The sequence below is a fragment of the Kitasatospora sp. NPDC058444 genome, assembly GCF_042721415.1.
Taxonomy (GTDB): Bacteria; Actinomycetota; Actinomycetes; order Streptomycetales; family Streptomycetaceae; genus Kitasatospora.
Window position 1 is genome coordinate 1 of sequence record NZ_JBHXLL010000042.1, and the last position, 55,925, is coordinate 55,925.

Sequence of the window (55,925 nt, forward strand, 5' to 3'; positions counted from 1 at the left end):
ACGCTCTCCGCCGGGCCCGGTCGCCGCCGCCCTCAGCCCTCCAGGAAGGCCTTGAGCGCGCTCGCCAGCAGGTACGGGTCCTCCGCCCCGCACAGCTCGCGCGCCGAGTGCATGGAGAGCGCCGCGATGCCGCAGTCCACCGTCTTGATGCCGAGCCGCGCCGCCGTGATCGGGCCGATCGTCGTGCCGCAGGGCATGGCGTTGTTGGAGACGAAGCTCTGCCACGGCACGCCCGCCTTCTCGCAGGCGGCCGCGAACACCGCCCGGCCGACGCCGTCGGTCGCGTAGCGGTTGTTGACGTTGACCTTGAGGATCGGCCCGCCGTTCGGCATCGGGTGGTGGCCCGGCTCGTGCCGCTCGCTGTAGTTCGGGTGGACGGCGTGGCCCATGTCCGAGGAGAGGCAGACGGTGCCGGCGAGCGCCCGCGCCCGGTCCTCGGTGGTGCCGCCGCGCGCGTGGATCGTCCGGTCCAGCACGTTGCCGAGCAGGGGGCTCTGTGCGCCGGTGTCCGACTCGCTGCCGGTCTCCTCGTGGTCGAAGGCGGCCAGCACCGGGATGTACGGCAGGTCGGCGGCGCCGTCGGCGGTGGCGACGGCGGCGAGCGCGGCGGTGGCCGCGTGGACCGAGAGCAGGTTGTCCAGGCGCGGGGCGGCCAGCAGCTCGCGGTCGCGGCCCAGGTAGGAGGCGGGCTGGACGTCGTGGGTCATGAGGTCCCAGCCGGCCACGTCGGCGGCGGCCAGACCGGCCCGCTCGGCGACGTAGGAGATCAGCGCGCCCTCGTCGACCGGGCCGAGGCCCCAGATCGGGGTGAGGTGGCGCTGCTTGTCGAGCTTCATGCCCTCGTTGACCTGGCGGTCCAGGTGGATGGCGAGCTGCGGGACGCGCAGCAGCGGCTCGTCCAGCTGGACCAGCCGGACGGTGCCGTCCTTGAGCGCGAGCCGGCCGGAGAGGCCGAGGTCGCGGTCCAGCCAGGTGTTCAGCGGGACGCCGCCGTAGATCTCCACCGCGACCTGCCGCCAGCCCTCCGAGCCGGTGTCCGGGACCGGCTTGACCCGCAGGTTGGGCGAGTCGGTGTGGGTGCCGACGATCCGGAACGGGGTCGCGGGGCCCGCCCCCCGCGGCAGGTACCAGGCGATCAGCGCGCCGCCGCGGATCAGGTAGCGCCCGCCGGCCGCGTCGTCCCACGCGTCCGTCTCGGCGACCTGCCGGAAACCCGCCTTCTCCAGCCGCTCCGCGGCGCTCGCCACCGCGTGGTACGGAGAGGGCGAGGTGCCGAGGAACGCGATCAGGTCGTCGGTGTGCGTCCGGTCGAAGAATGCCTGGCGGGCGGCGGTCGACATGCTGCTCCTGGGTCGAGTGAGGGCCGAAGCCGGATGGGGAGTCGGCTTCGCACCTGAGCATATGCCCGTACACGGACACGGCATTCGGAACGCCGCAAGCGCGGACCGCCCCCGCACGGTCGGAGAATTCCGGCCACCGGCGAGCACCCGGGGTGGTGTCGTCGCGGACGCCGGGCCGCGCACACACCGAAGGGCCCGGTGGCAGCCGGGCCCTTCGGTGTGAGGGTGTGTCAGGCGGTTCGAGGGGTGCGAAGGCCTAGAAGGCCTCCTCCGCCAGGTCCATGATCTCGTTGTCGATGCCCTCGGCGATCAGGCGCTGCGGGGCGACGGTCGGCAGGACGTTCTTGGCGAAGAAGCGGGCCGCCGCGACCTTGCCCTGGTAGAAGGGGACGTCCTTCTCCGAGGCGCCGGCCTCCAGCTTGGCCAGGGCCACCGCGGCCTGGCGCAGCAGCAGCCAGCCGACCACGACGTCGCCGGAGACCATCAGCAGGCGGGTGGTGTTGAGGCCCACCTTGTACATGTTCTTGACGTCCTGCTCGACCGAGGTCAGGTCGGCGATCAGCTTGCCGACGATGGCCTCCAGGTCGCCGGCGGCCTTGGCGAGCAGCTCGCGCTCGGCGGCCAGGGCGTCGCCGCCCTCGGCGGAGCCGATGAACTTCTGGATCTGCTCGTTCAGCGCGGTGAGCGCCTGGCCGCCGTCCTTGACGATCTTGCGGAAGAAGAAGTCCTGGCCCTGGATCGCCGTGGTGCCCTCGTACAGGGTGTCGATCTTGGCGTCACGGATGTACTGCTCGATCGGGTACTCCTGGAGGTACCCGGAGCCGCCGAAGGTCTGGAGCGACTGGGCGAGCTGCTCGTAGGACTTCTCCGAGCCGTAGCCCTTGACGATCGGCAGCAGCAGGTCGTTGAGGCGCTCGGCGGCCTCGTCGCGCTCGCCGCGCAGCTTGGCAGCCGTCATGTCGTCCTGGGTGGACGCGGTGAACAGGACCAGCGCGCGCATGCCCTCGGCGTAGGCCTTCTGGGTCAGCAGCGAGCGGCGCACGTCCGGGTGGTTGGTGATGGTGACGCGCGGGGCGGTCTTGTCCAGGAACTGCGAGATGTCGGCGCCCTGCACGCGCTCCTTGGCGTACTCCAGGGCGTTCAGGTAGCCGGTGGAGAGGGTGGCGATGGCCTTCGTGCCGACCATCATGCGGGCGAACTCGATGATCTTGAACATCTGGCGGATGCCGTCGACCTTCTCGCCGAGCAGCCAGCCCTTGGCCGGGTGCTTGGCACCGAAGGTCATCTCGCAGGTGTTCGAGGCCTTGAGGCCCATCTTGTGCTCGACGTTGGTGGCGTAGACGCCGTTGCGCTCGCCCAGCTCGCCGGTCTCCCAGTCGAAGTCGAACTTGGGGACGATGAACAGGCCCAGGCCCTTGGTGCCCGGCTTGCCGCCCTCGGGGCGGGCCAGCACCATGTGGATGATGTTCTCGGACATGTCGTGCTCACCCGAGGTGATGAAGCGCTTCACGCCCTCGATGTGCCAGGAGCCGTCCTCCTGCTGGATCGCCTTGGTGCGGCCGGCGCCCACGTCGGAGCCCGCGTCGGGCTCGGTGAGGACCATGGTGGAGCCCCACAGGCGGTCGGTCATCCGCTTGGCGACCTCCAGCTGCTCCTCGGTGCCCTCCTCGGCGATGACGCCGGCGAAGGCCGGGCCGGAGGAGTACATCCAGATGGCCGGGTTGGAGCCCAGGATCTGCTCGGCGAAGGCCCAGATCAGCGAGTTCGGGGTGACCTGGCCGCCGATCGACTCCGGGATGCCCAGGCGCCACCACTCGGCGTCCATGAAGGTCTGGTAGCTCTTCTTGAAGGTGGCCGGGATCGGCGCGGTGTTGGTCTCCGGGTCGAAGACCGGCGGGTTGCGGTCGGCGTCGACGAAGGACGCGGCGAGGTCGTTCTCGGCGAGGCGCGAGATCTCGCTGAGGATGTTCTTCGCGGTCTCGACGTCCATGTCCGCGAACGGTCCGGTGCCGTACACCTGCTCGCGGCCGAACACCTCGAAGAGGTTGAACTCCACGTCCCGCAGGTTGGACTTGTAGTGACCCATGGCCGTTATCTCCGGTTCGTCGCTTCCGGGAGACCGCCGCGTTCCGGCGCCCCGTACCCACCAGTAGGCATCATGATGCTACCCAGCGGTAACTTGGGCAAGCCCCCGCCGGTGAATCCGCTATGAACGTGGTCACGTCCCACAGTCGGGACCGCCACTCCTTGTCAGGATCGGCGCCAGCGGAGGAGGGTGCCCTCCCGCTAGCCTGTCCGTGTGTACGGATATGACCAGAACACATACCCGGGCGACCCCTACCAGCAGCAGGCGGGACCGCAGCAGGGCATGAACGGCATGCCCGGACCCGACGCCTACGGCGGGCAGTCGCAGGCCCCCCAGCAGTCCCTGTACCCCGAACCCTCGCCGCCCTCACTCGCGGACGCCGTCCGAGCGTTCACCACCGGCTCGATGGCGGTCGAGGACTTCCAGGCGATCTTCATCACCTCGAAGGTGCACTGCCCCCGCGGCGACCGCCCCGGCTTCCTGGCGCTGCACAACACCCCGACGCCGGTGATCCCGATGTTCAGCTCGCTGAAGGAGCTGCGCCGCTACGCCGGCAAGGACTCCAAGCACTTCACCGTGACCGGCGCCGAGGTCCTGGACCTGCTGCCGACCGGCTACGGCTTCGCGCTGGACATGGAGGGCGAGCACCGGATGGTGTTCGACGCCAAGGCCGTCGAGCAGATGGTCGACTTCACGATGCGCCGGATGTACGGCTGACCCATCCTGGAAGAGGAGCTCCGCTCCTCCGTCACTACATAGTTCAAGTTTCAACTTGCTTGTTGTTGAGGATTGAACTAACCTCGTGCACGTAGGCCAGACACCCCCCGAAGGAGGCCGACATGCCCGCCGTGACCGTCGACAACCCGCTGACCCTCCCGCGCGTCACCACGCCGGACCCCGCCGTCACGAGCGCCCGGCCGGTCCTCACCGTGGCGACCGCCCCCGAGGGCTTCGAAGGCGAGGGCTTCCCCGTCCGCCGCGCCTTCGCCAAGATCAACCAGAAGTACCTCGACCCGTTCATCATGATGGACCAGATGGGCGAGGTGGACTACGCGGCCGGCGAGCCCAAGGGCACCCCCTGGCACCCGCACCGCGGCTTCGAGACCGTCACCTACATCATCGACGGAACGTTCATCCACCAGGACTCGCACGGCGGTGGCGGCACCATCACCGACGGCGACACCCAGTGGATGACCGCCGGCTCCGGCCTCCTGCACATCGAGACCCCGCCGGAGTCCCTGGTGAAGTCCGGCGGCCTCTTCCACGGCCTCCAGCTCTGGGTGAACCTGCCCGCCTCGGACAAGATGATCACCCCGAAGTACCAGGACATCCGCGGCGGCAGCGTCAAGCTGCTCAGCACCGAGGACGGCGGCGCGCTGCTCCGGGTGATCGCCGGCGAGCTGGACGGCCACCAGGGCCCGGGCACCACCTTCACCCCGATCACCATGATCCACGCCTCGATCAACCCCGGCGCCCAGATCACCCTGCCCTGGCGCGCCGACTTCAACGCCCTCGCCTACGGCCTCGCCGGCAACGGCTCGGCCGGTACCGAGCACCGCCCCTTCCACCGGGGCCAGGCCGTCGTCTTCGGCGACGGCGACTCGATCACCCTGCGCGCCGACGAGAAGCAGGACTCCCGCGACAACAACTTCGAGGTCGTCCTCCTCGGCGGCCTCCCGATCCGCGAACCCGTCGCCCACTACGGCCCGTTCGTGATGAACAGCCACCGCGAGCTCCAGCAGGCCATGGAGGACTTCCAGGCCGGCCGGCTCGGCACCATCCCCGCTTCCGGTCGCTGAGGGCTCGGAACCGGAACGGCGGAGCGGCCGCCGTCCACGGCTCGGCTCGGTTCGGACCGGCTCTGACCGGCTCGGTTCGGACCGGCCCGGCTCGGTTCGCTCGGCTCGGCTCGGCTACAGCAGCGCGTAGAGGGCCGAGGCGTCGGCGTGCGTCCTGCCGCGCGGCCAGCGCTCGCAGGCGGCGTCCGCCCGCTCCGCCGCCCGGACCTGGGCGATCAGCTCGCCCGGCCCCGACTCGGCGAGCAGCCGCAGCGCATCGCCCCAACTGCCCAGCCCGAAGCGCTCGGTGTAGCGCGAGGCGCCGTCGGTGAGGGCGGCCAGCGCGTGCAGCCGGTCCAGCCGGACGAAGCCGGTCTCGGCGTGCTCGGCCGCCCGCGGGCCGGCGGCGGCGATCCACGGGCCGTTGCCCCGGTTGCGGGCGGCGCGCACGGCCATCGCGTACTCCAGGTGCAGCGCGGCCCGCTCGGCCGAGCCGGGGACGGTCTCCCAGACCTGGCGGCGCAGCTCCTCCCCGCCGGGGAAGCGCTGGTTGTCCCCGATCACCTTCGGCGGGGCGTCCTTGAACTCCAGCACCAGCAGGGAGTCGCCGAGCACCAGGTACTCCAGCGACTCGCCGTGCCGCCGGGCCGCGACGACCATCGCGGCGGGGGTGTTGGGGTGGGCGAGGTCGCAGCGGCCGCCGTGCAGGGCGGCCGTCTCCACGATGGCGTCGGCCAGGCACTCGGCGATCGAGCGGTCCGCCCGGTCGGTGAGCCGGGCGAGCAGGTGCACGCCGAGCCGGCGCACGTACCAGGCCGTCCCGTGCCGGCACCCGGACTCCAGGCCGGCCGGCGAACCCGCGCCGTCCAGCAGGACCAGCGCCTCCGGCGAGGCCGCCGCGAAGTCCTCGCTCTCGCGGTCGGGCCGCCGTGCTTCCCCTGCGAGCTGTAGCTGCATCCCGACAGTGTGGCCGCCACGCCGGTCCCGCGCCCAGACCCGTGCGCCGGTGTGGCGCGGTCCGGGGCGCGGCGCCCGGTGGCAGCCGGGGTGATTCGGCCATACCGTCGGACAGTGACCGGACGATTCGGCCAATCGGAGCGGGCCGGGTTTGGGATCACCTTCGGGTGTCCGGGCCGCCCGCGACTGACGAGGAGCGGAAGATGTTCTGGCAGTTCATCGTGTTGCTGGCCGCCTCGCTCGGCTTCCCGACCGCCGCACTGCTCTACCTGATCGGCGGCCCGCGCTTCCCCGACGAGCAGCGCGGCCCCGACACCGGCCGTGGCACCGCGGCCCGGGGCACCGGGGCCTCCCGGCTCTCCTAGCGCGGCCCACCCCGCGACTCGCCAGGCCCTCCGCGACTCGCCCGGCCCTCCGCCAGGGCCCGTTCGACGAGGGCGGCCCGGGCCAGCAGGCGCTCGTCACCGCCCGCCGCGCCGACCACCTGGAGGCCCAGCGGCAGACCCTCCGCGGTCCGGCCGGCCGGCAGGCTCAGCGCCGGCAGTCCGAGGAAGCTCCACGGCAGCGACATCACCGCGTCCCCGGTGCTGTGCAGGCCCTCGGGCGCCCCGCCGGTCGCCGAGGGCGCCAGCCACAGGTCCACCCCGGCCGCCGCGCCCGCCGCGGCCACCCGCTCGCCCAGCCGCTCCCGGAACCGCAGGGCGGCCGCCCGGTCCCCGGCCGCGACGCCCCGGCCGGCCCGGATGCCCGCCACCGTCTCCGGCCGGTAGAGCCCGCCGAAGCGGGCGAACCAGTCGGCGTGGCTGCGGGCCAGCTCGAAGCGGTTGACGGTCTGCAACTGCCGGATGATCCCGGCGAAGTCGGGGAACAACTCGACCCGGCGCACCGTGAACCCGGCCCGCTCCAGCCGGGCCAGCTGCTCCTCGAAGGCGCGCAGCGCGGCCGGCTCGGCGTGCTCCAGGTACGTCCCGTCCGGCACCCCCAGCACGGGTTCGGGCGATGCGCCGCGCTCCGGCCGCCAGTCGTCGCAGAGCAGCGGGGCCACCAGGGCCGCGCCCGCCAGGTCGGCGGTGAAGGTGCCCAGGGTGTCGAAGCTCGGCGCGTTCGGGATCACCCCCGCGATCGGGATCCGCCCGTACGTCGGCCGGAAGCCCACCACCCCGCAGTACGCGGCCGGGCGGATCACCGAACCGACGGTCTGGGTGCCGATCGCCAGCGGCACCAGCCCGGCCGCGACGGCCGCCGCGGAGCCGCTGCTGGAGCCGCCCGGGGTGTGGCCCGGATGGTGCGGGTTGCGGGTCGGGCCCGGGGCGCTCGCGGCGAACTCGGCGGTCACCGTCTTGCCCGCGACCAGCGCCCCCGCCGCCCGCAGCCGGTCCACCACCACGGCCTGCGGCCCGGCCAGCACCCCGGGCGGCAGCGCCGAACCGCCGTGCGTGGGCAGCCCGTCCACGTGCACGATGTCCTTGACGCCCACCGCCACCCCGTACAGCGGCGGCCGCCCGTCCGGCTCCGGGTACCGCGCGGCCACCTCCCGCGCCTGCGCCCGCAGCCGCCCGTGCCGGCCGGGCTCCGGCACGAAGGCGTGGATCAGCGGGTCCACCCGCTCGACCAGGGCGCACAACCGGTCGACGTACTCGGGCAGTTCGGGCGCACCGGCGCGCAACCCGGCGGCCTCGTCGGTCAGCGGCCGCAGCCGGACGAGCGGTTCCTCCATGTCAGCACGGTAGCGCCGTTCACGGATGCTCGGCGGCCAGGTACGGCGCCTCGCGCAGGAAGTACGCCCCGCAGGTGTGGCAGCACAGCTCCGGGGTCTTCCCCCAGTCCACCGCCGACCGCACCCGCGCCCCCGGATCGAGCTCACGGCCGCACATGGCCACACTCTCCTCGCCCCGGACCATGTGCCACAGCCGCACCCCGTCGGCGGCGCCGCCGGGGCCGTACTCGGCTCGCATCTGGTGCATCATGCTCCCCATCGTCCGGCCGCCGTGCGCCCCCGGCAACCGGAACGGACCCGACGGCCGGCCGCCCTCAGGCCGCGCACGCGCGCCCCGGACGCCTCACCGCGCACATCCGGAGCGCCGCTCTCCGTCACATCCACGTTGACGGGGCCCAGCGCCCGCCCGAGACTGGTAGTGCGTACGCTCCACACTCGGCTACGGGGGGAACCGATGGGCGATGCAACGTTTTTGACGATCGATCACCTTTCCAGAATGCGCGCGGCGGCCGACCGGGTCAGGGGGCTCTCGCACCGCCGCGCCCAGGTCCTCGAACTCATCGGGACCGACCTGTCCAACCAGGAGATCGCCGCCGCACTGCGGATCGAGGAGCGGACCGTCAAGGCGCACACCGCAGCCCTGTTCGAGCAGCTCGGCGTCTGCTCACGCATCCAACTGGCCCAGGCGGCCCTGTTGTTCCGGCTGGAGGACTGTACCTGAGGACACTTCCGGACCGTCCGGACCGGTGCTGAGATGTCCTTGCCCCGATCGGGGCACTGGCTCCGATCGGGGCATCGCCAACCACCCTCCGCACCACGAGAGACGGGATTCACCATGCTCAAGAACCGTGTGGGCCGCCTGGTCGCCGTGGCGGCCGCCGCCACCGCCGCGCTGACCCTCGGCACCGGTGTCGCCAACGCGCTCTACGTCAGCGACTACACCACCGCCGCCAACATCCGGTCCGGCCCGTACACCAGTTACACCAGCAAGGGCCTGGGCTACCCGGGCCACGGCACCAACGACTGGTGCTGGACCCTGGGTTCGACCGTCAACGGCTACAACGTCTGGGACAGCAACACCGACCGGCAGACCGGCGTCTGGGGCTACACCCACGAGGACTACATCTCCGGCGCCTACGAAAACCAGCAGACCAAGTGCTGACGATCGCCCCATCGCACCACAGCCCTCTTCGCCCCACCGCTCATGGGGCGAAGAGGGCTCCGTCCGAGACTACCGGCCCGCCCACCGATGAGGTCCACTCGTGAGGTCCCACCGCCGCACCGCCCTGGTCGTCGCCGCCGCCGGGCTCGCCCTGCTCACCGGCTGCTCCTCCGACAAGGGCGCCGCCCCGGCCACCGGCGGATCCGGCGGCCAGGCCGCCGCGCCCGCCCTGACCGCGACGCCCACCCCGACGACCGTGGCCGACACCCAGCAGCTCCCGCTGCGGGCCTTCGCGGCGAGCCCGCAGGAGCTGACCGGCATCGCGAGGGCCCAGGGCCTGCTCACCCAGGACTGCATGAAGCGGTTCGGCTTCGCCTCCTGGCAGCCGAACAACGCCGACCTCACCAAGGCCGCCAAGGACGACATGCCCACGCCGTACGGGTTCCTCAACGAGGCGCAGGCCGCCCAGTACGGCTTCCACGCCCCCGGCAGCACCGGTGGGGCCAAGACCGGTGGCAGCACGATGAACCCCGCCGAGTTCACCGCGCTGTCCGGGCTGAAGTCCCCCTCCGGCGGCGAGCCGGCCGGCGGCAACACCCCGCCCGGCGGCTGCACCGGCGAGGCGGACCGCAAGCTCAAGGCCGACAAGGCACCCGCCACCGACGTCTACGGCGACCTCACCGGCCAGTCGATGAACCGCACGAAGTCGGACGCCCGGGTGGTCGCCGCCACCGCCGAGTGGGCGTCCTGCATGAAGCAGAAGGGCTACGCCTACAGCACCCCGGAGAGCCTCAGCACCGAGTCCTGGGGCCCCACGGTGACCCAGCGGGAGATCGACACCGCCAAGGCCGACGTCGCCTGCACCAGGCAGACCAACCTCTCCGGCATCGCCTTCGGCGTGCAGAGCGCCGTCCAGAAGCAGCTGATCGAGCAGCACGACAACGAGCTGAAGGCCTACCGCGCCGCCATCCAGTCCCAGATCGACCAGGCGGCGGCGGTGCTGCGGGAGCACGGCCAGTGAGCCGCACCCGGCCCGGCCTCCCGGCGCGCGCCGCGGCGGCGGCCCTGGCCTGCGCCTCCGCCCTGGCCGCCGCGGGCTGCTCCGGCACCTCCGCGGCGGCCCCCGACGGCGCGACCGCCACCGGCCCGTACGGCGAACGGCTGATCGCCGTCGACGCCGACCTCCGGCAGCCCTACCTGGCGTACTGGGACGAGTGGACGAAGGTGGCCCGGGCCGCCGACGTCGGGGCCGCGCCGCTGGACGCCCACGCCGACGAACCCAACCTCTCCATCCTCCGTGCCTCGGTCGACCGGATGCGCGAGGACAGGCAGCACATGAGCGGCGAGGTGAAGCACCGGCTGCTCGGCATGCAGGTCGACGGCGAGGCCCGCCGGCTGTACGACTGCGTGGACCTGAACGCCTGGCGGATCGTGGGCGCCGACACCGGCCGCGAGATCAACCAGGTCAGCCAACGGCAGGAGCAGCTCAGCGTCATGACGCTGCGCCAGATCAACGGGACGTGGAAGGTCACGGACATCCAGAATCCGCTGCCGTGCCCGGGAGGCACCGGCGGCCCGTCCCCCAGCAGCTGAAACCGCCCGAGCGCCGAGCACCGGAAGAAGCACCGGAAATGGAAGCCGTGGAAACACCCCAGCCCGAGGCCACCGCAGCGGAAGCCGCCACCCCGGCCGGGGCCGCCCCGCGCCGGCGACGGCGGCTGATCGTCGTCATCGCCCTGGTCGCCGCGGTCACCGCCGGGGGCGGGATGTGGGCCGCCACCCTGATCCGCTCGCCGGAGCAGGCCGCCGCCGACACCAAGGCGCCACCCGCCTCGGTGCTCACGGCGCCGGTGGTGCAGCGGGTGCTGTCCAACACCACCGTCCTGCGCGGGGTGTTCACGGCCGGCCAGTCCTTCCCGGTGCAGCCGGGCGCGGTCGCGGCCAGCGCCGGCGGCCCGGGCGGCGGCACCCCGATCGTGACGGCGCTGAAGGTCGGCAGCGGGGACGCGGTGGACTCCGGGCAGGTGCTGGCCGAGGTGTCCGGGCGGCCGGTGATCGCCCTGCCCGGCTCGATACCCGCCTACCGCGACATGGCGCCGGGCGAGTCCGGCGGCGACATCGGCCAACTTCAGGACGTGCTCCGGAACATGGGGTACTCCACGGGCGGCGACGACAAGGAGTACTTCGGGGCCGGCACCAAGGCCGCCGTGACCAGGCTCTACCAGAAGCTCGGCTATCCGGTGCCCACCACCGGCGACCAGACCGCCGCCGCCGTCCGGACCGCCCAGCAGGCCGTGGACCAGGCCAGGCAGGCCGTCCAGGACCTGGAGAGCCCGCCCGCCCGCGGCGGCGGCGGCGGCGAGCCGACCGCGACGGCCACCAAGTCCGGCGCGCCGGCCAACGCGCCGGCCGCGGGAGCCGCGGCGACCGGCGCACCCGCCGGGGGCGCCGCCGCACTGGCCCGCGCCCGCGCCGACCTCACCGCCAAGCAGCAGGACCTGGCCCGCGCCCAGGCCAAGGACGGCCCCCAACTGCCCGCCGCCGAGGTGGTCTTCCTGCCCGCGCTGCCGGCCCGGGTCGGCGCGGTCGGCGCCAAGGTCGGCGACAAGGTGACGGGCCCGGTCCTCACCCTCACCGCCGGCGGCCTCAACCTGACCGGCCACCTGCTCCCCGGTGACGCCCCACTGGTCAAGCCCGGCATGAACGTCACCGTGCTGTCCGAGACCACGGGCGCCCAACTCTCCGCCAAGGTCGGCTCGGTGGGCGCACTCGTCACCCCCGGCAGTCCCGCCGGGGGCGGCGCCGCCAGCGCGGCACCGGCCGCGCCGGGCGCCGCCGCCGACCCCTACGTGCCGCTCGTCATCACGCCCGACGCGCCCTGGGACCCCGCGCTGGAGGGCCAGGACGTCCGGATCACCGTGGTCGCCGCCTCCACCCAGGGCGAGGTGCTCGCCGTGCCCTCCTCGGCCATCAGCTCGGGCGTCGACGGCCGGACCTCCGTGTCCGTCGCGGGCGCCGACGGCACCCGGCGCACCGTGGAGGTGACGGCGGGCGTCGCCGCGGACGGCTTCGTCGAGGTCAGGCCCGCCGCCGGGGCCGAGCTCAGGCCCGGCGAGCAGGTCGTGGTCGGCCGGTGAGCGGGGCCGAGGCGCAGACCGACGACCGCGGGGGCCCGGGGCACCGCGACACCCCCGTGATCCGGCTGCGCGGAGCGTTCCGCACCTTCCCCGGGCCGCCGCCGGTCACCGCCCTGCACCCCCTCGACCTGGAGGTGGCCCGCGGCGAGTACGCCGCCGTGATCGGCCCCTCGGGCTCCGGGAAGTCCACCTTCCTCAACCTGCTCGGACTGCTCGACCGGCCCAGCGGCGGCACGTACGAACTCGACGGCATCGACACCGGTGCGCTCTCCGAGGCCCGGCGCACCGCGCTGCGCGGGCGGCGGATCGGCTTCGTCTTCCAGTCCTTCCACCTGCTGCCCTACCGGACCGCCCTGGAGAACGTGATGCTCGCCCAGGTCTACAACGGATCGGCGCGAGCGGGCCGGGCCGACGCCGCCCGGCGGGTCCTGGACCAGGTCGGGCTCGGCCACCGGGCCGACGCCCTGCCCTCCAGGATGTCCGGCGGCGAACGCCAACGCGTCGCGGTGGCACGGGCGTTGGTGAACCGGCCGTCGCTCCTGCTGTGCGACGAGCCGACCGGGAACCTCGACTCGGCCACGGCCCGGCGGGTCATGGAGCTGTTCGAGGAACTGCACGGGAGCGGCCTGACCCTGCTCGTCATCACCCATGACCGCGAGGTCGCCGAACGGGCCCGGCGGACCATCACCATCCGGGACGGCCGGCTGGGCACCTCCGAGGCGGTGGCCGGGCGATGAGGAAGCGTGCCGCGTCCACCGAAGTCCCGCTCTCCCGGCTCAGGTTGGCCGACCTGCTGAGCGAGGCGCTGTCCGGCATGGTGCAGCGACCCGGCCGCTCGGTGCTCACCCTGCTGGGCACCGTCCTCGGGGTCGGCGCCTTCGTCGCCGTCCTCGGGCTCACCTCCAGCGCCACCGGCCAGATCGGCAAGCGCTTCTCCGCGCTGCAGAACACCACCGTCACCCTGGTCGGCACCGGAGCGGAGGTCGTCACGGCCGGCGGCCGGCACCGGGCCGCCCTGGACTTCCCCGAGGACGCCGACCTCCGGGTGGGCCGGCTCAACGGCGCGGTCGCGGCCGGGGTCTACTGGAGCGCACCGCTGACCGAGCCGAAGATCTCCACCTCCCCGGCGCCCGGCCCCGGCTCCGGCACCGGGCTCGGCGTCCTGGCGCTCTCCCCCGGAGGCTTCGACGCGATCGAGGCGCAGGTCTCCGCCGGCACCGTCTACAACGCCTTCCACAGTGAACGCGGCCTGCGCGTCGCGGTGCTGGGCTCGGCCGCCGCCGGACGGCTCGGCATCAGCCGCCTCGACGCCCACCCCGCGGTGTTCGTCAACGGCATCGGCTTCACCGTCATCGGCATCGTCGACGACAGTGCCCGGCTCCCCGAGACCGCGCTCGACATCATGGTGCCCACCACCACCGCGCGGACGCTCTGGGGCAACCCGCTGCCCGGGGAGAACGGCCGGGCCCGGATGGTGATCCGCACCCGGACCGGCGCGGCCGGCCTGGTCGCCTCCCAGGCCCCGACCGCCCTGCGACCGGAGGCCCCCAAGGACTTCGAGGCACTCGCCCCGCCCGACCCGCACACCCTGCGGGACTCCGTCTCCACCGACCTCACCGGGCTGTTCCTGCTGCTGGCCGCCATCTGCCTGGTGATCGGCGCGGTCGGGATCGCCAACACCACGCTGGTCGCCGTCCTGGAACGCACCGGCGAGATCGGCCTGCGGCGCGCCCTCGGCGCCCGCCCCCGGCACATCGCGGCCCAGTTCCTCACCGAGTCCACCGTGCTCGGCACGCTCGGCGGACTGGTCGGCACCGCGATCGGCGTGGCCGTCGTGGTGCTCGTCGCGCTGGCCCGGGACTGGACCGCCCTGCTCCAGCCCTGGACGGTCCTGCCCGCACCACTGGCCGGCAGCCTGGTGGGCCTGCTGGCCGGCCTCTACCCGGCACTCCGCGCCGCCGGCGTGGAACCGGCCGAGGCCCTCCGCCACTGACCCGACGCCCCGACCCGCCCTACGACGCCGCCTGGAGCGACGCGCCGTCCACCCACCCGACGACCCCGCCGAACCCGACCGACGCCCCACCCGCCCTACGACGCCGCCTGGAGCAGCGCCCCGTCCTGCCACTTGAGGATCTTGTCGAAGCTGACGATCGCCCCCCGCAGGGGGTGGTTGCGGAGCTGGACGTGGTCCGTGAGGGCGTGGATGAGGAAGAGGCCGCGGCCGGACTCCGCGGTGAGGTCGGGGAGGGTGTCCAGGTCGACCGGGCGCAGCGTGGGGGTGCTGGGGAGGCAGGGCAGGACGTGGGTGTCGTACGGGTGGCCGTCGCGGCGGGGCCGGTGGGCGGAGAGCACGCGGGCGGGGACGGTGGCGCGGCCGCGGGTGCGGCGGGGCGGACGGCCGGCCGGCGCCGGGCGGGCCTGGTCCGGGGCGGCCGGGCGGCGGGCCGGTGCCGCGGGTGCGGCGGGGGCGGGCAGGCCGGGGCCGGAGTCGGTGACCTCGATCCGCAGCCGGTCGCCGCAGATCGAGGCGGTGACCTGGAAGCCGTCGTCGGGCCGCCCGGTGGCGCCGTGCTCGACGGCGTTGGCGCAGGCTTCGGTGAGGGCGACGCCGAGGTCGTCCGCGATCTGCGGGTCGACGCCTGCGGTCGCCATCGCACCGAGCAGGATGCGCCGGGCCAGCGGGACGCTGGCCGGGTCGCGCTTGAGGTGCAGAGTCCACCAGATGTCCACGGGAGGTCCCTCCTGGCTGCGGCTCCACATACAACTAGGTATCTCCGGGCGATTCCCGGGTGAACCGTGCCCGGGGCCCGCTACCGCCCGTTCGGCGGATGGACCGGGGGACGGTGTCTGTGCCGGGCGACGCGTACGCCCCCTCGCACGCCGCCGCCGAAAGGGGCATTCGTAGGGATTTCCCACCCTGCCCGTCCCGGGGGCGTACGCAATGAGAGGATGGCCCGGCCATGACTGCCCTCGCCGCCGCCCCGCTCCCGGGCGCCCCCGGACCGGCTCTGCCGGTGGGGTCCGCCGCCTGGGACCTGCGGCTTGCCCGGGCGGTCCCGTTCGCGCTGGTCTGCACCCTGATAGCGGCCGCCGGGCACGCCCTGGCGGGTGGCGGGAACGTGCCGCCGACCGCGCTGGCGGTGGGCTTCGCCGCGGTGCTGGCGTTCGCCGCGGTCTGCGGCGGGCGGGAGCGTTCGCTGGCGGCCATCGCCGGGGCGCTGGGGGTCGGGCAGCTCGGACTGCACTGCCTCTTCCACGGCTTCGACGGCTCCATGCCCGGCATGCACCACGGCGGCCCGCTGACCGTGCCGCAGGTGGCCGGCCGGCTGATCTGCAACGAGGCCCGTCCGGGCACGCTGATCGGCCTGTCCGGCGGCCCGTCCCCGGAGCAGCTGGTCTCCTCCGCGGGTCTGGACCCGCACGCGTTCGCCGCCGCGCCCTGGTGGCAGGGCGGCCTCTTCGGCATGACGCCGTCGATGCTGCTCGGGCACCTGGGTGCCGCGCTGGTCGCGGGCTGGTGGCTGCGGCGCGGCGAGGCGGCGCTGTGGCGGCTGCTGCGGGTGGCCGCCACGGCGGCCCGGGAGCACTGGGCGGCGCCGTTGCGTACGGCGTTCGCGCTGGTGGCCGCGTTGCTGCGCGGTCTGTTCGGCGTGGCCGGCCCGGCCCGCCGGTTCGGTGCCCGGGGCGGGGAGAGCCCGCTCCCGGGGGGTGCCGTGCTGCGGCACAGCGTGGTGCGGCGCGGGCCGCCGTGCGGGGCCCTCGCGTACTGACCGGCGTCTCCTGGCGGCCCCACGGCCGTCACCGGGTGTCGGCGTGCGCACCGTCCGGCCGTTCCCCGACCACCGGGGCGGCCCGAGGCTCTGCCCCCACGTTCCCCTGCGCGGCCCCCGCGGCACGGCTCACGTCCGTCGCCCGGTTCCGGCCGCCGCCGAGCTCCGATCGGAGACCCGCATCATGCGTTCCCTTCCCGCCCGCCGTCTCGCCGCCGTCGCCCTCACCGCCGCCGCCTCCGTGGTGGCGCTGGCCGGCCCCGCCTTCGCGCACGTCACCGTGAACCCGGGCGCGGCCGCCCAGGGCGGTTACACGGCCGTCGACTTCCGGGTGCCGAACGAGAGCGACACGGCGGGCACGGTGAAGCTGGAGGTCAACCTCCCGCTGGACCACCCGCTGGCGTCCGTCAGGACCCTGCCGCTGCCGGGCTGGACCGCCACGGTCGAGAAGGCCAAGCTCGACAAGCCGATCAAGGTGCACGGCAACGACGTCACCGAGGCCGTCGCCAAGATCACCTGGACCGCCGACGCCGGCACCAAGATCGCCCCCGGCCAGTTCCAGGAGTTCCGGGTCTCGCTCGGCCCGCTGCCGACCGACACCGACAACCTGGTCTTCAAGACCCTCCAGACCTACGACAACGGCGACGTCGCCCGCTGGATCGACGAGTCCAAGGAGGGCCAGCCGGAGCCGGCCAAGCCCGCGCCCGTCCTGAAGCTCACCAAGGCCGCCGAGGGCGACGGGCACGGCGTCACCGCCACCCCGGCCGCGGGCGCCCACGGGGACAGCTCCGACCACGCCGCCGCCTCCGGCGACGCCAAGTCCAGCGACTCCACCGCCCGCACCCTGGGCGTGGTCGGCATCGTGGTCGGCGTGATCGGCACCGCCGTCGGCGTGCTCGGCCTGCGCCGCAAGAACGGCGGCTCCGCCTCCTGACCCCCGCGCCGGCGGGGCCGCATCCGGAAGACGGGTGCGGCCCCGCCGGCGGAACACCGCGCACGATCGGAAGTCCCATGCCCCGCACCACCCGCACCACCCGTCTGGCCGGCGCGGCCGCCCTCGCGCTGGCCGCCGTCCTGACCCTCTCCGCCTGCGGCTCCTCCGGCGGCGACTCCACCGCCGCCAAGGTCACCCGGCAGAAGGAGGACACCCCGTACCAGGGCACCAAGCTCGCCAAGAACTTCGAGAAGCCGGACCTCCAGCTGACCGACACCTCCGGCAAGCCCTTCGACCTGCGGCAGCAGACCAACGGCAAGGCCACCCTGCTGTTCTTCGGCTACACCAGCTGCCCGGACGTCTGCCCGACCACCATGGGCGACATCGGCGTCGCGATGAAGGCGCTCCCCGAGGCCGACCGGCAGAAGGTCAAGGTCGTCTTCGTCTCCACCGACCCGCAGCGCGACACCCCCCAGGTGCTGCGCACCTGGCTGGACTCGATGGGCAGCGACTTCATAGGCCTCACCGGGGACCTGGCCAAGGTGAAGACCGCGGCCAAGTCGCTCGGCATCATGATCGAGGACCCGGTGGTCAACGGGGACGGCACGGTCACCTCCACCCACGGCGCGCAGGTGCTGGCCTTCCTCCCCTCGGACGACAAGGCGCACGTGCTCTACATGAGCGGCACCGAGGAGAAGACCTACGAGCACGACCTGCCGCTGCTCGCCAAGGGGGTCGCGGCGTGAACCCGGCGCAGACCGGAACCGGCCGCTTCCGCCGCACCGCCCTGCTCGGCGCCGTCGTCGCGACGGCCCTGGGCGGCGGCGCCATCCTGGCCGCCTGCGGGACGGGCGGCGGCACGGGCGGCCGGGACGGCGCCGCCGGCCCGGCCAGGATCAGCGTCGCCGACTCCTACATCCCGCTGCCCCCGGCCGGCGGCATGGCGGCCGGCTACCTGACCGTCCGCAACGACGGCGGGCAGGACGAGCTGCTCAAGGTGACCAGCCCGGCCGCCGGGTCGGTCACCATGCACCGCTCGACCGAGTCGAGCATGGAGCAGGTGGACAGCCTGGACGTCCCCGCGCACGGCGCCCTGAAGCTCGCCCGGGGCGGCAACCACCTCATGATCATGGGATGGCAGAAGGCCCCGGCCATCGGTGACGAGCTGGAGCTCGACCTCACCTTCTCCAAGTCCGGCACCATCTCCGTCAGGGTGCCGGTCAAGGAACTCACCTACCGCCCCGGCCAGAGTTAGGGGAACCCGCCACCATGCAGTCGGCCGGCCTGGAGAAGGCCACCCACCGCCGGATCGCCGGGGTGCTCGCGGCGCTCGGCGCGTTGCTCGCGCTGATGCTCGCGGGCGCCGGCCCGGCCTCCGCGCACGCCATCCTGGATTCCACCGACCCGGCGCAGAACTCGGTGATCGGCACCGCCCCCGAGGCGGTGACGCTGACCTTCAGCGAGTCCGTCTCGCTCTCCGCCGACTCCGTCCGGGTGCTCGACCCGGCCGGCAAGCCCGTGGACACCGGCAACCCGGGGCACGCCGACGGCAAGGGCAACACCGCCCGGGTCGGGCTGCAGAGCGGGCTCGCCAACGGCACGTACACGGTGGCCTGGCGGGCCGTCTCGGACGACTCGCACCCGGTCGGCGGCGCGTTCACCTTCTCCATCGGCGCGCCCTCGGACACCTCGGTGTCGGCGGCCGCGTTCCAGGGCGCGGAGGCCGACGGCCTGGTCGCCGCCCTGTACGGCACCGGACGCGCCGTCGCGTACACCGCCTTCGCGCTGCTGGTCGGCGTCGCCGCCTTCGTGCTGATCTGCTGGCCGGCCGGCACCGCCCGGCGTCCGGTGCAGCGGCTGCTGATGACCGGCTGGACGGCGCTGCTGGTCTCCAGCGTGGCGGTGCTGATGCTGCGCGGCCCGTACGAGCGCGGCTCGGGGGTCGGGCAGGCCTTCGACCTGTCGCTGATGCGCTCCACGCTGGACGAGCGGATCGGCACCGCGCTGGCCGCCCGGCTGCTGCTGCTCGCGGCGGCCGGGGTGTTCCTGTCGCTGCTGGTCGGGCAGCTGGGGCAGCCGCCGCGGCCGGTCGTCCCGAAGCCGCGGGACGAGGACGGCTCCGCGGGTCCGGCGGACCCGGCCGGCTCCGAGGACCGCTCCGAGGACGACGCCGAGGCCGCCGAGCTGCGCGAGCTGGAGCAGCGAGCCGCCGAACGGCCGCAGCGCGAGGTCCGGCTCGGCCTCGGCGTGGCCGGGCTGGTGCTGGCGGTCGCCCTCTCGGCGACCTGGGTCGGCGCCGACCACGCCTCGGTGGGCATCCAGGTCTGGCTGGCGCTGCCGCTCGGCGTCCTGCACCTGATCGCCATGGCGCTCTGGCTGGGCGGGCTGGCCGCGCTGCTGGTCGCCCTGCGCGAGGGCGTCGGCGTCGAGGTGGTGGACCGCTTCTCGAAGCTCGCCTTCGGCTCCGTGGCCGTGCTGGCCGCCACCGGGCTCTACCAGTCCTGGCGCGGCCTGGGCAGCTGGGGCGCGCTGACCGGCACCGAGTACGGACGGCTGCTGCTGGTGAAGAGCGGCTGCGTGGTCGCGATGGTCGGCGTCGCCTGGATCTCCCGGTCCTGGCTGGCCCGGCTGCGCTCGGCCCCGGCCGAGGCGGTGGAGGTCGCACCGGCCGAACTGCCGGAGCCGGTCGCCGTGGCGACGCACAGCGAGGACCCGGTCCGGCAGGCGCAGCTGGAGCGCCAGCGGACCGCCCGGGAGAGCGCCGGACGCGACCGCGGGCTGACCCCGACCCGGGCCGGGCTGCGCCGCTCGGTGCTGGTCGAGGCGCTGGTCGCGGTGGCGGTGATGGTGGTCACCACGATGCTCACCAACTCCCCGCCCGGACGGGTCGCGGGCGAGCTCAGGGCCGGATCGGCCGGCGCCGCGCCGGCCGGCGGGGCCGCGGCGGCGCAGACCGAGCCGGGCCGCACCGTCGAGCTCAAGCTCCCGTACGACACCAAGGGCCGCACGCCGAACGCCAAGGGCACCGCGATCGTCACCCTCAACCCCGCCCGGACCGGGGCGAACGAGGTGACGCTCGCGCTGGACGGCACGGACGGGCAGCCGGTGGACGTGCCCGAGGTGCAGCTCGCCTTCACCCTGCCGGACCGCGACCTCGGCCCGCTGCCGGTCGAGCTCACCCCGGAGGGCACCGGCCGCTGGCTCGGCACCGCGCAGCTCCCGCTGGCGGGCAACTGGGTGGTGTCGGTGCAGGTCCGCTCCTCCGACATCGACCAGGCCACCCCGACCCAGCAGTTCAAGATCGGGTGAGCGGGGTGACGGACGTGACGTCGGGACACGTTGCGGCGGAGCACGGTCCGGCGGACGCCGGGTCGGAGGACGCCGGGTCGGAGGAGCACGGGTCCGCGGAGCGCGGACCGGCTTCGGCGGGGCCCGCGGGCTTCACCCGGCGGGCGCTGCTCGGCACCGCCGGGGCCGGACTGCTGGCCGGCGCCGGCGCGGGCGTCGCCGGGGCCGTCGCCCTGGACGGGCGGTCGGGCGGGACGGCGGTCGCGCCGGGCCCGTCCGGCGGGACCCTCGGCGCCGCCCGGGTGCCGTTCCGCGGCGAGCACCAGGCCGGGATCACCGACCCGGCGCAGGCCCGGGCCCAGCTCGCCGCCTTCGACCTGGCCGAGGGCGTCGGCCGGGAGGGGCTGCGCACCCTGCTCCAGCGCTGGACGAAGGCGGCCGAGCGGCTGACCGCCGGGGAACCGGCCGAGGAGTTCGACGGCCAGGTCGCGCTGGACGCCGGGCCCTGCTCGCTCACCGTCACGGTCGGCTTCGGCGCCGCGCTGTTCGACAAGGCCGGGCTGGCCGACCGCCGCCCGCCCGGGCTCGAACCGCTGCCCGCCTTCCCCGGCGACGCGCTCGACCCGGCCCGCGGCGACGGCGACCTGTTCGTCCAGATCGGCGCGGACGACGCCCTGGTGGCGGTGCACGCCCTGCGGGTGCTCCAGCGGCTCGCGGCCGGGACGGCGGCGCTGCGCTGGCAGTCGGCCGGCTTCGCCCGCACCCCCGGCGCCGCCGCGCGGCCGGTGACCGGACGCAACCTGATGGGCCAGATCGACGGCACCAACAACCCCCGGCCGGACGAGGAGGGCTTCGCCGCCACGGTGTTCTGCGCCGCCGGCGGCGACCAGCCGGGCTGGCTGGCCGGCGGCTCGTACCTGGTCTTCCGGCGGATCCGGATGCTGCTGGACCACTGGGAGGCGCTGCCGGTGGACCGGCAGGAGCGGGTGATCGGGCGGCGCAAGTCGGACGGCGCCCCGCTCGGTGCGCCCGCCGGGGCCGGCGAGCGGACCCCGGTCGACCTCGCCGCGCAGGGCCCGGACGGCACCCTGGCGATCCCCGCCGACGCGCACATCCGGGTCGCCGCCCCGGCCGCCAACGGCGGGGCGGCGATGCTGCGCCGCGGCTTCTCGTACCACGACGGGCTGCTGCCGGACGGCTCCCCGGACGCCGGGCTGCTCTTCCTCGCCTTCCAGGCCGACCCGCGCAAGGGCTTCACCCCGGTGCAGCGCAAGCTCTCCCGGGGCGACGGCCTCTCCCGCTTCCTGCGGCACGAGGCGAGCGGGCTGTACGCGCTGCCGCCCGGCGCGCCGCCCGGAGGCTACCTCGGCCAGCAGTTGTTGGAGGGGTAGTTCCCCCGGAATCCCTCGGAATCCCCCGGGATTCACCGGGATCCACCCCCGCGGTTCCGGCCCGTGGAACGCTTTCCTGCCGGAGCCGCGGAGTCGTTAGGGTGACTCCTTCGGCACACTCTGCCCGCGCAGCACCGAGATCCCACGGAGGCGTCATGTCGGCCACCCGCTACACCTACCTCGGACCGGCCGGCACGTTCACCGAGGCGGCCCTGCACACCCTGCCCGAGGCGGCGACCCGGGAGCTGGTGCCGCTGTCCTCGGTGGCGCTGGCACTGGACGCGGTGCGCGGCGGGGAGGCGGCCGGGGCGTTCGTCCCGATCGAGAACTCGGTGGAGGGCGCCGTCACCGCGACCAACGACGAACTCGCCGCCGGCACACCGCTGATGATCTACCGCGAGGTGCTGCTGCCGATCACCTTCGCGCTGCTGGTGCGGCCCGGCACCGAGCTGTCCGGGATCAAGACGGTGACCAGCCACCCGGTGGCCCAGCCGCAGGTGCGGCGCTGGCTGGCGGCCAACCTGCCGGACGCGAAGTGGGAGTCGGCCGCCTCCAACGCGGACGGCGCCCGGCTGGTCGCCGAGGGCCGCTACGACGGCGCGTTCGCGGGGGAGTTCGCGGCGCCGATCTACGGGCTGGAGCCGCTGGTCAAGGAGATCGCGGACGCCAAGAGCGCGGCCACCCGGTTCGTGCTGGTCGGCCGCCCGGGGCGGGTCTCCTCGCCGACCGGCGCGGACAAGACCTCGATGGTGGTCTGGCTGCCGGACGACCACCCGGGTGCGCTGCTGGAGCTGCTCCAGGAGTTCGCGGTGCGCGGGGTCAACCTGATGCGGATCGAGTCCCGCCCGACCGGCGAGGGCATGGGCAGCTACTGCTTCCTGATCGACTGCGAGGGCCACCTGTCCGAGCGCCGGGTCGGCGAGGCGATGATGGGGCTCAAGCGGATCTGCCCGCAGGTGCGGTACCTCGGCTCCTATCCGCGCGCCGACCGGCAGGAGTCCACCCACCGGCGGCCGGGGACCTCGGACGAGGACTTCACCTCGGCGGCGGACTGGCTCTCCCGCGCCCTCGACGGCCGCGGGAACATCTGAGGCCCGTAGGGCATCGGCAGCCCTCGGGGCAGCCGCGGCCCTCCGGACACCCTGGTTACATCTTTTGTCTTTCCGACCTTTTCCGACTGTTTCGGATCGGGTCGATCAGGCGGGACGGATGGTCCCACCCGTCGTCCACAGGGGGTCGGGAGCCGAGGTCCGCTGTCCACAGGCCCCCGCACTGTCCACAGCCCCGAGTTATCCACAGGTCCGGGGCGGAGTCGACAAACCGTTATAGCCATTGCCCAGAACTGGTCGGACCATCGGTTTGCGCCGCAGAGATGACCAATCGGACCAGAGTCACCCGGTTGCCAGCAAATCACCCGTCCGAGTGCTTCAATTCCCTCACTCGAGAAGGTTCATTGAGGTTTGAAACCTCAATTCCCTGGTTCGTTCACGCGGAAGGCGATCCTCCCCTTTGATCCACAGGCCTGGGGTCGAGCCTGTGGATAACCCGGTGGCGGAGAGTTCCCCACAGAAGTTATCCACAGGATCGGCCGAGTTATCCCCAGGGAAAAAGCCGTACCGGTGGAGGAACGGTCGCCCGGTACGCTTGGGCCTGTGATTGACCTTCGCCTGCTCCGTGAGGACCCTGACCGAGTGCGCGCCTCGCAGCGCGTCCGTGGCGAGGACGTCGACCTGGTCGACGCCCTCCTCTCCGCCGACGAGCGGCGCCGGTCCTCGGGCAGCCGCTTCGACGAACTGCGCAGCGAGCAGCGGGTGCTCGGCAAGCAGGTCGCCCAGGCCAAGGGCGACGAGAAGGCCGCCCTGCTCCAGCGCACCAAGGACCTGGCCGCCGAGGTCAAGGCCGCCGACGCCGAACAGGGCGCCGCCAAGGAGGAGGCCGACCGCCTGCTCCGCTCGCTGGCGAACCTCATCGACCCGGCCGCCCCGGTCGGCGGCGAGGAGGACTTCGTCACCCTGGAGGAGATCGGCACCCCGCGCGACTTCGCCGCCGAGGGCTTCGAGCCCCGCGACCACGTCGAGCTCGGCCAGATCCTCGGCGCGATCGACACCGAGCGCGGCGCCAAGGTCGCCGGTGCCCGTTCCTACTACCTGACCGGCGTCGGCGCGCTGCTGGAGCTCGCCCTGGTCAACATGGCGATCGCCCAGGCCACCGCGGCCGGCTTCATCCCGATGATCACCCCGACCCTGGTCCGGCCGGCCGCCATGGACGGCACCGGCTTCCTCGGCCAGGCCGCCGAGAACGTGTACCACCTCGCCGAGGACGACCGGTACCTGGTCGGCACCAGCGAGGTCCCGCTCGCGGCGTACCACATGGACGAGATCCTCGACGCCGACAAGCTGCCGCTGCGCTACGCCGGCTACTCGTCCTGCTTCCGCCGCGAGGCCGGCACCTACGGCAAGGACACCCGCGGCATCATCCGCGTCCACCAGTTCGAGAAGGTGGAGATGTTCGTCTACACCACCCCCGAGGACGCGGAGAACGAGCACCGTCGCCTGCTCCAGTGGGAGAAGGACTTCCTCAACGCGCTGGAGCTGCCCTACCGGGTGATCGACGTCGCCTCCGGCGACCTCGGCGCCTCGGCGGCGCGCAAGTTCGACATCGAGGCGTGGATCCCCACCCAGGGCAAGTACCGCGAGGTCACCTCGACCTCCAACACCACCGAGTACCAGGCCCGCCGACTGTCGATCCGGATGCGCGAGGAGGGCAAGACCCGCCCGCTCGCCACCCTGAACGGCACCCTGGTCGCCATCCCGCGCACCATCGTGGCGATCCTGGAGAACCACCAGCAGGCCGACGGCTCGGTCGTCGTGCCCGAGGCGCTGCGGCCGTACCTCGGCGGGCGGAGCGTCCTCGAACCGGTCAAGTAACCCGGCACGCAGCACCCAGCACCACCCGCAACTCCCGGGAGACGTACGGCCCATGAGCACCATCAGCCCCAGCCACGCCTCCCCCGGCGGTGGCGACCTGCCCTACCGGCTGGTCGCCACCGACCTCGACGGCACCCTGCTCACCAGCGGGGAAACCGTCTCCGAGCGCACCCGCGCCGCCCTGGCCGCGGCCACCGGCGCGGGCGCGCTGCACATCATCGTCACCGGGCGCTCGGCGGTCTGGGCCCGCCCGGTCTTCGACGAGATCGGCTACACCGGGATAGCCGTCTGCGGCCAGGGCGCCCAGGTGTACGACGCCGGCGCGCACAAGCTGCTCACCTCGCTCACCCTGGACCGGCGGCTCGCCGCGCTCGCGATCGAGAAGATCGAGACCGAGACCGGCCCGCTGGCCATCGCCGCCAACCAGGACGGCCTCGACGGCCAGGTACTGGCCGGCCCCGGGTACGAGCTGCTGATCGGCTCCGACCTGCCGGTCGTCCGGGTCGACCGCGGCGGACTGTTCGACGCCCCGCTCAGCAAGCTGTACATCCAGCACCACGCCCTCACCGACGACGCCCTCGCCGAAGCCGCCCGGCGCGCCGCCGGGGACCTGGTCGGCGTGGTGATGGCCGGCGCCGGAGTCGTCGAACTGCTCCCGCTCGGCCTGTCCAAGGCCACCGGCCTCGCCGTCGCCGCCCGCCGCCTGGGCGTCCGCTCCACCGACACCATCGCCTTCGGCGACATGCCCAACGACGTCCCGATGTTCGGCTGGGCCGCCCACGGCGTCGCCATGGCCAACGCCCACGAGGAACTCCTCGCCGTCGCCGACGCCGTCACCACCAGCAACGACGAGGACGGCGTCGCCGCGGTCCTGGAGCGCCTCTACCCGCAGGGCTGACGCCTCCGGCGGGCGGCGACGGCGAGGCACCGGCTCGCGGCCGGAGGATCCTCGACGCTCAGACATCTCCAAAGCGGCCTCCCGCCCCGCGCAGCTCCCCGCGCCCCTGGTGGGGCGCGGGGATTGGCTTTGGGGTAGGGGAGGCCCTGGTGGGGCGCCGGGGCCTGGTTTCCGGGGAAGGGGGCCCTGGGGCGCGGGGGTCCGTATCCGGGGAGTGGGAGGCCCCGGTGGGGCGCCGGGGATGGTGTCCCCGTCCGTGGGCGTGGGGCGGCTCGGGCGGGCTGCCCAAGGGGCGGAATCACGGCTGGTTGAGGGTTTACGGGCTGGTCGGGGGTGGGTTGTAGGATGACCGGGCAAGCGGTTGTAGGATGACCGACGACCGGTGAGGAACTAGGGAGGTCCGGCGTGAGCGGCGGTTTGCAGGCGGCCGGGCGGCGTTCCCTGGTGGACACCGCGATCGAGCAGTTGCGGGAGCAGCTGGCGGGTGGCGCGTGGCCGGTGGGGTCGCGGATTCCCACCGAGCACGAGCTGGCCGAGCAGCTGGGTGTCGGACGGAACACCGTGCGGGAGGCGATCCGGGTGCTGGTGCACGCCGGGATGCTGGTCACCCGGCAGGGCGAGGGGACGTTCGTCCGCTCCACCAGCGACCCGGCGTCCGTGCTGCGCGGCGTCCAGCGCTCGGGCATCCGGGACGTCCTGGAGGTCCGTGCGGCGCTGGAGACCGAGGGCGCCCGGCTGGCCGCGCTGCGGCACACCCCCGAGGACATCCGGCGGATGCGCGCCGCGCTGGCCCGTGAGGCCGAGGTGTTCGCGGCGCACCCCGAGCGGGCGAGCCGCGAGGCCACCGTCGAGCACGACCTGGAGTTCCACACCGCCGTCGTCGAGGCCGCGCACAACCCCGCGCTGGCCGAGGTGTACCGCTACTTCGGCGCCTCCGTGCGCGAGGCGATGACCTCCGCCTTCGGTGACCACGAGATGCCCGAGGCGGTCGTCGCCACGCACGAGGCGCTGGTCGACGCGATCGAGAGCGGTGACCCGGACCGGGCGGAGGCCGCGTGTCGCGCGCTGCTCGCCGGCCCGACCGCGGCCGTCGAGCAGCTGCTCGCGGCCATCGCGGCCCGGAAGTAGGACGGCGCGAGCCTCCCTTCCGCCGTCCGCATCCACGCACTTCACGAAAGAACAGCACACCCATGGCCGTCACCCGTGCCCAGCAGCCGGTTGTCACCACTCCTGCCCCGCTCCCCGTCCGGACCCGGCTGGCCCATCCGCTCCTGCTGCTGACCGGCATCGTGCTGGTCGCGCTGAACATGCGCGCCTGTCTGGCGGCGGTCTCCCCGATGGTCGGCGAGATCCAGCGGACCTTCGGCCTGTCCGCCACCGCGAGCGGGCTGATCACCACCGTCCCGGTGCTGTTCCAGGGCGTCGGCGCCCCGCTCACCCCCCGGCTGACCCGCCGCTTCGGCGCGGAGCGGGTGGTGCTCGGCGCGGTGCTGGTGCTCGGCGCGGGCGTGCTGCTGCGGGTGCTGCCCTCGGTGGCGGCCCTGTACGCGGGCTGTGTGGTGATCGGTGTGGCCATCGCGGTGCTGAACGTGTCGATGCCGGGCCTGGTGAAGCGCGAGTTCCCGGACCGCGCGGCCACCATGACCGGCGTCTACTCGACCACCATGCTGGTCGGCGCCACGCTCGCGGCCGGTACCTCCGTCCCGCTGGAGCACGCGCTGGGCGGCGGCTGGCGGGCCTCGCTCGGTGCCTGGTCGCTGCTCGCGCTGGTCGCGGCGGTGGCCTGGCTGCCGCAGGTGCTGCGCTCGCGGCAGGAGCGGCAGGAGCGGCAGGGGGCGGCGGCGGTGGCCTCGGCGGGTGCGGCGGCGGCCAAGCCGATCGAGGGCATCTGGAAGTCCCCGCTGGCCTGGCAGATCAGCCTCTTCATGGGCATCTCGTCGCTGCTGGTGTACATCCTGGTCGCCTGGATGCCGACCATCCTGGCCGAGCAGGGCATGGACCGCGGGCAGGCCGGTCTGGTCTTCGCCTTCTCCAACCTGGTGCAGGTGGCGGGCGCCTTCCTGGTGCCGCTGATGGCCGGCCGGATGACCAGCCAGCGCGGGCTGGCGCTGACCATGGTCGCCCTGAACGGGCTGGGCATCGCCATGCTGCTGGTCGCGCCGGTCTCGGCCGCGTGGGTGTCGGCGACCATCCTGGGCGTGGCCCAGGGCGGTTCGCTGGGCCTGGGCCTGGCGTTCATCGTGCTGCGCACCCGTACCGCGGCCGGTGCCGCCCAGCTGGGCGGGATGTCGCAGGCGATCGGCTACCTGGTCGCGGCGGTCGGCCCGGTGGGCGCGGGTGCGCTGCGCCAGCTGACCGGCGGCTGGGAGACCCCGCTGGTGCTGATGCTGGTGCTGGTGCTGGTGGTCGGCGCGGCGGGCTGGGGCGCGGGCCGCAACCGCACCCTCTGAGCCGCCCGCCACGAGGGCGGAGCGGAGTAGGGCACAGCAGTGGGCCCCGGACACCTGAGGGTGTCCGGGGCCCATCGTCGTACGGGGCTCATGCCGTACGGGCCTCAGCGCCGCACCGGGCTCAAAGCCGTACGGGCCTCAAAGCCGTACCGGGCTCACTCCTCGCCGGCCAGCGTCATCCCGGCCAGCTTCACGGAGGCGAACACCGTCGCCGCGACGGTGACCACCAGCAGCAACGGCACGGCCACACCGAGCGAGACGTCGGAGCTGATCGCGTTCTGCCCGGCGACCGCCTCGCCCACCGAGCGGCCCCACTGCTGGATGCTCAGCGTGCGGGCGCCGTCGACGAAGTTGCCGACCGTCGACTCCCAGATCAGGGCGTAGGCGAGCCCGGCCACCACCGCGTGCCGGGTGACGACGCCGAGCAGCAGGAACAGCGCGCTGTACGCGGCGCCGGCGACCAGCACCGCCACGGTGTAGCCGAGCGCCACGCCGTCCTGGGTACCGACCAGCAGCAGCCCGGCCAGCAGCGTCGGGACGACCGAGAACAGCCAGGTGACGCCGATCGCGACGACCAGCTTGGTGGTCACGATCCGCCACCGGGGCAGCGGCTTGGCGAGCAGGTAGACGATCGAGCCGTCGTCGATCTCGTTGGCGATCACCCCGGTGCCGACGACCAGCCCGAGGATCGGGATCAGGGTGCCGAGGCCGAGGGCGCCGAGGATGTTGCCGGCCGCCTCGTGGGGGTCGGCGCTGGACACACTGGCGATGGCCGCGACGATCAGCAGCAGGGCGGGCACCACCAGCAGCAGCAGGCCGCGGCGGCGGCCCAGCAGCCCGCGCAGGGTCAGCCTGGCGACGGTGGGGTTCATGGTCGGTCGGCCCCTTCCTGGGCAACAACGGTCCTGGCGGCGACGCTCACGCGCCCGCTCATGCGGAGACCAGGTAGGAGAAGACGCTCTCCAGCGATTCGTCCGCCGGGGAGACGGTGTACAGCCGGATGCCGGCCTCCCGGGCGACCCTGGGCAGCAGGGTGGTGAAGCCCTGGAAGTTCACCGCCTCGATCCGCAGTGCCCGCTCCCGCTCGTCCACCTCGATGCCGGTGGTGGAGCCGTCGGCGATCAGCGCGGCGGCGAGCCGGCGGTCGTCGCTGGAGCGGACCAGGTAGCGGTGCGGGCGGTCGGTCATCAGCCGGCGGATCCTGCGGAAGTCGCCCGAGGCGGCGTGCCGGCCGGCGACGACCACCTCGATGTGCCGGGCCAGCTGCTCGACCTCCTCCAGGATGTGGGAGGAGAACAGCACCGTCCGGCCGTCCGCGCCGAAGCGGCGCAGCAGGTCCATCAGCTGGAGCCGCTGGCGCGGGTCCATGCCGTTGAAGGGCTCGTCGAGCAGCAGCACGGACGGGTCGTGGACGAGGGCGGAGGCCATCTTGACCCGCTGCTTCATGCCCTTGGAGTAGGTGCCGGTGCGGCGGTCCTTGGCGTAGGCCATCTCCACCAGGTCCAGCGCCCGGGCCGCGGCGGCGCCCGGCTGGGGCAGGCCGTGCAGTTCGGCGTTGGCGAGGACGAACTCCCAGCCGGTCAGGTAGTCGTACATCGACTCCCGCTCGGGCACCAGGCCGATCTGCTTGTACACCTGCTGGTTGCGCCAGATCGGCGCGCCGTCCAGGGTGACGGAGCCGCTGGAGGGGGCCAGGAAGCCGCTCATCATGTGGATGAGGGTGGACTTGCCCGCCCCGTTGGGGCCGAGCAGGCCGGTGATGCCGGGGCCGATGGCCATGGTGATGTCGTTGACCGCGACCACGTTCCCGAACCAGCGGGAGACCTTGTCGATGCTGATGGTGGCCATGCCGCTCCCCTCTCAGACACTGCAGTTGGATTAGACACTGCGGTAGCGGCGCAGCAGCAGCCGGTACGAGCCGGCCACCATGGCCACCGCGACGAGCGCGAACACGGCCAGTCCGAGGCCGCCCGGAGCGTGCCGGCGGTCGGCGCCCTCGCCGAGGCCGAACAGTTCGTTGACCAGGGACTCCACCAGGTCGGTGGGCGAGATCAGCGACATCCACTGCGCGCTGTCCGAACCGCTCGTGCTCCGGTTGGTGATCCCGACGGCGGCGACGCCCAGGGCGGCGCTGACCGCCAGGTAGCCCATGATCGCGGCCACCCCGAAGCCGCGGCGCGGGGTGGAGGCCGCGATCACCAGGGCCACCGAGGTCGGCACCAGCGCGTACAGGACGGCCGCGACCAGGCCGTACAGGAAGTGCCCGGTGTTGTAGCCGAAGTCCATCCCGCCGAGCAGTGCGCCGATGTACAGCACCAGCAACGGGGCCGCCATCAGCAGCAGTTGGGCGCAGGCCATGGCGCCGAACTTGGCCCGGACGTAGTCGGTGCGGGTGATCGGGCGGGAGAAGTAGAGGGGGACGGTCTGGTAGCGCAGGTCCCGGGAGAGCAGCACCGGCGCCTGGGAGGCGAGGAAGACCGAGACCACCAGGCTGAGGGTGGAGAGGTAGCCGGCGTACTCGACCGGCAGCTCGTCGCGCTTCATCACGATGGCCAGCGCCACGAAGATCACGGCGGGCACGGTGACCACGCCCAGCACCAGCATCGGCAGCACCTTGGACTTGCCGGAGCGGCCGAGGCCGTACGCGGCGCGCAGGCTCTGGGTGAAGAGCGCGCGGGTCGCGTAGGAGCGGCCGAGCCGGGGGCCGGTGTAGCCGCGGTAGCCGATGTCGTGGATGACGCCGGTGTCGGCGGACCTGGTCTCAGGAGGCAGCGGCACTGTTCGTCCCTCCCCTGCTCTGCTCGGTGTCCTGGGGGTCGGTCTCGGTGGCCTGGGAGTCGGTGAAGAGTTCGGCGACCCGGTGCCGGCGCTGTTCCAGCCGGACGAGTCCGAGGCCCAGTCCGGCGACGGCGTCGCGGATGGTGTCGTACGTCGACTCGTCGGCCAGCCGGACCAGCAGCTGGTGCGGGCCCTCGGACTGGACGGACAGGCCGGCCGCGGCGAGCCGCTCGCGGACCGCCGGGCCCGGCTCCAGGCCGTGGCCGTGACCCTGACCTTCCAGGAAGCCGTCCTCCGGGAAGTCGCCGACCTCGACCGCGAGGACGGCCGTCGCCTCGGTGAAGGAGGCGGTGGAGGAGGAGCGCAGCAGCTTGCCGCCGTCGATCACGACCAGGTGGTCGCAGGTCCGCTCCAGCTCGCCGAGCAGGTGGGTGGTGACCAGCACCGAGATGCCGAAGTCGGTGTGCACCCGGCGGATCAGCCCCAGCATCTCGTCCCGGCCGGCCGGGTCGAGACCGTTGGTCGGCTCGTCCAGCAGCACCAGCTTCGGGTCGTGCACCAGGGCCTGGGCGAGCTTGACCCGCTGCTTCATGCCGGTCGAGTAGCCGCCCATCGGACGGTACCGCTCCTCGTACAGGCCGACGTGCCGCAGGGTGTCCGCGGTGCGCTCACGGGCGGCGGTGGCGGGCAGGCCCGCCATCCGGGCCATGTGCACCACGAACTCGGTCGCGGAGACGTCCGGTGGCAGGCAGTCGTGCTCGGGCATGTAGCCGACCTGCGCGCGGATCTCGGAGCCCCGGGTGGCGACGTCCAGGCCGAGGACCTCGCCCCGGCCGGAGGTCGCCGGGGCGAGCCCGAGCAGGATCTTGATCAGTGTGGACTTGCCCGCGCCGTTGGCCCCGACCAGACCGACCACACCCGGCCGCACCTCGACGGTGAGCTGGTCGAGGGCGGTGACGCGGGGAAACCTCTTGGTGAGGCCGTCCGTCTTGATGACAGCTGTGGACACGCGGACCAACGTAACGGTCTTGTGCCGTACGGGTCATGAGCACGAATGAGGAGCCCGCCTGCTGCTGCGGTATGACGCCGGGCACCCGCACCCCTAGGGGTTCGGCAAAAACGGAGCCCCCCTGTACCCTTTGTCGAACTCTTGACGTACTTGCCTAATTCTTTGCCGACGGGGGTGCCGGAACAGCGTGCCGGCACGGAGGGGGAGCGAGCGACATGTCTGATCGGGCGACCGCGTTCGACCGGATGATGAACCCTTGGGCCTACGACGCGGACGGGAACCTGACCGCCCAGGCCCGCGCCCAGGAGGCGGCCCGCACCCAGATCAACTCGGCCTCGGCGCCGGGCGGCGGGGGTGGGGGCGGCACCGGCTTCAGCGCCGACACCAACGCGCTCACCACCGCGGGGAACAACTCCGACCAGATCCACGCCCGCCTCAACACCGACGGCCGCGGCGCGGACGAGGCCACCGCCAAGGTCTCCACCGCGCTCGCCAACTGGAGCACCGGCAAGGCCGCGGCGGGCGCCGCCGGCACCTGGGACCAGTGCGTCGCCGCGCTCGGCGGCACCATCGGGCAGACCACCCAGGCGCTGCGCGCCACCGCCACCAACTACCGCCAGAACGAGTCGGCCGTCCAGCACGACCTCGGCGCCTGAGAGGAGAGCTGCGATGGTCGACTTCCACGAGCTCAGCACTGCCGACTTCGGTGTCCTGGACACCGCCGCCACCGCCTGGACCACCGTCGCCCAGAAGCTCCAGGCGATGGACGGCGACTGGGACACCACGGTGATCGCCAAGGTCAACTCCGCCTGCTGGAGCGGCCCCGCGGCCGACCAGGCCCGCCCCGGCCTGCAGCGCACCAACGAGCAGCTGACCGCCGCCGTCACCGAGGCCAACGCCTTCGCCTCCACCTTCAAGGAGGCGTCCACCGAGTTCAAGGCGGCCAGGACCAAGCTGGACAAGGCGGTCGCGGACGCCCGCACGGCCGGACTGACCGTCACCGACAACGGCACCGTGAGCTGGCCCCCGGCCGACAACGCCACCCGGCACGACTACGAGGCCATGCGGGACTACCAGAAGGAGTGGGGCGACAAGGCCGAGGCCGCCCGCAAGGCGATCGACGCCGCCGTCGCGGAGGCCGCCGCCGCCGACGAGCGGATCGCCTGGGCGCTGCGCTCCGACAGCATGACGGACGGAGCGAAGTCCTTCAACAGCAAGGCCATCGGCTCCGGCCCCGAGGCGGACGGCAAGCGCGCCGCCCAGCTCGCGGCCAAGGGCGGGGAGATCACCGAACCCGAACTCACCGAGCTGAACTCGCTGTTGGCCTCGCACGGCAACGACCCGAAGTTCTCCACCAAGTTCTACCAGGACCTCGGCCCGGACGGCCTGATCAAGTCCTGGAACGGCATGGTCGGCGACCCGGCACACCCCCGCGACGACAAGTCCCCGCGCTGGAAGGCCTACCAGGACCTCCAGAAGAACCTCGGGCTCACCCTCGCCACCGCCACCCGCACCACCAACGAGCCGCACCTGTCGGACGAGTGGTCCGCCGCGCTGCGCAAGGCCGGCTCCCAGCCGGTCTGGGACAAGCCGTACCGGGCCTCCGGCCTGGACTACGTGCCGTACGGCTACCAGGTGCTCTCCGGCATCCTGATGAACGGCGACTACGACGCCCACTTCATCAACCCGATCGCCGAACACGTCACCCAGCTCGACACCCAGGACAAGTACTGGCCGGCCCCGCCGCCCGGCTCCAAGATCCAGGGCTTCAACCTGACCGGCGGCGACGAGGCGGGCTCCGGCTTCCGCCCCACCACGGCCGTCCTGGAGGCGCTCGCGCACAGCCCGGAGGCCTCCACCAAGTTCTTCACCGAGAAGCCGACCGCGTACAACGAGGACGGCACGGTCAACCAGGGCGGCAAGCCCAAGCCGGCCGACTACTTCGACTACTACGTGCACGACAAGGACTGGATCCCGGACACCACCTCGCGGGACTCCAAGGTCTGGGACGCGAGCAAGCAGGCCGGGCCGGCCGCGCTCGGCCGCGCCCTGGAGGCGGCCACCACCGGCCACCCGTACGACGAGCCGAGCCCCGTCCCCCCGGCCAGGCACACCACCGAGCAGGCCGACCTGATGCAGAAGGTCGTGGACACCTTCGGCCGGCACGGCGGCGACGGCGCGCTGGACGACATCAAGGGCGACGGCAAGCTCGCCGCGATGCGCGGCAGCCTCGGGCACATGACGGCCGAGTACATCGGGGACGTGCAGAACTCGCTCTCCCACGGGCACGACCTGCCGGTCAACGGCTCCCCGGCCACGCTCAACGCCTCGTCCGTGGCCGGCCTGCTCGACGCCCTCGGGCGCGACCCGGACGCCTACGGCGCGGTGGCCAACGCCAACCAGGCGTACACCACCGCGCTCATCCGCGGCCACCTCGACAGCGGGCAGACCGACTTCGCCCGGCTGGAGTCGGACATCAAGCACAACGCGGAGTCCGGCGGAGTCGTCAGCGGCTACCTCAACCAGGCCCGGGTGGACGAGGTGCAGAACCAGCACGCCGTCTCCGACAAGGAGTTCAACGACGCGCTGGAGAAGAACGTCGGCTACGGCAAGGACGCCTTCAACGCCGTCATCGGCACCGTGACGGAGAAGGTCCCGCTCGGCGGCGAGCTCGCCGGCGCGCTGATCGACGAGATCGCCGACAGCGTGATCGAGGCCAACAAGCACGACACCACCGAGGACGGCCGCCAGGAGAGCCGCGACCACACCGCCGAGGCCGAGGGCCGGGTGGCCCGCGGGGCCGACCAGGCGGTCCGGGACGCCGGCGGCGGCACCGGGATCTCCCGCCAGGACCTCGACCGGCTCGCCAACAGCGCCAGGGACAGCGCGCTCCAGGGCATGTCGCGCGGAACGGCGAACAACGTCAGCACCAACGCGAAGGGCGACGCGTGAGCGGGCTCCCGGCCCGTTGGGCCCGGTCCCTGGCGGACCGGTGGGCCGGGCGCCTGCACGATCCGCTGCTCCTGCCCGGTGTGCTGGTCGTGGCGGTGGCGGCCGCCGGGTTCGTCGGCTACCGGGACTGGCAGGGCCACCGCCCGACCGAGGCCGCCGGCCGGTCCACCCACCTCTGCCACCTGCCCACCGGCCCCGACACCCCGCTCGGGCGGCTGCTGCCGGACGGCGACCAGGACTCCGAGGACCGGACGAAGCCCGTCCTCGGCGACGACCCGCGGACCTGCGTCATCCGGATCGACGGGCGCACCGTGCTCACCCTCACGTCCGCCGGACGCCGGGGACAGGTCACCCTGACCTCCGAGGCCGCCAAGCGGCCGGACGCGCGCACCTTCGACGTCGGCGGCCTCGGCGCCTCGTGGCCGGGCGGCGCCGCCGCGGCCGCGGGCTGCCTGACCGGGAAGTACGAGCGGTACGACTACTTCGAGCTGGAGATCGTCGCCGGCGAGGCCGTCCGCGCCTCCGGCGGCGGCGACGTCCAGGCCGACCTCGAACAACTCGCCCGGACCGCGCTGGTGGAGACCAGGAAGGAGCAGTGCTCATGAAGCACCCCCGGGCCCTGATCGCGGGCGGGGCCGCGCTGCTGCTCGGCGGCGGCCTGCTCGGCTGGCACGTGTACCTCGACCGGACGTCCTACCACCCGCCGGCCGTCACCCTGTCGCACGGCGAGTGCCGGGGCCTGCTCGACGACCCGGGCGTCGCCGAGGTGCTGGGCGGCGCTCCCCGGGTCTCCGTGCGAACGGACTACCGGACGGCCGACGAGCGCAACCCGGCCTCCGTACGGTGCTCGGTCAACGGCGAGGACGGACGGCTGCTGACCGCCGAAGCGGCGTTCGGCACCGTGCTGCCCGGCGGCGACAGCCCCGGGGCGGTCGGCTTCGCATGCACGCTGGACGGCAAGCCCACGGGCTACCGGGCCGTCGTCACCCTCACCGGCAAGGACGGAAAGGCCCTCGCGGACGGACCGGGCCGGGCGCGGATGAACGAGCTCGCCCGTGGCTTCGCCGAGCGCGCCGCCGGGAAGCAGCTGGGCTGCGCGAACGGCGCCGAATCGGTCACCGCGGGGTGAGCCGACCGGCGCCGCTCCCGGCGGCCGTCGGCGGCGGGCCCGCCAACCATGGGCCCGTCAGCTGTGGGCGCATCAGCTGTGGGCGCGCTCCCAGAGCTCGGTGACCTTGCCGGAGGCGTCGATCGCCACCTTGTAGTCGCCGACCGAGCAGGGGTAGGAGCCCTTCTCGTTGTACGGCGAGGCGAGGCACTCGTTGACGTGCTTCACCAGGTCGGCCAGGTTGACGTCCTTCGGCGGGGCCAGCACCGAGCTCAGGTGGCCCTTGGCGGTGGGCGCGAACGGGGCGCTCTTGTCCGCGCCCACCGGCTCGAAGCCCACGTCGTTGACGCCGCAGACGTCCTTGGTCTCCTTGTAGACCAGGGTCGTCGCGCTGGTGCCCTTCACCGGGTAGATCCACTTCTGCCCGGCGGGCAGCGGCCCGTGGGTGCAGAAGCCCTCCGGCTCGCCGTCGGCGGACGGCGTGCCCGACGCGGCGGGCTTGCCGGTCCCGGCGGGCTTGGCGGTCCCCGCGGGCTTACCGCTCGGCGCCGGGCTCGCGGCGCCGGCCGGGGCGGCGGTGGGCGCGGCCGAGGCGGCGCCGGTCGACCCGCTTCCCGCCCCCTGGTCCGCGGTGTTGTCCGGGCCGCAGGCGGCCAGGCCGAAGGCCGCGGCGGCGACCAGGGCGGTGGTGAGCAGTCTCCTGGAGCTGGAAGAAGGCATGACGAAGGAACCCCCGTGGTGACGCATGATCAGTTCGGTGATGCGGCGGACAGACTAGCGCCCCGGACCGACGCCCGGGGCGCCGACCGGGGCGCCGACGCGGCTCAGCCCAGCCTGGCCAGGCCCTCGGTGGCGATCTCCTCGAAGACCGCGAGGTCGTTCTCGAAGATCGAGTCGGGGATCGGCCAGTGGATCACCAGCTCGGTGACGCCCAGCTCCCGGTAGGTGCCCGCCCAGTCGACGAAGGCCTCCACCGACTGCAGCGGCTTCTCCGCGGTCGAGCCCTGGAGCAGCACCTTCTCCAGCGTCGCGACGTCCCGGCCCCGGGCCTCGCAGGCGGCCGTCAGCTTCTCGATCTGCTGCGCGATCACCGCGGGCGCCTGCTCGACCGGCACGTCCGCCGGGCCCTTCGGGTCGCCGTACGTCACCCAGCCCTGCCCGTGCTCGGCGGCCAGCTTCAGCCCGCGCGGGCCGGTCGCCGCCACGTAGAACGGCAGCCGCGGGGTCTGCACGCAGCCGGGGATGTTCCGCGCCTCGACCGCCGAGTAGTACGTCCCCTCGCGGGTCGTGGCGTCGTTGCGCAGCAGCTCGTCCAGCAGCGGCACGAACTCCCCGAGGCGGTCCGCCCGCTCCCTCGGCGACCACGCCTCCTGCCCCAGCGCCGTCGCGTCGAAGCCCGTCCCGCCGGCCCCGATCCCCAGCGTGAACCGCCCGCCGGACACGTCGTCCAGCGTGATCAGCTCCTTCGCCAGCGTCACCGGGTGCCGGAAGTTCGGCGAGGACACCAGCGTGCCCAGCCGCAGCCGCTCGGTGGCCGTCGCCGCCGCCGTCAGCGTCGGCAGCGAGCCGAACCACGGCTCGTCCTGGAACGACCGCCAGCTCAGGTGGTCGTAGGTGTACGCGGCGTGGAAGCCGAGCTCCTCGGCCCGCCGCCAGATCTTCTGCCCTTCGCTCCACCGGTGGACGGGGAGGATCACGGTGCTCAGTCGCATGTCATCGACCCTACGGCAGCCGTCGGCGGCCGGGCGCCCTCCGACTCGACGGCCTCTCCCGGGGCGGACCGGCCCCGGTCGGGCTCAACGCCGCAGCCAGCTCAGCAGGGTCGCCGCCGTGAACACCGCGCCCGACGCCAGCCAGACCGCGCGCGGGGTCAGCCACCGCGGGCCCTCCAGGGGCTGGGGCTGGGGCTGGGCCTGCGGGACCGGAGCCAGCAGCGCGTCCGCGAAGGCCTGGGCGGTCGGCGGCCGGTCCGCCGGCTCGACGGACATCGCGGCCCGCAGCAGCAGGACGACGTTCGGTGGGAGCTCCGTTCCGGCCGGGAGCGCCGGCAGCGTCGAGGCGGCCGGCTGGTCGGTCATCAGGGCCGTGGCGCGCCCGCCCGGGCCGAACGGCTTCTGCCCGGTCAGCAGCTCGTAGGTCACGACGGCGAGCGCGTACACGTCGGCCCTCCCGTCGAACCCGCCGGTCTGGAAGGCCTGTTCGGGTGCCATGTACGCGGGCGTGCCCGTGGTCACCGTCAGCCCGGACGCGTCGGCCAGTTGCTTCGCGCTGCCCAGATCCGCCACCAGCACCGCGGCGGGCGCGGCGTCGGTGGCGAGCAGCAGGTTGGACGGCTTGACGTCGCGGTGCACCACGCCCGCCTCGTGCAGGACCTGGACCGCGTAGCCCGCCTCCGCGGCCAGCCGCAGCGCCTCCTGCGGGTCGCACTGCCCGACCCGGTCCGCCAGGGTGCCGCCGCGCACGTAGTCCATGACGAAGTAGGGCCGGTCCTCCTGCACCCCGACGTCGTGCACCCGGACCACCCGCGGGCTGGCGATCCGGCGCAGCAGCCTCGCCTCGGCCAGGAACCGCTCGCGCACGTCGGCGTTGGCGGCCCAGTTCTCGGCCAGCACCTTCACCGCGACCTCGGTGTCGAGCTCCGGATCGTAGGCCTTCCAGACCGTGGCGAAGGAGCCGGCTCCGAGCCGCTCCACGAGGAGGTAACGGCCGAGCTTGCGCATGTGGCAGCATTCTGCCGGAGTCGGGGGGAGTGCGGAACTCCCGTTCGACGGGCGGGGTGCCAGGCGGGACGAGACGGGGGATCCGGGTGTTCGAGGAAGCCGAGCTGGAACGGCTCGTGACGTCTGCTCAGGCGGGGGACCCGGGGTCGATGGAGTACCTGCTGGCCAAGCTGCGGCCGGTGGTGCTGCGCCGCTGCTCGCGCTTCCTGCCCCACCACGCCGACGCGGAGGAGGCCGCGCAGGACGCGCTGCTGTCCATCAGCACGCACCTGGACGGGTACGGCGGCCGCGGCTCCTTCCAGGGCTGGGTGACGGTGATCGCCTCGAACGCCGCCCGGTCCACCTACCGCTCGATGCGCCGGCGCGCCGAGGACAGCCACGCCGAGCTCCCCGAGTCCGTCGACCCGCGCACCACCAGCGTCATCGCCGGGACCAGGCTCGACCTGATGGAGGCGGTGGCCGCGCTGGAGCGGCAGCATCCCACCCTGGTGGAGGCCTTCGTGCTGCGCGACCTGGGCGACCTGACCTACGTCCAGGTGGCCGAGCAGCTGGACGTCCCGCTGGGCACGGTCAAGGACCGCATCCACCAGGCCCGCCGCTTCCTGCGCGAGCGTCTGGTCACCGGCCTGTGAACGGCGGCCCCGCGGCGGGCGGCGGCCGCGTCGCCGTCCGGCGCCGGTCCGCCGTCGCCGCCCTGGTGGCGGCCGCCGCGCTCGGGCTGGCGGCCGGCCGGTTCGTCCTGCCACCGCCCCCCGGGGACACCGCGCACCCGGCAGCGCGGTCGGGTGCCGCGGTCGGCGGGGCGTCCCAGGGCGCGTCCGCTCCCGCGACGCCCGGCGGGTCCGTCCCGGCGCCCGCGTCCTCGGCCTCCGGCTCCGCTTCCCCGACCAGTGCGACCGGGCCGGTGACGACCGCGAACCTCGTGGACCCCGCGGCGTTCAGCCCGGACATCCGCATCGGGCAGATCCACGTCACCGACTGGTACGGCGACGCGGTTGACGCCAATTCGGGCTGCTCAGGCGAGACGACCCTCGAACAGACCCCGGGCGGGCCCGGCGCCCACTTCCGCGGACTGACGACCAGCCCCCGCACCGAACCAGGCGACCCCCCGCCGGCCGCCGACCGCGTCGACCGGGTCGCCCGCGAGGTCGTCGCCGAGGCCCCGAGCCCTTCCCTGGCGCAGAACTTCGCCGAGCGCCTGCTGCTGGAGGAGGTGCCCTGCAAGGAGGAACCGCCAGGGCACTGGGTCTACGGAAGGACCACGACACTGCAGCTCGCCCCGGACGCCACCGCGAGCTGGATGGGTACCTACGAGGGAACCCTCAACACCACCGGCAGAGCGCCCGAGGGCAAGGAGCCCTGCGGCGGCGTCGCCGTGCTGCGCAGCGGCAGCCACTACGGAGTGCTGGACGTCCACGCCTGCCTGGGCACGGCCGCGATGGACCACGTCGTCAGGGCCGCTCTGTCACAGCTGTGAAACAGCCGGTCCGGGCTCCAACTTTCCCTCCTCCGGCGGCATCTCCCCGGTTGTACGAGGACGCAGCAGGCGTCCCGACCAGCAGGGGGACCAGATGACCGAGAACCGGACCGTCCAGCAGAAGTCCGTTCGCCGCAACCGGATCGCCGCCGCGGCCTGCTTCGCCGCCTCACTGATCACGGTCAGCGTCGTCGGCACCCAGTCGGCCACCGCCGACGGGGGCGCGCACGCCGCCGCGCAGCGCACCGCGGTCGCCGCGCCCGGACTCGGCTCCGCCCACCTCGTCCAGAGCGAGGACTTCCAGAAGGGCATGAACCCGGTCGGCGCGACCATCGAGCTGACCGGACGCCAGGGGCTGTCCGCGTGCACCGGCGAGGAGACGATGCACGACCTGACCAAGGACAAGGCCACCGCGTACGCGTCCGTGCACTGGACCTTGGACACCAAGGGCATGCTGATCGAGTCGGCCGCGAACGCCCCCACCGGGAACGCGGCCGCCACCTGGGAGCAGCAGCTCGTCACGCTCGTCGAGGGCTGCCAGGACGAGCCCGCCGGCCACTGGTACTACGGCGCGGCCCACAGCCTGACCGTCACCGGCGGCACCGCCCGCTGGTACCCGGCCTACAACGGCGACGGCACCGCCGCCGGCGGGGTCGCGGTCCTGCGCAGCGGCACCAGGGTCGCCATCGTCGAGCTCACCGGCCAGCCCGGCTCCACCCCGGCCGCTGTCGAAGGCATCACCACCGCGGCACTGAACCGCCTTTCCTCCTGAACGGCGGCCCCGCCCCCGCCCGGCGGCCCGGCTCCGCCCGCGCCGCCGGGCGGGGGCGGGCCGCACGGCCGGTGCTACGGGTGCGGGCGGGTGCGCTGGGCGGGGAGGGAGGGGGCGCTGGTGCGGCGGGCGAGTTCGGCGAGGGTGTGGAAGAGGACGTCGCCGAGCAGGACCGGGTCGCGCGAGGCGTCGGGGGCCTGCGGGTCGCGGGTGTCGGGGCGGGCGCTGGAGGACGGCTGGTCGCGGAGCTGGCGTGTGGGCATGGCTCTTCCTGCCGACGGGGTGGCCGTGAGCGGTCATGCCCGCCGCGGCCGCCCGGGCACCGCGGGGGCCGGGGGATCGGCCGGAAACGGCGCACGAAGGGCTTGATCACGGCGGGGACGGCCGGTGGCGGCGGGCCCGGGCCGGTGACCCGGCCGCGCCGATGGGCGAAGATGGACCGGTGACCGAACCCCGTACCGCGCCCCGTCTCGTCGCCACCGACCTGGACGGCACCCTGCTCTGCTCCGGTGGCACCGTCACCGACCGCACCGCCGCGGCGCTGGCGGCGGCCGAGGCGGCCGGGGTGCAGGTGGTGTTCGTGACCGGGCGGCCGCCGCGCTGGATGCAGCAGGTGAGCCCGCACATCGGCGGCCACGGGGTGGCGATCTGCTCGAACGGCGGCGCGGTGGTGGACGTGCGGCGCGGCGAGCTGCTGGAGGTCTTCCCGCTGCCGGTGGAGACCACCCTGGCGGTGGTCGAGGCGCTGCGGGCCAAGCTGCCCGGCACCGCGTTCGCCTTCGAGCACCCGGGCGGCTGGGCCCGCGAGCCCGGGTACGCGGTGCCGATGTGGGGCGACGAGCTGGAGCACGCGGTCGGCACGGCGGAGGAGCTGCTGGGGACCGGCGGGCCGGTGCGGGACCTGTTCAAGCTGCTGGCCAAGCACCCCGACCTCGACCCGGACAAGTTCCTCGCCGAGGCCAGGGAGGCGGCCGGGCACCTGGCCGAGATCACCCGCTCGGCGTCGATCCCGCTGCTGGAGATCAGCGCGCCCGGCGTCACCAAGGCCAGCACGCTGGCCCGCTGGTGCGCCGGGCGCGGGATCGACCGGAGCGAGGTGGTGGCCTTCGGCGACATGCCGAACGACCTGGAGATGCTGGCCTGGGCCGGCACCGCGTACGCCGTCGCCAACGCGCACCCGCAGGTGCTGGCGGCGGTGCCGCTGCACACCGTGAGCAACGAGCAGGACGGCGTCGCGGCGGTGCTGGAGGAGTTGCTCGGGCTCGTCTGAACCGGCGGCTCCTCCGGCCGGGCGCCGGTCCGACCGGCGCCGCTAGCCGAAGCGGCCGTTGACGTAGTCCGAGGTCCGCTGGTCGCGCGGGCTGCCGAAGATCCGCTCGGTCGGCCCGGCCTCCACGATCCGCCCCGGGGTGTCGTGGGTGGCCAGGAAGAACGCGCAGGTCTGCGAGACGCGCTGGGCCTGCTGCATGTTGTGGGTGACGATCACGATGGTGAGCCGCCCGCGCAGCTCGTCGATGGTCTCCTCGACCCGCCGGGTGGACGTCGGGTCGAGCGCCGAGCACGGCTCATCCATCAGCAGGATGTCCGGCGAGACGGCCAACGACCGTGCGATGCACAGGCGTTGCTGCTGGCCGCCGGAGAGCGCCCCGCCCGGGGTGTGCAGCCGGGTGGACACCTCGTCCCAGAGCCCGGCCCGGCGCAGGCTGGTCTCCACCAAGTGCCGGCGCTCCTCCTTGGACACCTTGATCCCGGCCAGCTTGAGCCCGCTGGAGACGTTGTCCTGGATGGACATCGCCGGGAACGGGTTGGGCCGCTGGAACACCATGCCGATCCGGCGCCGCACCTCGGCGGGCCGGCGGCCGGGCCGGTAGACGTCGTCGCCCTCCAGCAGCACCTCGCCGGAGAGGGCGGCGCCGCGCACCATCTCGTGCATCCGGTTGAGGATCCGCAGGTAGGTGGACTTGCCGCAGCCGGACGGGCCGATCAGCGCGGTGACCTCGCCGGCCGGCATCGCCAGCGACACCCGCTCCAGGACCTTGCGGCTGCCGAACCAGGCGGAGACGTCGCGGGTCTCCAGCCCGGCGAGCGGTTCGCCGCCGGGCTGGCCGCCCGCGTACTGCCGGTCGGCGTACGGGGCGGGGGCGTACGGGGCGGGGGCGTACGGGGCGGGAGTGTGCTTCCCACCGGTGGACGGGGCGGGGGCGACCGGGGGGATGGTGAGGGTGTCGGCGGCCGGGTCGGCCGGTGCGGGGTCCGCCGGCGGGGTGTCGGTCAGTGGTGCGTCGGTCATCGGAACGGTCCTCCGGGCGCGCGTCAGTAGAGGTTGGGCAGCAGGGCGGCGGCGTTCTCGTAGACCGCCCAGAGCAGCGCGCCGACCACCGGCGCGAGGCTCAGGTAGGCGGCCGAGCGCCGCCAGTACCGGGCCAGCAGCAGGGCGCCGGCCACCGCGCCGAGCAGGCCGAGCGACCACAGCTGGAGCGTGGCCAGCGCGCCCTTGTCCGCGGCCAGCGCCTTGTCGTACGGGACGGTCGCGGGCCGGCCGCCGGGGTTCTGCTCCGGGTCGCCGTCCAGCCGGGCGCCGATCAGCACGGTGGAGCCGGGGATCCAGTCGGAGTCGCCGGTGACCAGGACCATCCGGTTGCGGGCCTGGTCGACGATCGGGTGGTCGCCGTCGCCGTACGCGTTGACGGTGTAGGTGAACTTGCCCTGGCCGGTGGTGGCTTCGATCTTGTCGCCGACCCGCAGCCCGGACAGCTCGGCGAACGGCGCGCCGAAGGTGGCGCCGCGGCCGAAGACCACGGCGACCCCGCGCTGGCCGGGCAGCGCGGTGTCCCGGCGGTGGCCGGGGCCGCGCATCAGGTCCCGGCCGGTGGTGCCCTCGACCACGACGGCCTGGTGCAGGCCGATCGCCGGGATGTCCAGCAGCGCCACCGGGTCCCCGTCGGCGGCCGCACCGGTGGGGGCGACCGCCCTGGCCAGCTGGTCGCGGAAGGTCTTGTACGCGGTGGACTGGTAGTGCTTCTGCTGGACGTGCGAGAGCGTGAACAGGTACCCGACGAAGCCGAGCACCAGCGCGGCGGCCAGGCTGACCGCCCAGGCGCCCTGGAGGAACCGCCGCCGCCCGGGGGAGACGGCGGGCCGGGCCGGGGCGGTGGGCTCGGCGGGGGCGGCCGGCCGGGCCGGGGCGCCGTGCGCGACCGGCTTCTCCAGCACGGGGGCGGTCACGAGGTGCCGCCCGAGCCGTTGCGGCGGCGCAGCAGGCGGCGGCCGAGCAGCGGCGGGACGAGCACCACGGCGAGCAGTTCCAGCGCGGTGAGCGAGGACAGCATCCAGTCCTCGGGCTTGCCGCTGACCTCGACCACGTTGGCGGCCACCTCGGTGGCGGCGCCGCCGCCGCGGCCGCGGGCGACCACCTGGCCGGTCTGCGGGTCGACCACGTCCTCGGTGCCGTCGCCGGCGCCGGGCGCGTTCGGGTCAGCGCCGGCCGCACCGCCGGCGGCGTTCGGGTCGCCGGCACCGCCGGCCGTACCCGCACCGGCGCCACCCGTGCCACCGCCGGTCCCGCCCCCGGAGCCTCCGGAGCCACCGGAACCGCCCGCCGCACCGCCGGAGCCGCCCGCAGCGCCGCCGGAGCCGCCGGCCGCACCACCGGTGCCGCCCGCGCCCGAACCGGTCTTGACCGGCTGGCCGTTCTGCACGGTGCAGTCCAGCGGGGTGCCCGCCTTGTCGCAGGGGCTCGGCATCGGGGCGTTCTTGAGGACGGTCAGCTCACCGGCCGAGTTGAAGGTCGGGTTGGCGCAGTTGGAGAGGGTGTTCGGGTCGACCGGGCTGGCGTTGCCGGGGATGTTCCTGGTCTGCAGCAGACCGCCCTTGACCAGGCCGCGCGGGATCGGCGAGTAGCCGAGGTCGTCCGCCTTGCCCTGGCCCTCGCACAGCACGTAGGAGAGGAAGCGGCTGAGCGCGGAGCCCTTGTCGTTGTTGAAGCGCGGCGGCGGCGGGTTGGCCGCTCCGGAGCGCGGCACGATCAGGTAGCTGTAGCTGGAGATCGGGTAGGCGCGCGGGTCGTCCATGGTGTAGACGCCGTCGAGGTTCTGCTGGAGGTAGTTCGGGTCGTTCGCCGGGGTGTTGTCGTCCACGCCGCGGATCCTGGCGGCGGTGAGCGCGACGGCGACGTTGGAGGCGGTCGGCAGCGCGTAGTAGCCGGCCTGGTTGAGCACCTTCACGACCGGCCAGTTGCTGCGCTTGGCGAAGGCGTATTCGTCGTAGCCGATGGTGCCGACGTTGGTCGGGGACTTGATGTAGCCGGCCACCACGTCGGAGCCGTTCTGCGCGGTCATCCGGCCGGACGGCGGGAAGAACTCGGTATAGTCGCCGCAGCTCACGCCGTTGACGGACTTGCAGTAGGTGTCCCACTGGTCCTTGTGGGTGTGCTCCATCCAGCGGGTGAACTGCGCGGTGGCGCCGGAGCCGTCGGAGCGGACCACCGGGGTGATCGGCAGGCTGGGCAGCGCCTTGCCGTAGTCGTTGGTGATCTTCGGGTCGTTCCAGTTGGTGATCTTGTTGGTGAAGATGTCCACGATGGTCTGCGGGGACAGCCGCAGGTCGCGGACCTGCTTGCCGCCGACCACCAGGTTGTACATGAAGGTGGTGCCGCCCGCCGTGATCGGGACGTAGGAGAAGCCCCAGACCGGGTTCTCCGCGCTACCGGTGCCGGACGACGTGCCGCCCTGCCCGACGCCGGTGTCCTGCGCGGAGCGGAACGGCACGTCCGAGGCGGTGAAGTCGTCCTGCCCGACCGACCACTGGGTGCGGCCGGCGGCCGAACCGACCGGGTTGAAGTTGATCTGGATGCCCTGCGGGGACACGTCCTGCCGCCACTGGTCGATGGCAGGGCCGGCCCAGCTGGAGCCGTCCGCGCTCAGCGAGACGGAGGCCGCGAACGCCGGGGTCTGCCCCAGCAGGGGGGAGGCCGCCGCGAGCATCAGGGACATCGTCCCCGCCAACAGCCGGGCCACGGAGCGACTGAGGCCCCTGGACATGTGAACTCCTCTGGTACGGGGGGTGGTTGGTCTGGACATCAGTGCTTCGCCTGCGAGTGGATGGCGTACGGACGGGCGATGCCCCCGAGCGCGGCCGCCTCCTGGCGGCGGGCCTCCCGGCTGATCATGCGCTTCTGGGCCCGGGTCAGCTGTCCGGGACGGCGGCCGCCGAGCACGCGCGCGGTGACGAAGAGGATCAGCACCACGGCCATCAGGGTCAGGCCGGCCGCGAAGCCGCGCGCGATCATCGCGTCGTAGGGCTGCTTGACGTAGTTCCAGATGTACAGCGGCAGCGAGACCTGGTGCTCGCTGAACGGGTTGCCGTTGTACTGCGAGGTGAACCCGGAGGTCAGCAGCACCGGCGAGGTCTCGCCGACGCCGCGCGCCATGCCGAGCACCACCGCCGTCACCAGACCGGGCCGGGCGGTGGGCAGCACCACGTTCCACACGGTGCGCCACTGGCTGCCGCCGAGCGCGTAGGACGCCTCGCGCAGGGTGCCCGGCACCAGCCGGATCACCACCTCGGCGGCCCGGGTGACGATCGGCATCATCATCACGGTGAGCGCGAGCGAGGCCGCGAAGCCGCTCTTCTCGAAGCCGAAGGTGAGGATCACGACACCGAGGATGAACAGGCCGGCCACGATGGACGGCAGCGCCGTCATCGCCTCGACCAGGGTGCGCACCGGGCGGGCCATCCGGCCGCCGACCTCGGACATGAAGACGGCCGCCGCGATGCCCAGCGGAACGGCGAACAGCGTTGCCAGGCCGAGCTGTTCGAGCGAGCCGACGACGGCGTTCAGCGCGCCGCCCGAGGTCAGCGCGTCGAGCGGGCCGGTGTGGTCCATCGACTCGGTGAAGAAGTTGAGGTGCTGGGCCGCCTCCCAGCCCCGGCTCGCGACGTAGCCGATCTGGTCGGCGATCAGCGCGACCACCAGCAGACCGGAGCTCCACGCGGCGACGGCGACCAGCCGGTCCCGCACCATCATCGGGTGCCACTGGAGCCGGCCGACCAGGTAGTAGCCGGCCAGGAAGAACAGGTACCAGCAGATCAGGAAGCCGAAGGCGCCGCTGAACGGCAGCACCCGCTCGTACAGCACCCAGTTCAGCGCGAGCGAGCCGACCGCCGCGCCCGCCACGGTGAAGACGTCGTCGCGGGTGACGCCGCCGATCCGGAGCTTCTTCTCCGGCTGCGGGGCCGCGGCGGGCCCGGCGGGCCCGGACGCCGCCGGTTCGCCGACGGGCCCGGACGCCGCGACCGGCGGCAGGTCGAGCGTGGTCATCGGATGGTCCCTTCACGGTTCGGACGGCTGCGTGCCCCGCGGGCGGGCTGAGGGTGGTCCGTCATGCTCAGTCCGCCGTCGCGGCGCCGGAGCGCGAGCGGTTGATGACGAACCCGGCCAGCACGTTGACCAGCAGGGTGAGGGCGAACAGCACCAGACCGGCGGCCATCAGCGCGGAGAGCGACAGCGCGTCCGACTCGCCGAAGCGCAGCGCGATCAGCGCGGAGATCGAGTTGGCGCCGTTCTCCAGGATGTGGGTGATGGCCTTGAAGTTCGGCGAGATGATCAGCGCGACGGCGATGGTCTCGCCCATCGCCCGGCCGAAGCCCAGCATCACCGCGCCGATGACGCCGCCCTTGCCGAACGGCAGGACGACCGTGCGGACCATCCCCCAGCGGGTCGAGCCGAGCGCGTACGCGCCCTCCCGCTCGCCCTGCGGGGCCTGGGAGAACACCTCCCGGCTGAGCGAGGCGACGATCGGGATGATCATCAGGGAGACCACCACGCCGGCGATGAAGGTCGACGAGGTGTAGGAGGTGCCGATGTCGCCGGTGCGCACCTTGAGGAAGGGGATGTAGTCCCCCAGGTGGTTGGCCAGCCAGCGGACGAAGCCGATGATCCTCGGCTGGAGGAAGAACAGGCCCCACAGGCCGTAGACGATGCTGGGGATCGCCGCCATCAGGTCGACGAGGGAGATCAGCGCGGCGCGCAGCCGCACCGGGGCGTACTCGGAGATGAAGATCGCGGTGCCGAGCGCCACCGGGACGGCGATCACCAGCGCGATCACGGCGATCAGCAGGCCGTTCGGCAGGACGGCCCCGATGCCGAAGTTGTGGGCGGCGGTCTGCCACTTCTGCTCGGTCAGGAAGGACCAGCCGACGGACCGCAGCGCGTCGGTGCCGCGCAGGATCAGGAAGAAGGCGATCAGTCCCATGATCGCGAAGACCGAGAGGCCGGCCAGCCGCAGCAGGCCGCGGAACACCCGGTCGCCCGGGGTCGCGGGGGCGGTGATGGTGCGCGGCACGTCCTGGTCGGGCCCGTGGTCGGGATGGCGTGGCGCCCCGGCGTACGGTGCCGCGGGCTCAGCGGCGGATGTCATGGTGTGCTCTCCGTGCTCGGGAACGGGCGTGCTCGGTGAGGGTCCGGGGCGCTGCCTCGGCGGGAGGGAACGGCGGGGGAACGGCGCGCGGGAAGCGCGGGAGGGAAGCGCTCGGCGGGGCCGGAACGGCGGCCCCGCCGAGCGCGGTTTCCTACCTGCGGCGCAGTCGCGACCACTGGGTGCGGGCGCCGGCCAGCACCTTCGCCCCGGCCGGGGTGCCGCCGAAGAACAGCGCGGCCGGTCCGCCGACCAGCAGCACCAGGCCGGCGATCAGCGCGACGGGCAGCAGCAGCCGGGCGGTGCCGGGCCGGTCGGGCACCGGGGTGCCGACCGGGGCCGCGGCGATCGCGTTGCCGGAGGGCGCGGCGCTCGCGCCGGGCTTGGCGCCGCCGGCCGCCGGGGTGCCGGGCACCGCGCCGCCGCCGGCCGTGCCGGTCCCGGTGGAGCCGGTGCCGGAGAGGCCGCCGCCGGACGAACCGCCGGAGGAGCCGAGGCCGGTGCCGCCGGAGTTGCCATCCGCGGTGGTGCCGCCGCTGCCGGAGGTGTTCACCGGGCTGGTGCCCTCGCCGGTGCCGCCGGAGCCGGAGGAACCGTTCCCGCTCTCCGGGGTGCCCGGCTCACCGCCGGCCGGAGGAGCGGTCTGGTTGCCGGGCAGCTTGCCGTCCTGGGCGGCGACGTGCTGCACGGCCTCCTGGGCCTGCTGCCGCTGGGCGCCGGTCAGTGCGAGGTAGCCCTGGGCGAGCTGCCCCGGCGCGAGGCCGTAGGTCTGGCCGTCGGTGGTCACGGTCTTGAGGAACCGCGAGATCGAGGCGGCCTTCTCGGCGGACAGCCCACCGGTCGGCACCATCGCGTACTGCACCGTGGTCAGCGGGTACGCCCGCTGGTCGCGCGAGAACGCGGTGTCCGGCGTGCCGTAGGGCAGCTGCTGGACCCCGGTGGCGGCGTCGGACGGCATGTCGGCGACGGCGGCCTGGAAGCCGGCCGTACCGGGCGACACGAAGGAGCCGGCCGGGTTGAGCAGCGAGGCCTCGGGGAGCGAGAACGCCTTGGCCTGGGCGGTGTCCATGACGGCAAGCAGCGAACGCACGCCGGGGATCTGCGCGGCGCAGGGCTTGTGGCTGCCGTCGGACTCGGTGTTCGGCTGCTGGCAGTTCGGCTGGTACTGCATCAGGTTGCGCGCCACCCGCCCGAGACCGTCGAGGGAGGGGTTCCACTCGTACTGCTTCCAGTGCTGGAAGTCCACGCCCGCGCTGCCCTGCGCGGGCCCGGAGTAGTCCTGGACCTGGAACGCCTCGGTCGGGTAGCCGGCGAACTTCGGCTTCAGGTAGAAGCTGTCGACGCGCATGCCCCACGGGTCCGGCTCGCCGTCGAGGAAGCGGCCCGCGTCCGGATCGGCGGCGAACCATGAGGTCAGCTGGTGGGTGAAGTCGGTGGTGCCACCGGGGACACCGGGGTAGATCGTCAGGGTCCCGCCGCAGCTCGTCGGCCAGTGGATCCCGTTGGCCGCGGTCTCCGGGTTCAGCTGCCTGAACTCGGGATCGGTGAAGAGGCAGGTCGGGTTGCCGGCCACGGAGGGGATGCTCGTGCCCGGCGAGGCGTAGGACTGGGTCAGCAGCTTGGCCACCAGCCGGGCGTTCAGCTTCATGTCGCGGATCTGCCGACCGGTCGTCGGGTCGTCGATCAGGTACGTGACGGAGATGCCGGTCGTGGCGAGCGGGGCGTAGACGTACGGGCGGGTGGGCGGCGACCGGTCGGGCCGCGCCGTCAGCGCGACCTCCGTGGTGCTGCTGCCTCCCAGGAACGCGGCGCGGGCCTGCGGCTCACCGCCGGCGGGGACGTAGCCCACGGTCATCGGCGAGTCGCCCAGGCACAGGCCGGCCCGCCACTGCTGCATCGCCCGGTTGGCCATCTCCAGACCGGCGCCGCCGAAGGCCTGGCTGCTCGCGGCGCAGGAGTCCGCCGTGGGGGCGAAGGAGAGCGGGATGACGGTCTTGTGCTGCCAGGCGCACTGCTCGCTGGTGCGGTTGCCGGTCTTCCAGTTCTGGAAGGCGGGACCGGGCTTCATGATGCCGTCCGCGGCCGTGTAGCCGTCCGGGTCGTCGTCCAGGTCGTGGAACTCGCAGTCGGCCTTGCCGTCGAGGACCTGGTAGAGGTCCAGCGGGTCGCCGCCGTAGTTCGGTTCGACCACCAGGGAGCAGGGGTGGGTCGCGTCGCAGCCGAGCGTGGCGCTCTCCTTGGCGCTCCACACCTCGATCGAGGCGGTGCCCGAGCCGTCCGGGCCGGTCGCGGCGATCACCTGGTTCGTGGGCCACTCCGGCACCTCGGTGCGCGTCGGCCGGGGCGGCTGCTCGAAGCCCTTCGTCGGGTCACCGCCGTAGAGCGTGCTGCCGTAGCAGTCCGTCACCGACGGGTCGGTCCCGCGGCACTGGTAGATCCGCACCGCGTAGAGGATGAAGTTCGACTCCTTCAGCGCCACCGGCACCGGAGCCTTGCTGCCGATCGCGACGGTCGGGGTGAACCCGCTCCAGGAGACCTGGAGGACCTGGTTGGTCAGGTTGGCCGTCTGGGAGACGGTCACGCTGCCCGGCTGGCCGTACGTCTTGGAGGACGGGATCCAGACCTTCGGGCCCGGGACCGTCGTGGCCGAGGCGGCCTGCGCCGGCGGCGCCGCGCCCAACCCGATCGGAAGGACGGCGAGCGCCGCCACCACGGCCTTGGCGATGGCCAGGGCCGGTAGTCGGCGGCGCCACCACCCTGGGCCTCTCGGGTCGGGTACGCGGTTTCTCATGGCGAGGCCTCCGGGAGATGCGGGCCGCCGAGGGAGGCGGCGCGAGGTCGTCGATCGCGCTGGGGACGGACGATTCCGTGCGTACTATTCGGCCAGCCGGACATGGCGGGATCCGGTCGGCCAGGTGTACGAGACCACAACGCGACGACTCCGTACCGGAGTTGGGAACTCCGCAAGCGAAGGGCCCGCGCCGAGGCGCGGGCCCGCCGACCTGCGGTCCTGCAGTGCCGCCCGGTCAGTGCGCCGGGGTGTAGGACAGCGCGAGCTTGCCGATCTGCTGGCCGGCGGTGAAGTAGCCGGTGCCGAGCTTGGCGTCGAGGTACTGCGCGCCCGCCGCGTCCACCTGGAAGCTGGAGGAGTTCAGGTTCTGGGTGAGGCCGGTGCGGTTGATCACGTTGTCGCCGGCCGGGTCCAGCAGCGGGACCGGGGTGGTCGAACCGTTCGGCACGGCGGTGAAGTAGCCGTTGTCGACCGAGAAGTCGAACTGCTTGAAGGTCACGCTCTTGCCGGTGTTGAGGTTCAGGAAGAGCAGGCCGCCGCCGAACTGCACGTCACCGTAGAAGGAGGGGATGTTCGCCACGCCGCCGCTCACCGGAAGGGTCACGGTGAGACCCGCGGTCTGGTCGTACGCCGGGCTGGCGGGCTGGATCGGGATGATCACGATGCCGTTGAGCGCGGCGTTCGCCAGGAAGTTGACGTCCGTGGTGATCACGGCCTGCCCGGCGGCCGGGGTGACGGCCGTGTCGGCGACCGCGGCGCCGCTCACGGCGGTCAGGGAGAGGACGACGGCGGCGCCGGTCGCGGCCAGGCGGGCGCTGATGCGGGACATGCTGGACTCCTTGGGAGAGGGAGAGGTGAGGTGCCGGTGGTGCGTGCGTGGAAGCTCGGGAGCGGGTGCTGCGGCCGCGGGCGTACGAGGCGGCGGGCCCGCGAGGGCGGTGCCGCCGACGGTCGGCGTCCAGTGGTCGGAGGTGGCCCGGCGGCCGCGGGGTGAGGCCCCGCGGCCGCCGGTGTGGTGCGGTGTGGTGCGGGGTGGATCAGGAGTGGGTGACGGAACCGCAGGCGAAGGCGGACAGCGGCAGGAAGCCGAAGCTCTTGATGTCGTTGGCGCCGTTGGTGCAGATCCAGCCGTTCTTGCCGAAGATGGCGCGCAGGGTGGCGTTGGAGGTCCACTCGGCGTCACGGAAGACGTTGTAGACCACGCGGGCGTAGGGGGTGGCCGCGAAGGTGGAGCTGATGGTCTTGGCCGTGGTGTCGACCGGACCGCCGACGGTGTTGTCGACGTTGCGGATGGTCAGCGGGCCCTGGACGTCGGAGCCGCTGCCCTTGCCGTAGTAGACCTGGCCGATGTAGTGGGCCACGGAGTAGGGGACCAGCGCGTTGACGTCGGCCAGGGCCAGGTCGCTGCCCTGGTTCTCCTGGGTGCCGCTGGTGACGCAGGCACCGGGGGTGACCGCGACGCCGCCGCCGATCGTGGTCAGGAAGAACGAGCGGGTGCCGGAGTCGCTCTGCGGCAGGAAGGGCTTGATGGTGGCGTTCGGCAGCGACGCGTTGATGTCGTGCCAGTTGGTGACCGCGCAGGTGTAGATGTCCTTCAGGTTCGCGGTGCTCAGGTTCGCCGGGGCGTTGCCGGTGGCCGGGGCGGCCCAGGCGACGGCGTCCTTGGCCAGCGCGACGAAGTCGTCGGTGGTCGGGTCGGTGGCCTGCGGGCCGCGCGAGGAGCGGGCGAAGTCCACGGTGGCGTTGGTGTTGGTGTTCAGCGCCTTGATGCCGGCGCCGGAGCCGTTCGGGCGGGCGATCGTGGCGGCACCGGTCTTGGGGGTGATCGGCGAGGTGCCGGTCGCGTCCCAGCTGTAGACGCGGGGGGCGTTCGGGTCGGTCAGCGACGCGTTGTAGTCGGCGGCGAGCTGGTTCAGCACCGACTGGGTGGTGTCGGAGCCGGTGCCCACGAAGTCGATGGCGCGGGGGGTCACGCCGGCGGCCGGGTCGGCGACGGCGGTGCCGCCCACGACGGTCGCGAGGGAGGTCGCCAGCGCGGCGACGGTGAGCAGCTTGGCAGCGGTCTTACGCATGTTCCTCTTCCTCCGGGGGAGAGACGTACATCGCGTGAACCCGCACTCCGTTCGGGAGTCCGGGGCCGTGTGGCCGCGTCCGCTGCGGCCTCGCCGGCAGTGCCGATCCTGTCCGGCGGGGAGGTTCCGCCGGAAGGGTGGTCGGACCCGGCCGGGGAATGTCGACTCATCGGTTCAGCGAGGTTTAGCCACTGGTCAGCGTGCACGTAACAGGGGCGTTCCCGGGCCGGTGAGCCCGGTCGACGTTCTTCTCCAGGAAGCTGCTCGGGGTGTTGCCGGAAACCTGTCCTTCACCGGAACAGCACGCGGGAAGATCCGCTGGAGGCACTCCGTCCGGGAACGCCGACGGGGCGGTCCGCCACCCGGCGGACCGCCCTCGGTTCACAGGTTCACAGGTTCACAGGTTCACAGGTTCACAGGTTCACAGGTTCACAGCGGCCAGCGGCCGTCCCGCCCGGATCGCCGCAACTCCTGCCCCACCCACTGGAGTCCGGCCAGGAACCCCTCGATCCCCGCCTGGCACTGGTCCCGCCGCAGGTACCCCCGCGCGCTGCGGGCGACCGGAACGGCGTCGGCCGCCCCCCGCCGGGTGCTGCGCACCGGCAGATAGGCGGCCCAGACCCACTGACGCCCCTCGGACTGGCCGACCGAACATCGCAGCGCGGCCCGTTCGATCAGCAACTCCCGTACGGAATCGGCTAGTTCTTCCTCACTGCGGTAGGTCCGCACGCCGACCCCGAGCGGCCGCCCGTTGGCGGCCCGCAGCGCCCAGCCGAGGCAGCGGTCCGCCGCCGGCACGATCAGCAGCCGCGGACCGCGCCGCTCAGCGGCCATCGACGCGTCTCAACGGCACGGCGGGTTCCGGGAGTTCGCGCGGCGGCTGCTTGGAGAGCAGCACCACGAACCGCCGGAAGGCGTTCTGGCAGGTCGCGTACCGCTCGTACGCGCGGCTGGACCGCACCTCGGGGAGAGCCCGCGAGCCCGGGACGACCCAGATCCAGCCGATGCCCTCCCGTACGTGGGTGATCCGCGCGGTCAGCCCGGCCGCCGCGACGCGCAGGCCGTCGAAGCCCCGCTCGGCCTCACCGGCCGTCTCGAACGCGGCCGGGGTGATCGCCACCACCCGCCCGTTGGGCGCCTTCAGTTGCCAGCGGTAGCGCCCGTCCGCCGCCCGTTCGGCGCGGAACCCCCCTCGACTTGCCCCTGCTGCGGTGTAGCCGCGGCCGGCAGCGTTCACTGCCCCCTCCGTCCGGTCGCCCTCCGGATTCCCCTCCGAGCGGGAGCAAAGCTATGTGTGCACACGGAGGCCCCGAAAGCCCAGAACGTTCACAACTTGCGCTGTTGGTCGGGAAGTTCTCTCTCGTTTAACTTTCATGCTTCCCGGCCGGAAATCCGTCCGGAACCCGTTCGGAACCAGTCCGGAATCGTCTCCGAACGCTCCGAAACCGGACCAAACCCGACCCGGGAACCGGCCCGGAACGCTCAGAGCCGGGCCGTCCAGCGCACCGTCGTCCCCTTCCGGTACGGCCCGCTCTCGTGCCAGGCGTCGCCGCCGAGCGCCTCGGCCCGCCGGGTGAGGTTGAGCAGGCCGCTGCGCCGGCCGCCCTCCGGGATGCCCACCCCGTCGTCGGTCACGCTGAGCAGGACGCCGGGCCGACCGCCCCGGTCCAGCGCCTCCGGGTCGCCGCCCACCAGGCGGCCGCCCTCGTCCAGGTGGATGGTCGCGTCGATCTCCACACCGACCCGCGAGGCGCGCGCGTGCCGGGCCGTGTTGGAGAGCATCTCGCGCAGGGCCGCCAGCAACTGACGGCCGGTCTTCTCGCCGACCAGGCTCTCCACCGGCCCGACGAAGCTCACCGAGGGCTTGAAGCCGAGCGCGGCCGCGGCCTGGCTGGCCTCGCGCAGCACCCGGGTGCGCAGGGTGTCCGGCGCGTCGCCGTGGTTGTCGTGCTGGAGGGCGTAGATGGTGGTGCGGACCTCCTGGATGGTGGCGTCCAGCTCGTCCACCGCCTTGCCGATGCCGACCCTCACCTCGGGGACGACCGCCCGCCGGGCGGCGCTCTCCAGCATCATCCCGGTGGCGAACAGCCGCTGGATCACCAGGTCGTGCAGGTCGCGGGCGATCCGGTCGCGGTCCTGGAACACGGCCAGCCGCTGCTGGTCCCGCTGGCCCTCGGCGAGCCGCAGGGCGAGGGCGGCCTGCGAGGCGAAGGTCTCGGCGAGCTGCTTCTCGCTGTCGGTGAACGGCAGCGCACCGCAGGGGCGCCAGACGCAGAGCCCGCCGAGCACCCGCCCGGCGGCGACCATCGGCACGGCCAGGGACGGGCCGAAGCGGCGGGCGAGCCGGATCACCACGGTCGGGTCGCTGGACATGTCGTCCAGGGAGACGCTCTCCCCCGCGAGCAGCCGGGCCGCGAAGCTCTCCCTGGGCAGCAGTTCGCCGCGGACGTACTCGGCCAGTTCGCCGGAGGCGTGGGCGATCCGCATCTGGCCGTCGCCCTCGTCGCCGCCCTCCGGGCCGGTCGGCAGCAGGATCATGCCGAGCGCGGCGTCCGCCAGCTCCCGCACCTGCTCGGCCGCGACGGTCAGCGCGGTCTCGGCCTGCTCGGCGGAGAGCAGGGCGGTGGTGACGGCAGCGGCGCCGGCGATCCAGCGTTCGCGGCGGCGGCCCTCCTCGTACAGCCGGGAGTTCTCGATGGCCACGCCGGCCGCCGCGGCGAGCGCGTGCACCACCTGTTCGTCCTCGGGCGTGAAGGCGCCGCCGCCCATCTTCTCGGTGAGGTAGAGGTTGCCGAACACCTCCGCGCGGACCCGGATCGGCACGCCCAGGAAGGTCCTCATCTGCGGGTGCTGCGAGGGGAACCCGGAGGAGCGCGGGTCGGCGCCGAGGTCGGTCAGCCGCAGCGGCTCGGGGCGGTCGATGAGCACGCCGAGGACGCCCCGGCCGGCGGGCAGTTCGCCGATCTCGGCGGCGGTCTCGTCGTCGACCCCGACGT

The 55,925-nt window shown here is 73.4% G+C and carries 54 protein-coding genes (1 of these 54 running past the window's edge); 29 read left to right on the plus strand and 25 right to left on the minus strand.

Going from position 1 to position 55,925, the window contains the following annotated elements; translation table 11 throughout:
* Window positions 1-32: 32 nt before the first annotated feature.
* The gene (locus tag ACFWP2_RS31590; RefSeq protein WP_380457832.1) at window positions 33-1,340 is read right to left on the minus strand and encodes a M18 family aminopeptidase; all 1,308 of its coding nucleotides are present in this window, start codon (window positions 1,338-1,340) and stop codon (window positions 33-35) included.
* Between the two features lie 256 nt (window positions 1,341-1,596).
* The gene (locus tag ACFWP2_RS31595; protein ID WP_380457834.1) at window positions 1,597-3,426 is read right to left on the minus strand and encodes an acyl-CoA dehydrogenase; all 1,830 of its coding nucleotides are present in this window, start codon (window positions 3,424-3,426) and stop codon (window positions 1,597-1,599) included.
* A 213-nt stretch (window positions 3,427-3,639) separates the two neighbouring features.
* On the opposite strand from ACFWP2_RS31595, the gene ACFWP2_RS31600 reads away from it, so the two are divergent.
* Together ACFWP2_RS31600 and ACFWP2_RS31605 are read left to right on the plus strand one after the other, a co-directional pair.
* Window positions 3,640-4,143: an SseB family protein gene (locus ACFWP2_RS31600; protein ID WP_049651062.1), complete on the plus strand. Its 504-nt coding sequence runs from the start codon at window positions 3,640-3,642 to the stop codon at window positions 4,141-4,143.
* A 122-nt stretch (window positions 4,144-4,265) separates the two neighbouring features.
* Window positions 4,266-5,225 (plus strand): pirin family protein, encoded by a 960-nt coding sequence (locus tag ACFWP2_RS31605; protein WP_380457837.1) that lies wholly within the window; start codon window positions 4,266-4,268, stop codon window positions 5,223-5,225.
* Between the two features lie 114 nt (window positions 5,226-5,339).
* On the opposite strand, the gene ACFWP2_RS31610 is transcribed toward ACFWP2_RS31605, so the two are convergent.
* Window positions 5,340-6,161: an integrase gene (locus tag ACFWP2_RS31610; RefSeq protein WP_380457839.1), complete on the minus strand. Its 822-nt coding sequence runs from the start codon at window positions 6,159-6,161 to the stop codon at window positions 5,340-5,342.
* A gap of 203 nt (window positions 6,162-6,364) precedes the next feature.
* Here ACFWP2_RS31610 and ACFWP2_RS31615 point away from each other — a divergent pair, with 203 nt between their 5' ends.
* Window positions 6,365-6,526, plus strand: a complete 162-nt coding sequence (locus ACFWP2_RS31615) for a hypothetical protein (protein WP_380457841.1) — start codon at window positions 6,365-6,367, stop codon at window positions 6,524-6,526.
* Here the strand turns inward: ACFWP2_RS31615 and ACFWP2_RS31620 are convergent.
* Entirely contained in the window at window positions 6,523-7,878 is a 1,356-nt protein-coding gene (locus ACFWP2_RS31620) for an amidase (RefSeq protein ID WP_380457843.1), read from the minus strand. The two genes, ACFWP2_RS31615 and ACFWP2_RS31620, sit on opposite strands and share 4 nt — an antisense overlap.
* Window positions 7,879-7,897: 19 nt before the next feature.
* A complete protein-coding gene (locus tag ACFWP2_RS31625) occupies window positions 7,898-8,128 on the minus strand; it encodes a hypothetical protein (RefSeq protein ID WP_380457845.1) in 231 nt (76 codons plus the stop codon).
* A gap of 204 nt (window positions 8,129-8,332) precedes the next feature.
* Here ACFWP2_RS31625 and ACFWP2_RS31630 point away from each other — a divergent pair, with 204 nt between their 5' ends.
* The 7 genes from ACFWP2_RS31630 (at window position 8,333) to ACFWP2_RS31660 (ending at window position 14,170) form a co-directional block, all read left to right on the plus strand.
* Window positions 8,333-8,599 carry a LuxR C-terminal-related transcriptional regulator gene (locus ACFWP2_RS31630; RefSeq protein WP_380457847.1) on the plus strand — a complete coding sequence of 89 codons (267 nt, stop codon included), beginning with the start codon at window positions 8,333-8,335 and terminating at the stop codon, window positions 8,597-8,599.
* Between the two features lie 114 nt (window positions 8,600-8,713).
* A complete protein-coding gene (locus tag ACFWP2_RS31635) occupies window positions 8,714-9,040 on the plus strand; it encodes a hypothetical protein (protein ID WP_380457849.1) in 327 nt (108 codons plus the stop codon).
* A gap of 100 nt (window positions 9,041-9,140) precedes the next feature.
* Window positions 9,141-10,061, plus strand: a complete 921-nt coding sequence (locus ACFWP2_RS31640; protein WP_380457851.1) for a hypothetical protein — start codon at window positions 9,141-9,143, stop codon at window positions 10,059-10,061.
* Window positions 10,058-10,633: a hypothetical protein gene (locus tag ACFWP2_RS31645; RefSeq protein ID WP_380457853.1), complete on the plus strand. Its 576-nt coding sequence runs from the start codon at window positions 10,058-10,060 to the stop codon at window positions 10,631-10,633. The genes ACFWP2_RS31640 and ACFWP2_RS31645 overlap by 4 nt, the downstream gene beginning before the upstream one ends.
* 38 nt (window positions 10,634-10,671) lie before the next feature.
* Window positions 10,672-12,177, plus strand: coding sequence for a peptidoglycan-binding protein (locus ACFWP2_RS31650; RefSeq protein ID WP_380457855.1), 1,506 nt, complete (start codon window positions 10,672-10,674; stop codon window positions 12,175-12,177).
* Entirely contained in the window at window positions 12,174-12,914 is a 741-nt protein-coding gene (locus tag ACFWP2_RS31655; RefSeq protein ID WP_380457857.1) for an ABC transporter ATP-binding protein, read from the plus strand. Before ACFWP2_RS31650 ends, ACFWP2_RS31655 begins: the two co-directional genes overlap by 4 nt.
* Window positions 12,911-14,170 carry an ABC transporter permease gene (locus ACFWP2_RS31660; protein ID WP_380457859.1) on the plus strand — a complete coding sequence of 420 codons (1,260 nt, stop codon included), beginning with the start codon at window positions 12,911-12,913 and terminating at the stop codon, window positions 14,168-14,170. Before ACFWP2_RS31655 ends, ACFWP2_RS31660 begins: the two co-directional genes overlap by 4 nt.
* 95 nt (window positions 14,171-14,265) lie before the next feature.
* Here ACFWP2_RS31660 and ACFWP2_RS31665 read toward each other — a convergent pair whose 3' ends face one another.
* Window positions 14,266-14,907 (minus strand): ATP-binding protein, encoded by a 642-nt coding sequence (locus ACFWP2_RS31665; RefSeq protein ID WP_380457861.1) that lies wholly within the window; start codon window positions 14,905-14,907, stop codon window positions 14,266-14,268.
* A 230-nt stretch (window positions 14,908-15,137) separates the two neighbouring features.
* Between ACFWP2_RS31665 and ACFWP2_RS31670 the strand changes: the two genes are divergently transcribed.
* The 11 genes from ACFWP2_RS31670 to ACFWP2_RS31720 all read left to right on the plus strand — a co-directional run bounded on the left by ACFWP2_RS31670 (window position 15,138) and on the right by ACFWP2_RS31720 (window position 27,835).
* Entirely contained in the window at window positions 15,138-15,947 is an 810-nt protein-coding gene (locus tag ACFWP2_RS31670) for a hypothetical protein (RefSeq protein WP_380457863.1), read from the plus strand.
* Between the two features lie 184 nt (window positions 15,948-16,131).
* The gene (locus ACFWP2_RS31675; protein ID WP_380457865.1) at window positions 16,132-16,881 is read left to right on the plus strand and encodes a YcnI family protein; all 750 of its coding nucleotides are present in this window, start codon (window positions 16,132-16,134) and stop codon (window positions 16,879-16,881) included.
* Window positions 16,882-16,958: 77 nt separating this feature from the next.
* Window positions 16,959-17,627, plus strand: a complete 669-nt coding sequence (locus tag ACFWP2_RS31680; protein WP_380457867.1) for an SCO family protein — start codon at window positions 16,959-16,961, stop codon at window positions 17,625-17,627.
* Window positions 17,624-18,136 (plus strand): copper chaperone PCu(A)C, encoded by a 513-nt coding sequence (locus ACFWP2_RS31685; protein ID WP_380457869.1) that lies wholly within the window; start codon window positions 17,624-17,626, stop codon window positions 18,134-18,136. The genes ACFWP2_RS31680 and ACFWP2_RS31685 overlap by 4 nt, the downstream gene beginning before the upstream one ends.
* A 14-nt stretch (window positions 18,137-18,150) precedes the next feature.
* Entirely contained in the window at window positions 18,151-20,190 is a 2,040-nt protein-coding gene (locus ACFWP2_RS31690; RefSeq protein ID WP_380457871.1) for a FixH family protein, read from the plus strand.
* A gap of 14 nt (window positions 20,191-20,204) precedes the next feature.
* Window positions 20,205-21,560 carry an iron uptake transporter deferrochelatase/peroxidase subunit gene (gene efeB, locus ACFWP2_RS31695; RefSeq protein WP_380457873.1) on the plus strand — a complete coding sequence of 452 codons (1,356 nt, stop codon included), beginning with the start codon at window positions 20,205-20,207 and terminating at the stop codon, window positions 21,558-21,560.
* Between the two features lie 155 nt (window positions 21,561-21,715).
* A complete protein-coding gene (gene pheA / locus ACFWP2_RS31700; protein ID WP_380457875.1) occupies window positions 21,716-22,651 on the plus strand; it encodes a prephenate dehydratase in 936 nt (311 codons plus the stop codon).
* A gap of 561 nt (window positions 22,652-23,212) precedes the next feature.
* Window positions 23,213-24,487: a serine--tRNA ligase gene (gene serS / locus ACFWP2_RS31705; RefSeq protein WP_380457877.1), complete on the plus strand. Its 1,275-nt coding sequence runs from the start codon at window positions 23,213-23,215 to the stop codon at window positions 24,485-24,487.
* A 52-nt stretch (window positions 24,488-24,539) separates the two neighbouring features.
* On the plus strand, window positions 24,540-25,385 hold the full coding sequence (locus ACFWP2_RS31710) for an HAD family hydrolase (protein ID WP_380457879.1): 846 nt from the start codon (window positions 24,540-24,542) through the stop codon (window positions 25,383-25,385).
* A gap of 405 nt (window positions 25,386-25,790) precedes the next feature.
* Window positions 25,791-26,513 carry a FadR/GntR family transcriptional regulator gene (locus ACFWP2_RS31715; RefSeq protein WP_380457881.1) on the plus strand — a complete coding sequence of 241 codons (723 nt, stop codon included), beginning with the start codon at window positions 25,791-25,793 and terminating at the stop codon, window positions 26,511-26,513.
* Window positions 26,514-26,575: 62 nt separating this feature from the next.
* Complete coding sequence (locus tag ACFWP2_RS31720; RefSeq protein ID WP_380457883.1) at window positions 26,576-27,835, plus strand: CynX/NimT family MFS transporter; 1,260 nt, start codon at window positions 26,576-26,578, stop codon at window positions 27,833-27,835.
* A gap of 155 nt (window positions 27,836-27,990) precedes the next feature.
* Here ACFWP2_RS31720 and ACFWP2_RS31725 read toward each other — a convergent pair whose 3' ends face one another.
* From ACFWP2_RS31725 to ACFWP2_RS31740, 4 genes are read right to left on the minus strand one after another with little or no spacing between them, the layout of a single operon-like run.
* Window positions 27,991-28,707: an ABC transporter permease gene (locus ACFWP2_RS31725; RefSeq protein WP_380457885.1), complete on the minus strand. Its 717-nt coding sequence runs from the start codon at window positions 28,705-28,707 to the stop codon at window positions 27,991-27,993.
* Window positions 28,708-28,765: 58 nt separating this feature from the next.
* Window positions 28,766-29,683 (minus strand): ABC transporter ATP-binding protein, encoded by a 918-nt coding sequence (locus ACFWP2_RS31730; protein WP_380457887.1) that lies wholly within the window; start codon window positions 29,681-29,683, stop codon window positions 28,766-28,768.
* Window positions 29,684-29,713: 30 nt separating this feature from the next.
* A complete protein-coding gene (locus ACFWP2_RS31735) occupies window positions 29,714-30,613 on the minus strand; it encodes an ABC transporter permease (RefSeq protein ID WP_380457889.1) in 900 nt (299 codons plus the stop codon).
* Window positions 30,597-31,622, minus strand: a complete 1,026-nt coding sequence (locus tag ACFWP2_RS31740) for an ABC transporter ATP-binding protein (protein WP_380457891.1) — start codon at window positions 31,620-31,622, stop codon at window positions 30,597-30,599. Before ACFWP2_RS31740 ends, ACFWP2_RS31735 begins: the two co-directional genes overlap by 17 nt.
* A 215-nt stretch (window positions 31,623-31,837) precedes the next feature.
* Between ACFWP2_RS31740 and ACFWP2_RS31745 the strand changes: the two genes are divergently transcribed.
* The 4 genes from ACFWP2_RS31745 to ACFWP2_RS31760 are packed head-to-tail and all read left to right on the plus strand — an operon-like array spanning window position 31,838 to window position 35,703.
* Window positions 31,838-32,278 (plus strand): hypothetical protein, encoded by a 441-nt coding sequence (locus ACFWP2_RS31745; protein WP_380457893.1) that lies wholly within the window; start codon window positions 31,838-31,840, stop codon window positions 32,276-32,278.
* Window positions 32,279-32,291: 13 nt separating this feature from the next.
* Window positions 32,292-34,574, plus strand: a complete 2,283-nt coding sequence (locus ACFWP2_RS31750; protein WP_380457895.1) for a hypothetical protein — start codon at window positions 32,292-32,294, stop codon at window positions 34,572-34,574.
* On the plus strand, window positions 34,571-35,179 hold the full coding sequence (locus ACFWP2_RS31755; RefSeq protein WP_380457897.1) for a hypothetical protein: 609 nt from the start codon (window positions 34,571-34,573) through the stop codon (window positions 35,177-35,179). The genes ACFWP2_RS31750 and ACFWP2_RS31755 overlap by 4 nt, the downstream gene beginning before the upstream one ends.
* Entirely contained in the window at window positions 35,176-35,703 is a 528-nt protein-coding gene (locus ACFWP2_RS31760) for a hypothetical protein (protein WP_380457899.1), read from the plus strand. Before ACFWP2_RS31755 ends, ACFWP2_RS31760 begins: the two co-directional genes overlap by 4 nt.
* A gap of 72 nt (window positions 35,704-35,775) precedes the next feature.
* Here the strand turns inward: ACFWP2_RS31760 and ACFWP2_RS31765 are convergent, their stop codons facing one another.
* From ACFWP2_RS31765 to ACFWP2_RS31775, 3 genes are all read right to left on the minus strand, one after another.
* Entirely contained in the window at window positions 35,776-36,402 is a 627-nt protein-coding gene (locus ACFWP2_RS31765; protein ID WP_380457901.1) for a hypothetical protein, read from the minus strand.
* A gap of 104 nt (window positions 36,403-36,506) precedes the next feature.
* Entirely contained in the window at window positions 36,507-37,394 is an 888-nt protein-coding gene (locus ACFWP2_RS31770; RefSeq protein WP_380457903.1) for an LLM class flavin-dependent oxidoreductase, read from the minus strand.
* Between the two features lie 84 nt (window positions 37,395-37,478).
* On the minus strand, window positions 37,479-38,402 hold the full coding sequence (locus ACFWP2_RS31775) for a serine/threonine-protein kinase (RefSeq protein ID WP_380457905.1): 924 nt from the start codon (window positions 38,400-38,402) through the stop codon (window positions 37,479-37,481).
* A gap of 116 nt (window positions 38,403-38,518) precedes the next feature.
* Here ACFWP2_RS31775 and ACFWP2_RS31780 point away from each other — a divergent pair, with 116 nt between their 5' ends.
* The 3 genes from ACFWP2_RS31780 (at window position 38,519) to ACFWP2_RS31790 (ending at window position 40,651) form a co-directional block, all read left to right on the plus strand.
* Window positions 38,519-39,034: an RNA polymerase sigma factor gene (locus ACFWP2_RS31780; RefSeq protein ID WP_380457907.1), complete on the plus strand. Its 516-nt coding sequence runs from the start codon at window positions 38,519-38,521 to the stop codon at window positions 39,032-39,034.
* Window positions 39,031-39,879, plus strand: a complete 849-nt coding sequence (locus ACFWP2_RS31785) for a hypothetical protein (protein WP_380457909.1) — start codon at window positions 39,031-39,033, stop codon at window positions 39,877-39,879. Before ACFWP2_RS31780 ends, ACFWP2_RS31785 begins: the two co-directional genes overlap by 4 nt.
* A gap of 94 nt (window positions 39,880-39,973) precedes the next feature.
* Entirely contained in the window at window positions 39,974-40,651 is a 678-nt protein-coding gene (locus tag ACFWP2_RS31790; protein ID WP_380457911.1) for a hypothetical protein, read from the plus strand.
* A 74-nt stretch (window positions 40,652-40,725) separates the two neighbouring features.
* Here ACFWP2_RS31790 and ACFWP2_RS31795 read toward each other — a convergent pair whose 3' ends face one another.
* Window positions 40,726-40,914, minus strand: coding sequence for a hypothetical protein (locus ACFWP2_RS31795; RefSeq protein WP_380457913.1), 189 nt, complete (start codon window positions 40,912-40,914; stop codon window positions 40,726-40,728).
* 161 nt (window positions 40,915-41,075) lie between these two features.
* On the opposite strand from ACFWP2_RS31795, the gene ACFWP2_RS31800 reads away from it, so the two are divergent.
* The gene (locus ACFWP2_RS31800) at window positions 41,076-41,921 is read left to right on the plus strand and encodes an HAD family hydrolase (RefSeq protein ID WP_380457915.1); all 846 of its coding nucleotides are present in this window, start codon (window positions 41,076-41,078) and stop codon (window positions 41,919-41,921) included.
* Window positions 41,922-41,963: 42 nt separating this feature from the next.
* Here the strand turns inward: ACFWP2_RS31800 and ACFWP2_RS31805 are convergent, their stop codons facing one another.
* From ACFWP2_RS31805 to ACFWP2_RS31855, 11 genes are all read right to left on the minus strand, one after another.
* Entirely contained in the window at window positions 41,964-42,728 is a 765-nt protein-coding gene (locus tag ACFWP2_RS31805; RefSeq protein ID WP_380457968.1) for a phosphate ABC transporter ATP-binding protein, read from the minus strand.
* Window positions 42,729-42,964: 236 nt separating this feature from the next.
* Complete coding sequence (locus ACFWP2_RS31810) at window positions 42,965-43,876, minus strand: class E sortase (protein ID WP_380457917.1); 912 nt, start codon at window positions 43,874-43,876, stop codon at window positions 42,965-42,967.
* Complete coding sequence (locus ACFWP2_RS31815) at window positions 43,873-45,690, minus strand: phosphate ABC transporter substrate-binding protein PstS (protein ID WP_380457919.1); 1,818 nt, start codon at window positions 45,688-45,690, stop codon at window positions 43,873-43,875. Before ACFWP2_RS31815 ends, ACFWP2_RS31810 begins: the two co-directional genes overlap by 4 nt.
* 38 nt (window positions 45,691-45,728) lie before the next feature.
* The gene (gene pstA, locus ACFWP2_RS31820; protein WP_380457921.1) at window positions 45,729-46,970 is read right to left on the minus strand and encodes a phosphate ABC transporter permease PstA; all 1,242 of its coding nucleotides are present in this window, start codon (window positions 46,968-46,970) and stop codon (window positions 45,729-45,731) included.
* Between the two features lie 67 nt (window positions 46,971-47,037).
* Window positions 47,038-48,069 carry a phosphate ABC transporter permease subunit PstC gene (gene pstC / locus ACFWP2_RS31825; RefSeq protein WP_380457923.1) on the minus strand — a complete coding sequence of 344 codons (1,032 nt, stop codon included), beginning with the start codon at window positions 48,067-48,069 and terminating at the stop codon, window positions 47,038-47,040.
* Window positions 48,070-48,220: 151 nt separating this feature from the next.
* Entirely contained in the window at window positions 48,221-50,857 is a 2,637-nt protein-coding gene (locus ACFWP2_RS31830; protein ID WP_380457925.1) for a hypothetical protein, read from the minus strand.
* Window positions 50,858-51,092: 235 nt separating this feature from the next.
* Window positions 51,093-51,686 (minus strand): hypothetical protein, encoded by a 594-nt coding sequence (locus ACFWP2_RS31835; RefSeq protein WP_380457927.1) that lies wholly within the window; start codon window positions 51,684-51,686, stop codon window positions 51,093-51,095.
* A 208-nt stretch (window positions 51,687-51,894) separates the two neighbouring features.
* Window positions 51,895-52,929 (minus strand): PstS family phosphate ABC transporter substrate-binding protein, encoded by a 1,035-nt coding sequence (locus tag ACFWP2_RS31840; RefSeq protein WP_380457929.1) that lies wholly within the window; start codon window positions 52,927-52,929, stop codon window positions 51,895-51,897.
* 429 nt (window positions 52,930-53,358) lie between these two features.
* The gene (locus ACFWP2_RS31845; protein ID WP_380457931.1) at window positions 53,359-53,763 is read right to left on the minus strand and encodes a hypothetical protein; all 405 of its coding nucleotides are present in this window, start codon (window positions 53,761-53,763) and stop codon (window positions 53,359-53,361) included.
* On the minus strand, window positions 53,753-54,166 hold the full coding sequence (locus tag ACFWP2_RS31850; RefSeq protein WP_380457932.1) for a hypothetical protein: 414 nt from the start codon (window positions 54,164-54,166) through the stop codon (window positions 53,753-53,755). Before ACFWP2_RS31850 ends, ACFWP2_RS31845 begins: the two co-directional genes overlap by 11 nt.
* A 245-nt stretch (window positions 54,167-54,411) precedes the next feature.
* On the minus strand, window positions 54,412-55,925 hold the 3' portion of the coding sequence (locus ACFWP2_RS31855; protein WP_380457970.1) for a GAF domain-containing protein. It continues 160 nt past the right edge of the window; 1,514 of the gene's 1,674 nt are visible here — the last part of the coding sequence; its start codon lies off the right edge, out of view; its stop codon occupies window positions 54,412-54,414.

Coding starts and splice junctions, on each gene's coding strand:
- ACFWP2_RS31590 (WP_380457832.1), bottom strand. CDS start 1,340: ATGTCGACCGCCGCCCGCCAGGCATTCTTCGACCGGACGCACACCGAC.
- ACFWP2_RS31595 (WP_380457834.1), bottom strand. CDS start 3,426: ATGGGTCACTACAAGTCCAACCTGCGGGACGTGGAGTTCAACCTCTTC.
- ACFWP2_RS31605 (WP_380457837.1), top strand. CDS start 4,266: ATGCCCGCCGTGACCGTCGACAACCCGCTGACCCTCCCGCGCGTCACC.
- ACFWP2_RS31610 (WP_380457839.1), bottom strand. CDS start 6,161: ATGCAGCTACAGCTCGCAGGGGAAGCACGGCGGCCCGACCGCGAGAGC.
- ACFWP2_RS31615 (WP_380457841.1), top strand. CDS start 6,365: ATGTTCTGGCAGTTCATCGTGTTGCTGGCCGCCTCGCTCGGCTTCCCG.
- ACFWP2_RS31620 (WP_380457843.1), bottom strand. CDS start 7,878: ATGGAGGAACCGCTCGTCCGGCTGCGGCCGCTGACCGACGAGGCCGCC.
- ACFWP2_RS31625 (WP_380457845.1), bottom strand. CDS start 8,128: ATGATGCACCAGATGCGAGCCGAGTACGGCCCCGGCGGCGCCGCCGAC.
- ACFWP2_RS31630 (WP_380457847.1), top strand. CDS start 8,333: ATGGGCGATGCAACGTTTTTGACGATCGATCACCTTTCCAGAATGCGC.
- ACFWP2_RS31635 (WP_380457849.1), top strand. CDS start 8,714: ATGCTCAAGAACCGTGTGGGCCGCCTGGTCGCCGTGGCGGCCGCCGCC.
- ACFWP2_RS31650 (WP_380457855.1), top strand. CDS start 10,672: ATGGAAGCCGTGGAAACACCCCAGCCCGAGGCCACCGCAGCGGAAGCC.
- ACFWP2_RS31660 (WP_380457859.1), top strand. CDS start 12,911: ATGAGGAAGCGTGCCGCGTCCACCGAAGTCCCGCTCTCCCGGCTCAGG.
- ACFWP2_RS31670 (WP_380457863.1), top strand. CDS start 15,138: ATGACTGCCCTCGCCGCCGCCCCGCTCCCGGGCGCCCCCGGACCGGCT.
- ACFWP2_RS31675 (WP_380457865.1), top strand. CDS start 16,132: ATGCGTTCCCTTCCCGCCCGCCGTCTCGCCGCCGTCGCCCTCACCGCC.
- ACFWP2_RS31680 (WP_380457867.1), top strand. CDS start 16,959: ATGCCCCGCACCACCCGCACCACCCGTCTGGCCGGCGCGGCCGCCCTC.
- ACFWP2_RS31690 (WP_380457871.1), top strand. CDS start 18,151: ATGCAGTCGGCCGGCCTGGAGAAGGCCACCCACCGCCGGATCGCCGGG.
- pheA (WP_380457875.1), top strand. CDS start 21,716: ATGTCGGCCACCCGCTACACCTACCTCGGACCGGCCGGCACGTTCACC.
- ACFWP2_RS31710 (WP_380457879.1), top strand. CDS start 24,540: ATGAGCACCATCAGCCCCAGCCACGCCTCCCCCGGCGGTGGCGACCTG.
- ACFWP2_RS31720 (WP_380457883.1), top strand. CDS start 26,576: ATGGCCGTCACCCGTGCCCAGCAGCCGGTTGTCACCACTCCTGCCCCG.
- ACFWP2_RS31725 (WP_380457885.1), bottom strand. CDS start 28,707: ATGAACCCCACCGTCGCCAGGCTGACCCTGCGCGGGCTGCTGGGCCGC.
- ACFWP2_RS31730 (WP_380457887.1), bottom strand. CDS start 29,683: ATGGCCACCATCAGCATCGACAAGGTCTCCCGCTGGTTCGGGAACGTG.
- ACFWP2_RS31745 (WP_380457893.1), top strand. CDS start 31,838: ATGTCTGATCGGGCGACCGCGTTCGACCGGATGATGAACCCTTGGGCC.
- ACFWP2_RS31750 (WP_380457895.1), top strand. CDS start 32,292: ATGGTCGACTTCCACGAGCTCAGCACTGCCGACTTCGGTGTCCTGGAC.
- ACFWP2_RS31760 (WP_380457899.1), top strand. CDS start 35,176: ATGAAGCACCCCCGGGCCCTGATCGCGGGCGGGGCCGCGCTGCTGCTC.
- ACFWP2_RS31765 (WP_380457901.1), bottom strand. CDS start 36,402: ATGCCTTCTTCCAGCTCCAGGAGACTGCTCACCACCGCCCTGGTCGCC.
- ACFWP2_RS31770 (WP_380457903.1), bottom strand. CDS start 37,394: ATGCGACTGAGCACCGTGATCCTCCCCGTCCACCGGTGGAGCGAAGGG.
- ACFWP2_RS31775 (WP_380457905.1), bottom strand. CDS start 38,402: ATGCGCAAGCTCGGCCGTTACCTCCTCGTGGAGCGGCTCGGAGCCGGC.
- ACFWP2_RS31790 (WP_380457911.1), top strand. CDS start 39,974: ATGACCGAGAACCGGACCGTCCAGCAGAAGTCCGTTCGCCGCAACCGG.
- ACFWP2_RS31795 (WP_380457913.1), bottom strand. CDS start 40,914: ATGCCCACACGCCAGCTCCGCGACCAGCCGTCCTCCAGCGCCCGCCCC.
- ACFWP2_RS31800 (WP_380457915.1), top strand. CDS start 41,076: ATGGGCGAAGATGGACCGGTGACCGAACCCCGTACCGCGCCCCGTCTC.
- ACFWP2_RS31815 (WP_380457919.1), bottom strand. CDS start 45,690: ATGTCCAGGGGCCTCAGTCGCTCCGTGGCCCGGCTGTTGGCGGGGACG.
- pstA (WP_380457921.1), bottom strand. CDS start 46,970: ATGACCACGCTCGACCTGCCGCCGGTCGCGGCGTCCGGGCCCGTCGGC.
- pstC (WP_380457923.1), bottom strand. CDS start 48,069: ATGACATCCGCCGCTGAGCCCGCGGCACCGTACGCCGGGGCGCCACGC.
- ACFWP2_RS31830 (WP_380457925.1), bottom strand. CDS start 50,857: ATGAGAAACCGCGTACCCGACCCGAGAGGCCCAGGGTGGTGGCGCCGC.
- ACFWP2_RS31835 (WP_380457927.1), bottom strand. CDS start 51,686: ATGTCCCGCATCAGCGCCCGCCTGGCCGCGACCGGCGCCGCCGTCGTC.
- ACFWP2_RS31840 (WP_380457929.1), bottom strand. CDS start 52,929: ATGCGTAAGACCGCTGCCAAGCTGCTCACCGTCGCCGCGCTGGCGACC.
- ACFWP2_RS31845 (WP_380457931.1), bottom strand. CDS start 53,763: ATGGCCGCTGAGCGGCGCGGTCCGCGGCTGCTGATCGTGCCGGCGGCG.